At 64.3% G+C, this 55,632-nt stretch carries 57 protein-coding genes and 1 tRNA gene (2 of these 58 only partly in view); 36 read left to right on the forward strand and 22 right to left on the reverse strand.

The features are described 5' to 3' along the window. From bioD to JAB4_RS00970, 5 genes are all read left to right on the forward strand, one after another. Positions 1-299 carry the 3' portion of a dethiobiotin synthase gene (bioD, locus tag JAB4_RS00950; RefSeq protein ID WP_070223173.1) on the forward strand. The gene continues 493 nt to the left of window position 1, outside the view, so the window shows 299 of its 792 coding nt (coding positions 494-792); the start codon falls outside the window, past its left edge; the stop codon is at positions 297-299. Positions 300-330: 31 nt separating this feature from the next. Continuing rightward, complete coding sequence (gene bioB, locus JAB4_RS00955) at positions 331-1,377, forward strand: biotin synthase BioB (protein ID WP_070223174.1); 1,047 nt, start codon at positions 331-333, stop codon at positions 1,375-1,377. 165 nt (positions 1,378-1,542) lie between these two features. Further along, entirely contained in the window at positions 1,543-3,570 is a 2,028-nt protein-coding gene (locus JAB4_RS00960; RefSeq protein WP_070223176.1) for an acetyl/propionyl/methylcrotonyl-CoA carboxylase subunit alpha, read from the forward strand. Between the two features lie 11 nt (positions 3,571-3,581). Next, positions 3,582-4,514 (forward strand): glyoxylate/hydroxypyruvate reductase A, encoded by a 933-nt coding sequence (locus JAB4_RS00965; RefSeq protein ID WP_070223178.1) that lies wholly within the window; start codon positions 3,582-3,584, stop codon positions 4,512-4,514. A gap of 1 nt (position 4,515) precedes the next feature. Then, entirely contained in the window at positions 4,516-5,439 is a 924-nt protein-coding gene (locus JAB4_RS00970; protein WP_070223180.1) for a hydroxymethylglutaryl-CoA lyase, read from the forward strand. 164 nt (positions 5,440-5,603) lie between these two features. Here JAB4_RS00970 and JAB4_RS00975 read toward each other — a convergent pair. Further along, positions 5,604-5,680 (reverse strand) — tRNA-Pro (locus JAB4_RS00975). 208 nt (positions 5,681-5,888) lie between these two features. On the opposite strand from JAB4_RS00975, the gene JAB4_RS00980 reads away from it, so the two are divergent. From JAB4_RS00980 to JAB4_RS00990, 3 genes are read left to right on the forward strand one after another with little or no spacing between them, the layout of a single operon-like run. Continuing rightward, positions 5,889-6,491: a hypothetical protein gene (locus JAB4_RS00980; RefSeq protein ID WP_070223182.1), complete on the forward strand. Its 603-nt coding sequence runs from the start codon at positions 5,889-5,891 to the stop codon at positions 6,489-6,491. 44 nt (positions 6,492-6,535) lie between these two features. Continuing rightward, positions 6,536-7,168, forward strand: coding sequence for a nucleotidyltransferase domain-containing protein (locus JAB4_RS00985; RefSeq protein ID WP_070223184.1), 633 nt, complete (start codon positions 6,536-6,538; stop codon positions 7,166-7,168). Next, positions 7,107-7,544, forward strand: coding sequence for a hypothetical protein (locus JAB4_RS00990; protein WP_070223186.1), 438 nt, complete (start codon positions 7,107-7,109; stop codon positions 7,542-7,544). Before JAB4_RS00985 ends, JAB4_RS00990 begins: the two co-directional genes overlap by 62 nt. A gap of 5 nt (positions 7,545-7,549) precedes the next feature. Here the strand turns inward: JAB4_RS00990 and rsmI are convergent, their stop codons facing one another. Further along, a complete protein-coding gene (gene rsmI, locus JAB4_RS00995; protein ID WP_070223188.1) occupies positions 7,550-8,458 on the reverse strand; it encodes a 16S rRNA (cytidine(1402)-2'-O)-methyltransferase in 909 nt (302 codons plus the stop codon). 165 nt (positions 8,459-8,623) lie between these two features. On the opposite strand from rsmI, the gene JAB4_RS01000 reads away from it, so the two are divergent. The 7 genes from JAB4_RS01000 (at position 8,624) to JAB4_RS01030 (ending at position 13,499) form a co-directional block, all read left to right on the forward strand. Next, a complete protein-coding gene (locus tag JAB4_RS01000) occupies positions 8,624-9,826 on the forward strand; it encodes a penicillin-binding protein activator (RefSeq protein WP_083287350.1) in 1,203 nt (400 codons plus the stop codon). Between the two features lie 10 nt (positions 9,827-9,836). Continuing rightward, positions 9,837-10,190, forward strand: a complete 354-nt coding sequence (locus JAB4_RS01005) for a YraN family protein (protein ID WP_070223192.1) — start codon at positions 9,837-9,839, stop codon at positions 10,188-10,190. A gap of 57 nt (positions 10,191-10,247) precedes the next feature. After that, complete coding sequence (locus JAB4_RS01010; protein ID WP_034752465.1) at positions 10,248-10,844, forward strand: phosphoheptose isomerase; 597 nt, start codon at positions 10,248-10,250, stop codon at positions 10,842-10,844. Beyond that, positions 10,837-11,523, forward strand: coding sequence for a BON domain-containing protein (locus JAB4_RS01015; RefSeq protein ID WP_070223194.1), 687 nt, complete (start codon positions 10,837-10,839; stop codon positions 11,521-11,523). The genes JAB4_RS01010 and JAB4_RS01015 overlap by 8 nt, the downstream gene beginning before the upstream one ends. Before the next feature lie 86 nt (positions 11,524-11,609). Continuing rightward, positions 11,610-12,131: a TlpA disulfide reductase family protein gene (locus tag JAB4_RS01020; protein ID WP_070223196.1), complete on the forward strand. Its 522-nt coding sequence runs from the start codon at positions 11,610-11,612 to the stop codon at positions 12,129-12,131. 85 nt (positions 12,132-12,216) lie between these two features. Next, positions 12,217-12,807, forward strand: coding sequence for a sigma-70 family RNA polymerase sigma factor (locus JAB4_RS01025; protein WP_070223198.1), 591 nt, complete (start codon positions 12,217-12,219; stop codon positions 12,805-12,807). Continuing rightward, entirely contained in the window at positions 12,804-13,499 is a 696-nt protein-coding gene (locus JAB4_RS01030) for an anti-sigma factor (protein WP_070223200.1), read from the forward strand. Before JAB4_RS01025 ends, JAB4_RS01030 begins: the two co-directional genes overlap by 4 nt. Before the next feature lie 46 nt (positions 13,500-13,545). Here JAB4_RS01030 and JAB4_RS01035 read toward each other — a convergent pair whose 3' ends face one another. Further along, positions 13,546-13,968 (reverse strand): PaaI family thioesterase, encoded by a 423-nt coding sequence (locus JAB4_RS01035; protein ID WP_070223202.1) that lies wholly within the window; start codon positions 13,966-13,968, stop codon positions 13,546-13,548. Positions 13,969-14,057: 89 nt separating this feature from the next. Further along, complete coding sequence (locus JAB4_RS01040) at positions 14,058-15,215, reverse strand: PepSY-associated TM helix domain-containing protein (protein WP_070223205.1); 1,158 nt, start codon at positions 15,213-15,215, stop codon at positions 14,058-14,060. A 215-nt stretch (positions 15,216-15,430) separates the two neighbouring features. On the opposite strand from JAB4_RS01040, the gene JAB4_RS01045 reads away from it, so the two are divergent. From JAB4_RS01045 to JAB4_RS01060, 4 genes are all read left to right on the forward strand, one after another. Then, a complete protein-coding gene (locus JAB4_RS01045; protein ID WP_070223207.1) occupies positions 15,431-15,976 on the forward strand; it encodes a YbhB/YbcL family Raf kinase inhibitor-like protein in 546 nt (181 codons plus the stop codon). Continuing rightward, positions 15,966-16,787: a helix-turn-helix transcriptional regulator gene (locus JAB4_RS01050; protein ID WP_205602309.1), complete on the forward strand. Its 822-nt coding sequence runs from the start codon at positions 15,966-15,968 to the stop codon at positions 16,785-16,787. Before JAB4_RS01045 ends, JAB4_RS01050 begins: the two co-directional genes overlap by 11 nt. Positions 16,788-16,854: 67 nt before the next feature. Then, entirely contained in the window at positions 16,855-17,193 is a 339-nt protein-coding gene (locus tag JAB4_RS01055; RefSeq protein ID WP_070223211.1) for a hypothetical protein, read from the forward strand. Between the two features lie 92 nt (positions 17,194-17,285). Next, a complete protein-coding gene (locus JAB4_RS01060) occupies positions 17,286-19,442 on the forward strand; it encodes a TonB-dependent receptor (protein ID WP_070223213.1) in 2,157 nt (718 codons plus the stop codon). Between the two features lie 101 nt (positions 19,443-19,543). Here the strand turns inward: JAB4_RS01060 and JAB4_RS01065 are convergent, their stop codons facing one another. The 8 genes from JAB4_RS01065 to JAB4_RS01100 all read right to left on the reverse strand — a co-directional run bounded on the left by JAB4_RS01065 (position 19,544) and on the right by JAB4_RS01100 (position 25,165). Then, positions 19,544-20,026, reverse strand: a complete 483-nt coding sequence (locus JAB4_RS01065) for a GNAT family N-acetyltransferase (protein ID WP_175444800.1) — start codon at positions 20,024-20,026, stop codon at positions 19,544-19,546. Continuing rightward, on the reverse strand, positions 20,001-20,312 hold the full coding sequence (locus tag JAB4_RS01070) for a DUF1778 domain-containing protein (protein WP_071650246.1): 312 nt from the start codon (positions 20,310-20,312) through the stop codon (positions 20,001-20,003). Before JAB4_RS01070 ends, JAB4_RS01065 begins: the two co-directional genes overlap by 26 nt. 105 nt (positions 20,313-20,417) lie before the next feature. Beyond that, the gene (gene ung, locus JAB4_RS01075) at positions 20,418-21,086 is read right to left on the reverse strand and encodes a uracil-DNA glycosylase (RefSeq protein ID WP_070223219.1); all 669 of its coding nucleotides are present in this window, start codon (positions 21,084-21,086) and stop codon (positions 20,418-20,420) included. Positions 21,087-21,176: 90 nt separating this feature from the next. Further along, on the reverse strand, positions 21,177-21,482 hold the full coding sequence (locus JAB4_RS01080) for a Txe/YoeB family addiction module toxin (protein ID WP_070223221.1): 306 nt from the start codon (positions 21,480-21,482) through the stop codon (positions 21,177-21,179). Next, the gene (locus tag JAB4_RS01085; RefSeq protein ID WP_070223351.1) at positions 21,463-21,732 is read right to left on the reverse strand and encodes a type II toxin-antitoxin system prevent-host-death family antitoxin; all 270 of its coding nucleotides are present in this window, start codon (positions 21,730-21,732) and stop codon (positions 21,463-21,465) included. The genes JAB4_RS01080 and JAB4_RS01085 overlap by 20 nt, the downstream gene beginning before the upstream one ends. Positions 21,733-21,855: 123 nt before the next feature. After that, positions 21,856-22,863, reverse strand: a complete 1,008-nt coding sequence (gene lipA / locus JAB4_RS01090) for a lipoyl synthase (RefSeq protein ID WP_070223223.1) — start codon at positions 22,861-22,863, stop codon at positions 21,856-21,858. Positions 22,864-22,900: 37 nt separating this feature from the next. Continuing rightward, positions 22,901-23,605 (reverse strand): lipoyl(octanoyl) transferase LipB, encoded by a 705-nt coding sequence (lipB, locus tag JAB4_RS01095; RefSeq protein WP_070223225.1) that lies wholly within the window; start codon positions 23,603-23,605, stop codon positions 22,901-22,903. Between the two features lie 75 nt (positions 23,606-23,680). Next, a complete protein-coding gene (locus JAB4_RS01100) occupies positions 23,681-25,165 on the reverse strand; it encodes a PLP-dependent aminotransferase family protein (RefSeq protein WP_070223227.1) in 1,485 nt (494 codons plus the stop codon). Positions 25,166-25,290: 125 nt separating this feature from the next. On the opposite strand from JAB4_RS01100, the gene JAB4_RS01105 reads away from it, so the two are divergent. Then, positions 25,291-26,562, forward strand: coding sequence for a multidrug effflux MFS transporter (locus tag JAB4_RS01105; RefSeq protein ID WP_070223229.1), 1,272 nt, complete (start codon positions 25,291-25,293; stop codon positions 26,560-26,562). Here JAB4_RS01105 and yfcF read toward each other — a convergent pair. Further along, positions 26,450-27,088, reverse strand: coding sequence for a glutathione transferase (gene yfcF, locus JAB4_RS01110; protein ID WP_083287351.1), 639 nt, complete (start codon positions 27,086-27,088; stop codon positions 26,450-26,452). The two genes, JAB4_RS01105 and yfcF, sit on opposite strands and share 113 nt — an antisense overlap. 110 nt (positions 27,089-27,198) lie before the next feature. Between yfcF and gcvA the strand changes: the two genes are divergently transcribed. Next, positions 27,199-28,104 (forward strand): transcriptional regulator GcvA, encoded by a 906-nt coding sequence (gene gcvA, locus JAB4_RS01115; protein WP_070223233.1) that lies wholly within the window; start codon positions 27,199-27,201, stop codon positions 28,102-28,104. Here gcvA and JAB4_RS01120 read toward each other — a convergent pair. The 3 genes from JAB4_RS01120 to JAB4_RS01130 form a co-directional block, all read right to left on the reverse strand. Further along, on the reverse strand, positions 28,097-28,393 hold the full coding sequence (locus tag JAB4_RS01120; protein WP_070223235.1) for a DUF493 family protein: 297 nt from the start codon (positions 28,391-28,393) through the stop codon (positions 28,097-28,099). The two genes, gcvA and JAB4_RS01120, sit on opposite strands and share 8 nt — an antisense overlap. A 315-nt stretch (positions 28,394-28,708) precedes the next feature. Next, entirely contained in the window at positions 28,709-30,472 is a 1,764-nt protein-coding gene (locus tag JAB4_RS01125) for a DUF6600 domain-containing protein (RefSeq protein WP_070223236.1), read from the reverse strand. Between the two features lie 103 nt (positions 30,473-30,575). Further along, positions 30,576-31,217 carry a LysE family transporter gene (locus JAB4_RS01130; protein WP_070223237.1) on the reverse strand — a complete coding sequence of 214 codons (642 nt, stop codon included), beginning with the start codon at positions 31,215-31,217 and terminating at the stop codon, positions 30,576-30,578. Between the two features lie 181 nt (positions 31,218-31,398). Between JAB4_RS01130 and JAB4_RS01135 the strand changes: the two genes are divergently transcribed. The 3 genes from JAB4_RS01135 (at position 31,399) to JAB4_RS01145 (ending at position 35,016) form a co-directional block, all read left to right on the forward strand. After that, positions 31,399-32,346, forward strand: a complete 948-nt coding sequence (locus JAB4_RS01135) for a DUF808 domain-containing protein (protein WP_070223238.1) — start codon at positions 31,399-31,401, stop codon at positions 32,344-32,346. Between the two features lie 84 nt (positions 32,347-32,430). Beyond that, positions 32,431-32,862, forward strand: a complete 432-nt coding sequence (gene yiaA, locus JAB4_RS01140; protein ID WP_070223239.1) for an inner membrane protein YiaA — start codon at positions 32,431-32,433, stop codon at positions 32,860-32,862. Positions 32,863-32,934: 72 nt separating this feature from the next. Continuing rightward, on the forward strand, positions 32,935-35,016 hold the full coding sequence (locus JAB4_RS01145) for an EAL domain-containing protein (RefSeq protein WP_227742158.1): 2,082 nt from the start codon (positions 32,935-32,937) through the stop codon (positions 35,014-35,016). 9 nt (positions 35,017-35,025) lie between these two features. Here the strand turns inward: JAB4_RS01145 and JAB4_RS01150 are convergent, their stop codons facing one another. Continuing rightward, positions 35,026-36,243: a hypothetical protein gene (locus JAB4_RS01150; RefSeq protein WP_070223240.1), complete on the reverse strand. Its 1,218-nt coding sequence runs from the start codon at positions 36,241-36,243 to the stop codon at positions 35,026-35,028. Positions 36,244-36,504: 261 nt separating this feature from the next. On the opposite strand from JAB4_RS01150, the gene JAB4_RS01155 reads away from it, so the two are divergent. The 11 genes from JAB4_RS01155 (at position 36,505) to JAB4_RS01205 (ending at position 48,422) form a co-directional block, all read left to right on the forward strand. Next, a complete protein-coding gene (locus JAB4_RS01155; RefSeq protein ID WP_070223242.1) occupies positions 36,505-38,163 on the forward strand; it encodes a PAS domain-containing methyl-accepting chemotaxis protein in 1,659 nt (552 codons plus the stop codon). 25 nt (positions 38,164-38,188) lie between these two features. Next, on the forward strand, positions 38,189-39,637 hold the full coding sequence (gene hemN / locus JAB4_RS01160; RefSeq protein WP_070223244.1) for an oxygen-independent coproporphyrinogen III oxidase: 1,449 nt from the start codon (positions 38,189-38,191) through the stop codon (positions 39,635-39,637). A 9-nt stretch (positions 39,638-39,646) separates the two neighbouring features. After that, entirely contained in the window at positions 39,647-40,417 is a 771-nt protein-coding gene (locus JAB4_RS01165) for a sulfite exporter TauE/SafE family protein (RefSeq protein ID WP_070223246.1), read from the forward strand. A 22-nt stretch (positions 40,418-40,439) separates the two neighbouring features. Beyond that, on the forward strand, positions 40,440-42,869 hold the full coding sequence (locus JAB4_RS01170; protein ID WP_070223248.1) for a heavy metal translocating P-type ATPase: 2,430 nt from the start codon (positions 40,440-40,442) through the stop codon (positions 42,867-42,869). 2 nt (positions 42,870-42,871) lie between these two features. Further along, entirely contained in the window at positions 42,872-43,048 is a 177-nt protein-coding gene (ccoS, locus tag JAB4_RS01175) for a cbb3-type cytochrome oxidase assembly protein CcoS (RefSeq protein WP_070223250.1), read from the forward strand. 228 nt (positions 43,049-43,276) lie between these two features. Continuing rightward, positions 43,277-44,704 (forward strand): cytochrome-c oxidase, cbb3-type subunit I, encoded by a 1,428-nt coding sequence (gene ccoN / locus JAB4_RS01180; protein WP_046681775.1) that lies wholly within the window; start codon positions 43,277-43,279, stop codon positions 44,702-44,704. Between the two features lie 15 nt (positions 44,705-44,719). Beyond that, positions 44,720-45,334, forward strand: a complete 615-nt coding sequence (gene ccoO / locus JAB4_RS01185) for a cytochrome-c oxidase, cbb3-type subunit II (RefSeq protein ID WP_070223252.1) — start codon at positions 44,720-44,722, stop codon at positions 45,332-45,334. 1 nt (position 45,335) lies between these two features. Then, positions 45,336-45,536 (forward strand): cbb3-type cytochrome c oxidase subunit 3, encoded by a 201-nt coding sequence (locus JAB4_RS01190; RefSeq protein ID WP_070223255.1) that lies wholly within the window; start codon positions 45,336-45,338, stop codon positions 45,534-45,536. Continuing rightward, complete coding sequence (gene ccoP / locus JAB4_RS01195) at positions 45,529-46,449, forward strand: cytochrome-c oxidase, cbb3-type subunit III (RefSeq protein ID WP_046681778.1); 921 nt, start codon at positions 45,529-45,531, stop codon at positions 46,447-46,449. Before JAB4_RS01190 ends, ccoP begins: the two co-directional genes overlap by 8 nt. 4 nt (positions 46,450-46,453) lie before the next feature. Beyond that, entirely contained in the window at positions 46,454-47,836 is a 1,383-nt protein-coding gene (gene ccoG / locus JAB4_RS01200) for a cytochrome c oxidase accessory protein CcoG (RefSeq protein ID WP_121670761.1), read from the forward strand. 61 nt (positions 47,837-47,897) lie between these two features. Then, on the forward strand, positions 47,898-48,422 hold the full coding sequence (locus tag JAB4_RS01205; RefSeq protein ID WP_070223257.1) for a FixH family protein: 525 nt from the start codon (positions 47,898-47,900) through the stop codon (positions 48,420-48,422). A 126-nt stretch (positions 48,423-48,548) separates the two neighbouring features. Here the strand turns inward: JAB4_RS01205 and fnr are convergent, their stop codons facing one another. Beyond that, complete coding sequence (fnr, locus tag JAB4_RS01210; RefSeq protein ID WP_070223259.1) at positions 48,549-49,307, reverse strand: fumarate/nitrate reduction transcriptional regulator Fnr; 759 nt, start codon at positions 49,305-49,307, stop codon at positions 48,549-48,551. A gap of 239 nt (positions 49,308-49,546) precedes the next feature. Here fnr and JAB4_RS01215 point away from each other — a divergent pair, with 239 nt between their 5' ends. Next, positions 49,547-52,621 (forward strand): response regulator, encoded by a 3,075-nt coding sequence (locus JAB4_RS01215; RefSeq protein ID WP_070223261.1) that lies wholly within the window; start codon positions 49,547-49,549, stop codon positions 52,619-52,621. Between the two features lie 78 nt (positions 52,622-52,699). Here JAB4_RS01215 and JAB4_RS01220 read toward each other — a convergent pair whose 3' ends face one another. The 4 genes in view from JAB4_RS01220 to modA are tightly spaced (at most 40 nt apart) and all read right to left on the reverse strand, a layout consistent with a single transcriptional unit that may run on beyond the window. After that, entirely contained in the window at positions 52,700-53,467 is a 768-nt protein-coding gene (locus tag JAB4_RS01220; protein WP_070223263.1) for a TOBE domain-containing protein, read from the reverse strand. Positions 53,468-53,507: 40 nt separating this feature from the next. Next, the gene (locus JAB4_RS01225; RefSeq protein WP_217494580.1) at positions 53,508-54,218 is read right to left on the reverse strand and encodes an ATP-binding cassette domain-containing protein; all 711 of its coding nucleotides are present in this window, start codon (positions 54,216-54,218) and stop codon (positions 53,508-53,510) included. Positions 54,219-54,226: 8 nt separating this feature from the next. Then, positions 54,227-54,898 carry a molybdate ABC transporter permease subunit gene (modB, locus tag JAB4_RS01230; protein ID WP_070223265.1) on the reverse strand — a complete coding sequence of 224 codons (672 nt, stop codon included), beginning with the start codon at positions 54,896-54,898 and terminating at the stop codon, positions 54,227-54,229. A gap of 16 nt (positions 54,899-54,914) precedes the next feature. Further along, positions 54,915-55,632, reverse strand: the 3' portion of a protein-coding gene (modA, locus tag JAB4_RS01235) for a molybdate ABC transporter substrate-binding protein (RefSeq protein WP_070223268.1). Its footprint extends 53 nt past the window's final position; 718 of the gene's 771 nt are visible here — the last part of the coding sequence; its start codon lies beyond the right edge, outside the window; the stop codon is at positions 54,915-54,917.

Raw genomic sequence — 55,632 nt, forward strand, 5'->3', positions numbered from 1 at the left:
AGCAGCTCGATTTGCCCGTGATCCTCGTGGTCGGCATGCGTCTGGGCTGCATCAGCCAGGCCTTGCTGACGGTGGAAGCCATCGAGGCGCGTGGCCTGACGGTGATCGGCTGGGTCGCCAACACCTTGGAAGTGGAAATGCGCTTCCTCGACGAAAATATCGATGCGCTGATCGAGCGCATCCCGGCGCCGCTGCTGGGCAGGGTGCCGCGCCTGGCGCAACCCACTGCGGAAGCGGCGGCCGCGTATCTCGATTTCACCGGCTTGCCCAACTGGCCGGCGCAGCATCCCAACACTTAAACGCATTCAAAAATAGAAACGAAGGAATCACATGTCTCACGTCCAAGAAGCAGCAAAAACCGTCGAACTGCACCGCCCAGCGGCGCGCATCACCGTGCCGGAAGCGGCCACCTGGCCCGTCGCCGACGTGCTGGCCCTGTTCGACCTGCCATTCAATGACTTGATGTTCAAGGCCCAGCAAACCCACCGCGTCAACTTCCCCGACGGCGACGTGGAACTGGCGACCCTGTTGTCGATCAAGACCGGCGGCTGCGAGGAAGACTGCGGCTACTGCCCGCAGGCGGCCCGCTACGACACGGGCGTGGAAGCGAAGAAAATCCTCGACATCGACACGGTGCTCGACGCGGCCCGCCAGGCGAAAGCCAATGGCGCCACGCGCTTCTGCATGGGCGCCGCCTGGCGCGGCCCGAAGGATCGCGACATGGACAAAGTCGAAGAGATGGTCAGCAAAGTGAAAGCGCTGGGCCTGGAAACCTGCGCCACCCTGGGCATGCTGGAAGAAGGACAAGCGGACCGCCTGAAAAACGCGGGCCTGGACTTCTACAACCATAACCTCGATACGGCGCCCGAGTTCTACGACAACGTCATCTCGACGCGCGAATACCAGGACCGCCTCGATACCTTGGGCCGCGTGCGCGAAGCGGGCTTGAAAGTATGCTGCGGCGGGATCGTCGGCATGGGCGAGACGCGCTTGCAGCGCGCGGGCCTGATCGCTCAGCTGGCCAATCTGAATCCGTACCCGGAATCGGTGCCCGTCAACCACCTGGTGCAGGTGGAAGGCACGCCTTTGTTCGGCCTGGAAGCGCTGGACCCGTTCGAATTCGTGCGCACGATCGCCGTGGCCCGCATCACCATGCCGAAAGCGCGCGTGCGTCTGTCGGCCGGCCGCCGCCAGATGGGCGAAGCCGTACAGGCGATGTGCTTCCTGGCTGGCGCCAATTCCATCTTCTACGGCGACAAGCTGCTCACCACCGACAACCCGGAAGCGGAAGACGACCGCGTCTTGTTGAACAAACTGGGCTTGCAGACACGCGGCGCCATGCTCGAATCGGTACAGAAAGAGAAGTGCGGCTGCTGATCCAGCCCTGTCGGGTTACGCCGTGCCGACTAACCCGACCTACGAATACCGCCTCACCAATGCGTAGGTCGGCTTAGCGCAAAGCGCGTAAGCCGACACGCCAGCACACAACGTCCATGACAAGAGACAGCTGCCCCTTTTTGAGAGAATAGAGAGAGAGAGACCATGTTCACTAAAATCCTGATCGCCAACCGCGGCGAAATCGCTTGCCGTGTCGCCGCTACCGCGCGCCGCATGGGCATCCAGACCGTCGCCGTGTATTCGGAAGCGGACGCCAACGCCAAGCACGTCGCCGTCTGCGACGAAGCGGTGCTGATCGGCCCCGCGCCGGCCAAGGAAAGCTATCTGTGCGGCGACAAGATCATCGCCGTGGCGCTGGCCACTGGCGCCCAAGCGATCCACCCCGGCTACGGCTTTTTGTCCGAAAACGCCGACTTCGCCGACGCCTGCCACGCGGCGGGCCTGGTCTTCATCGGCCCGCCGGCATCCGCCATGCGCGCCATGGGCTCGAAATCAGCCGCCAAGTCGCTGATGGAAAAAGCGAACGTGCCGCTGGTGCCCGGCTACCACGGCGAGAATCAGGATGCGGAATTTTTGCACGGCCAGGCCGACAAGATCGGCTATCCCGTGCTGCTGAAGGCTTCGGCCGGCGGCGGCGGCAAGGGCATGCGCGTCATTGAAAACAGCGCCGACTTCAAGGCGGCGCTGGCCTCGTGCAAGCGCGAAGCGATCAGCTCTTTCGGCGACGACAAGGTGCTGGCCGAGAAATACCTGTCGCGTCCGCGGCATATCGAAATCCAGGTGTTTGCCGACACGCTCGGCAACTGCATCTACCTGTTCGAGCGCGATTGCTCGGTGCAGCGCCGTCACCAGAAGGTGCTGGAAGAAGCGCCGGCGCCGGGCATGCCGGCGGACCGCCGCGCCGCCATGGGCGAAGCGGCCGTCGCCGCCGCCAAGGCCGTCGGCTACGTGGGCGCGGGCACGGTGGAATTCATCGCCAACCAGGATGGCTCGTTCTACTTCATGGAGATGAACACGCGCCTGCAGGTGGAACATCCGGTAACGGAAATGATCACCGGCACCGACCTGGTGGAATGGCAATTGCGCGTCGCCTTTGGCGAGCCGCTGCCGAAAAAACAGAATGAATTGACGATCCACGGCCACGCCATCGAGGCGCGCATCTATGCGGAAAACCCGGAAAAGGGTTTCTTGCCATCGATCGGCACCCTGCGCCACATGCAGTCGCCGCAAGCCGTGACGTTCGAACTGGGTGGCACGTTGGTGCCGGCCGCCGTGCGCATCGATTCGGGCGTGCGCGAAGGCGACGCCATCTCGCCGTTCTACGACCCGATGATCGCCAAGCTGATCGTCTGGGGCGCGGACCGCCGCGAAGCGCTGGCGCGCATGGCGCAGGCGCTGGCCGACTACCAGATCGTGGGCCTGGCCAGCAATATCGCCTTCCTGAAACGCCTGGTCGAAGGCCAGGCATTCAGCTCGGCCGATCTCGATACGGGCCTCATCGAGCGCAATCAAGCGTCGCTGTTCCCCGCCCTGCAGGCGGCGCCCGACACGGCCCTGGCGCTGGCGTCCGTCGCCCTGCTGCTGGAAGAAAAAACGGCCGCCGAAGCGCAGTCGGCCAACCGCGCCGACCCGTGGGGCAATGCCCTGGGCTGGCGCTTGAACAGCACCCTGGGGCGCAGCCTGTCGTTCGCCGATGAATTCGCGCTGGCCGGCGACAGCAAGGCCTATGCCGCGCGCATCGCCTACAAGACCGATGGCTGGCTGTTCAACGGCCAGCCTCTCACCTTGACGGCGCGCACAGGCAACGAGCTGCACATCAAGCTGGGCGAGCGTGCCGTGCATGGCACGGTGCTGCGCGACGGCGAGCAGTTCCACGTATTCACCAGCGGCTTGCACTATACGCTGCACTACAGCGACCCGATGGCCCATGCGGGTGAAACGGAAGCGGAGGGCGGCCGCCTGACGGCGCCGATGCCGGGCAAGGTCGTCGCTGTGCTGGTCAACAAAGGCCAGGATGTTAAAAAGGGCGAACCGCTGGTCATCATGGAAGCGATGAAGATGGAGCACACGATCGCCGCGCCGCACGACGGCCTGGTGGAAGACGTGCTGTATGCGGTCGGCGACCAGGTGGCCGATGGCGCGCCGCTGCTGGCCTTCAAGGCTGCCGCATAGAGGCTGGCACGATGCGCATCCTTTTACAACGTTCGGATGGCAAGGAAGCGGCGTGGATCGCCGATTTTAAAGACTTGCTGCCCGAAGCTGAAATCCACTTCTGGCGCGAAGGCGAGGCGGTCGCGCCCTGCGACTACGCCGTCGTGTGGCAGCCGCCGGCCGCCATGCTGCCCGAGCTGGCCAACGTCAAAGCCATCTTCAATACGGGCGCCGGCGTCGACGCGCTGTTGAAATTCGGCGAGGCGCTGCCCGCGCACGTGCCGCTGGTGCGCCTCGACGACGCGGGCATGGGCGTGCAGATGGCCGAGTATGTGAGCCACGCCGTGCTGCGCCACTTCCGCCGTTTCGACGACTACGAGGCGCAGGGCCGCGCCGGCATCTGGCAGCCGCTGCCCGCCTTCGACAAGATGGATTTCCCCGTCGGCGTGCTGGGCATGGGCGTGCTGGGCATGCGCGTGCTGCAAGCGCTGGCGCAATTCGAATTTCCCTTGCGTGGCTGGAGCCGCAGCCAGAAGCACGTCGATGGCGTCGCATGCTTTACGGGCGAGGAAGGGCTCGATGCCTTCTTGCGCGGCACGCGCGTGCTCGTGTGCATGCTGCCGCTCACGCCGGACACGCACAACCTGCTCGACCGCGCGCGCCTGTCGATGCTGCTGCCAGGCGCCTACATCATCAACGTGGCGCGCGGCGCGCATCTGGCCGAACCGGATCTGCTGACCCTGATCCGCTCCGGGCATATCGCCGGGGCGACCCTCGACGTGTTCCGCAACGAGCCGCTGCCGCAGCAGCACCCGTTCTGGCAAGAACCGCGCATCACCATCACGCCGCATATTTCGGCCGCTACCCTGCGCCGCGAAAGCGTGGCGCAGATCGCCGCCAAGATGCGCCGCCTGCACGCCGGAGACGTGGTCGCCGGCATCGTCAACCGTTTGCAAGGATATTGAGATGAACCCTACTACCAGTTTGCCCAAGCAGGTCAAGATCGTCGAAGTGGGGCCGCGCGACGGCCTGCAAAACGAGAAGGAAACCATCAGTGCCGCCGTCAAAATCGAGCTGGTCGACCGCCTGACCCTGGCCGGCTTTGCCAATATCGAGGCGGCGTCCTTCGTCTCGCCGAAATGGGTGCCGCAGATGGCCACCAGCGCGGAAGTGATGGAGAGAATCGCGCGCCGCTCCGGCACGATTTATTCGGCGCTGACGCCGAACATGCAGGGTTTCGAGGCCGCGCTGGCGGCAAAGGCCGATGAAGTGGTGATCTTCGGCTCGGCCTCCGAGGCGTTCTCGCAAAAGAACATCAATTGCTCGATCGCCGAATCGATCGCCCGCTTCGAAGGCGTGGCGAAGGCAGCCAAGGAACACGGCCTGCGCCTGCGCGGCAGCATCAGCTGCGCCTTCGGCTGCCCCTACCAGGGAGACGTGCCGCTCGACGCCGTGGCCGACGTGGTGGGCCGCATGCGCGACCTTGGTTGCGACGAGATCGACATCGCCGACACCATCGGCGTGGCCACGCCGAGAAAGACGCAGGCGGTGATGCAGCGCGCCATCGCGGCTTTCCACGTGGGCGGCCTGTCCGGCCACTTCCACGACACCTACGGCCAGGCGCTGGCGAACATCTACGCCAGCCTGGAAACGGGCATTACGATCTATCACTCGTCCGTCTCGGGCCTGGGCGGCTGCCCGTACGCCAAGGGCGCCACCGGCAACGTGGCAACAGAAGACGTGCTGTACATGATGCAGGGACTGGGCATCGCCACCGGCATCGACCTGGACCTGGTGGTCGATGCGGGCCAGTTCATTGCGCAGCAGCTGGGGCGCAAGGGCTCCAGCCGCGCCGGCAATGCACTGGCGGCGAAACGCCTCGCGGCGTAGGTCGGGTTAGCGCGTAGCGCTTAACCCGACAACAATGTTGGCCATGATCCTGGTGTTGTCGGATTACGCGCTTGCGCGCTAATCCGACCTACGTCGACCTACCCGAACCGTACAGACGAAAAAAAACCCAAGAGCCGAAACTCTTGGGTTTTTTTCTACAAATTTGGTCGGAGTACAAGGATTCGAACCTTGGACCCCCTGGTCCCAAACCAGGTGCGCTACCGGGCTGCGCCACACTCCGAAGACCAAGATAATACAGGCCGTATCGACTTCGGTCAAGGGTCAGGTGAAACTCTGTGTAAATTATTTACGCGCGGCACTGGGACTCATGTATTTTTCAAAACGATTGAAGTATGCGACACTGGGTTTGCAAGTTTTCCCGATCAGACATGAAGGCGACGACGGCAATGGAGTTCAGGATAGAAAGAAGCAGCGGCGGCGGCCAGCCCATGCCAAATCGCCGCGGCATCGCGCTGGGCGTCGGCGTGTCCTTGCTGCTGCATGGCGCCTTGATCTATCTGTGGCGCCACGTCCAGCCGCCTGTGCCGCCGGACACGGCCCCGCGCGTGGAATCGATCGCCGTGTGGATACGTCCACTGGCCGCCAAGCCGCCCCCGCCGCCTGTCGAGGTCGTCAAGCCGAAGCGCGAACCCAAGCCCATCAGCAAGCAGAAACGCGCCGCTGTCCGGGAAACGCCGGCGGCAGCCACCGCGCCGGCATCCAGCCCGCAAGCCATCACGGTGGTGCCGGCCTCACCAGCCACGCCGACGGCCAGTCCCGACACCTTCAGGCAAGAAACTGCGGAAACGCCGAAATTCGACATGGAAGCGGCCAGGAAGACGGCGCGCAAGATGGCGGGCGAGCGCGATCCGTCCAAGGTGGGCACGGCCGTGGGGCAAATCCCCGACAAGCCCCTGCAAACGGAAAGCCAGCTGGCGCGCGACATCGCGCAAGGCAAGCGCGGCGATTGCCGCACCGCCTATTCCGGCGCAGGCTTGCTGGCGCCCGTGCTGATGTTGCTGGACAAGAAGGATAGCGGCTGCAAGTGGTGATGGCCTGCTTGACTATACCCATATTGGGTACTAACATACCCAATATGGGTACTTTCGCAGACACATTGTTTTCCAAGACACAGCAGCGCGTGCTGGCTTTGCTCTTTGGCCAGGCACAACGGTCTTTCTATGCGAATGAAATCATCGCCTTCGCGGCCATCGGCTCGGGCGCCGTGCAACGCGAACTGGCCAAGCTGGTGAAATCGGCCCTGGTGACCGTCAAGAAAGTGGGCAACCAGAAGCATTACCAGGCGAATCACGATGCGCCGATCTTCGACGAGCTGCGCAGCATTGTGCTGAAAACCTTTGGCGTCGCCGATGTGCTTCGCGTGGCCCTGCAACCGTATTGGCAAGAAATCGACCTGGCCTTTGTGTACGGTTCGATGGCCAAGGGCACGGAACAGGCGCACAGCGACATCGACCTGATGGTCATCGGCAGCATGGCATCGAATGCCCAGTTGCTGGCAGCGCTGCAGCCTGCGCAACAGCAGCTGGGCCGCAGCATCAACCCGACCTTGTATACGCGGGAAGAATGGCGGCAAAGAATAGACGACGGCAAGTCGTTCGCCGTGCGCATCCTCGAACAGCCCAAGATTTTTGTCAAAGGGGCCAACGATGACCTCACCGAACTCACAGGCGCTGGCGAACCTGGCGCGCATCGGCCAGCTCAAGGCTGAGCCAGCGGACGCACGCGAACGCGCAGGCTTGCTGCGCTCGGCCACCGTGCGCCTGCGCGATGCCAGGCAGCAGATACTGTCGCTGGAAAGCCGCTTCGACCTCGCGTATAACGCGGCACACGCGGCGGCCCTGTCTGCGCTGCGTCAACATGGTTATCGCAGCGACAACCGCTATCTCGTCTTTCAAAGCCTGGAACACACGCTGGGTTTCACGCCGCAGCAATGGCTGCTATTCAATCAGGCGCACCGGAAGCGCAACCTGGCGGAATACGAGGGCGATCTCGATGTCACACAGGGTTTTGTCGACGAGTTGATCGAGCACGTGGAACAATTGCTTGCGGCGGCAAGTGCACTCAATGTCCAGCCGCCAAGCTAATCGCCTTATTCCTGCCCCTTCAACTGCAACGCCCGCTCATACAGGGCGTTTTTCTTGCGCCCCGTGATTTGCGCCGTCAGATTCGCCGCCTGCTTGACGCTGCATTCGGCCAGCAGGATGTTGAGGATGCGTTCCGCTTCCACGTCTTCCGCATCCTGCGCTTGCGTGGCGCCTTCCAGCAGGACGACGAACTCTCCCTTTTCGCGGTGCGCGTCGGCACGGATCCAGCTTTCCGCTTCCGACAGGGGGCAGCGGTGGATTTCCTCGAACAGTTTCGTCAGCTCGCGCGCGAATACCACCTGGCGCGTCGGTTCGAACGCTTCCACCAGGGCCGTGGCGCAATCGAGGATGCGGTGCGGCGCTTCATAGAACACCATGGTCGCCGTCACGCCGCGCAGGCTGTGCAAGATGTTTTCGCGCTGCTTGGCCTTGGCAGGCAGGAAGCCGACAAAGTAAAACTGGTCATTCAACAGGCCGCTGGCGGAAATGGCCGTGATCGCCGCCGACGGGCCGGGCAGGGGCAGCACGCGCAAACCGGCCGCGCGCACGGCGTCGACGATGCGCGCGCCGGGGTCGGACACGGCGGGCGTGCCCGCGTCGGAAACGAGGGCGATGCGCTCGCCCGCGTGCAGGCGCGCGATCAGGGTCTGCGCCACTTCGCGCTCGTTATGTTGATGCGCCGCAATCAATGGCTTGTTCAAGCCGAAGCGCGTCAGCAGGTGCGCCGTGTTGCGCGTATCTTCACAGGCGACGGCGTCGGCAAGGCTCAGCAAGTGCAGCGCGCGCAGGCTGATATCGGTCACATTACCGATGGGCGTGGCCACTATATACAATGTTGCGATAGGATAGACCTGGTGCGCCGCCTCTGTCATGATGGGCAGGCTGGCGATGGAACTGATTTCTTGTACGGTCATTTTGGAGGTTGAATGCTTGCTAATAGTGTGAAGTTACTGCTTGTTTGTGCCGCGACCGGCATGCTGAGCGCTTGCAGCACGCCTTGCGACGCGCCCGGGCAATTGTGCGCGCCTATTGAATCTAACACAAGGGCGCTGCCGCCACCGAAGCCGCTGCCGCCTCCCGTGCCGCCCAAGCCGCCCGCGCCCGAACCGGTGACGTTTGCCGTGGCCGTGCCCGATATTACCGCGTACGACGGCAGCGGCGCGCCGCTGGCGCCCACCGCCACCAAGCCGGCAACGGGCACGCCGCAGGACATGCCGGCCGCCACGGCACCGGCGCCATCCGACGGCAATCTGCACCATATCGGCCTGCTGCTGCCGCTGCGCTCGGCGTCCCTGGGTCCGGCTGCCGAACTGCTGCGCGCCGGCTTCATGGCCGCGTATGAGCGCGACCGCAGCGGCTTCGAAGTAACGGTGATCGACACGGGCGACGGCAGCAGCGACGTGCTGAACAAGTTTGCGCAAGCGCAAGAGGAACAGGACGTCGTCGTCGGACCGTTGTCGCGCTCGGCCGTGACGGCCGTGGCGAACAGCGATCTGGTACGCAAGCCGACGATCGCCCTGAACCACCCGGACAACCGCGGCGAAGCGCGTCTGCCGGCCAAGCTGCTGGTGATGGGCTTGTCGATCGAGGCGGAAGCGCGCCAGGTCGCCGCCTGGGCCGCCAGCGAACAGCCGGGCGCCAGCGCGCTGATCCTGTCGGCCGGTTCGCCTTCGCAGCGCCGCATCAGCGCCGCCTTCAAGCAGGAATGGCTGCGCCAGGGCGGCAAGGTCGATGTGATGGACTTGACGGCCACGAATGGCTACCTGAGCGATGCGGAACTGGTGCAGCTGCGCGCGCGCCTGGCCGCGACGCCGCCGGGCCTGCTGTTTGCCGCGCTCGACGCCGACCAGGCGCGCCAGCTGCGCGTGGCCATCGGCAACGACCTGCCCCTGTATGGCACCTCGTCACTGAACCCCGGCGCCGGGCGCGGCGCCAGCGGCCCCGAGCTCGATGGCGCGCGCCTGCTGGACCTGCCTTGGCAAGTGCAGCGCGACCATCCGCAAGTGATGGTGTATCCGCAACCGCCGCAACCGGCCGACGCCCGCCTGACGGCCGACATGGAACGCCTGTACGCGCTGGGCATCGACGCCTTCCGCGTGGCGCGCGAAGTGGCGCTGCGGCCAAACGCGCCATTCACGCTCGACGGCGTGACGGGCCGCCTGGCCGTGCGCTTTGAGAATGATCAAAGCGTGTTCGAACGCACGGAACAGGCCGCCACCTACCAGCAGGGCGTGCTGGGCACCTGGCCACCGGCTCCGCCTGCCGCGCCGCCGGTACAATAAGGACACCGCCATGCCGCCCTTCTGGAACAAACGGGAACGGGGACGGCAGGGGGAAGACGATGCGCTCGCGTATCTGTTGCTGCAAGGCTTGGTGCTGCTGGAACGCAATTATCTTTGCAAGGGCGGCGAACTGGACCTGATCATGCGCGATGGGCCGTCCGTCGTCTTCGTCGAAGTGCGGCTGCGCAGCAGTGCCAGCTTCGGCGGCGCCCTGGCCAGCATCACGCCCGCCAAGCAGCGGCGCATGGTGGTGGCCGCGCAAACCTGGCTGCTGGGACAAAAAACCGTGCCGCCATGCCGCTTCGACGCACTGGCCATCGATGGCGGGCGCATCAGCTGGCTGAAGAACATCCTCGATATGTAAGCATTTTTAACAGTGCTTGTCCGCCATGCCGCGCGCCTGCACTATAATCGGCAGACTATGAATAATCAACGCATCCTCTCGCACTTCCACGAAAGTGCCGAACTCAAGATCCAGGCAGCCACCGTACTGGCGCAACCCATTGCGCAGGCGATCGACCTGATGTTTTATGCATTGTCCAACGGCAACAAGATCCTCGCCTGCGGCAACGGCGGTTCCGCCGCCGATTGCCAGCATTTCGCGGCCGAGCTGGTCGGGCGCTTCGAACGCGAGCGCTTTCCGCTGCCGGCCCTGGCGCTGACGACGGATACGTCGATCCTGACGGCCGTGGCCAACGACTACAGCTACCGCGAGATCTTCTCGAAGCAGGTGCAGGCCTTCGGCCAGGCCGGCGACATCCTGCTGGCCATCTCCACGTCGGGCAATTCGGCCAACGTGATGGCCGCCGTGGAAGCGGCGCTCGAGCGCGAAATGCGCGTCGTGGCGCTGACGGGCAAGGACGGCGGCGCCATCGGCAAGATGCTGACGGACGCCGACGTGCATATCTGCGTGCCGGCCGAGCGCACGGCGCGCATCCAGGAAGTCCACCTGACCACCATACATTGCATCTGCGACGGCATCGACGTCGCGCTATTCGGAGGAGACGTGAATGACTAAATTCGGTACTGGCCCAGGCTGGAAACGCGTACAACGCCCGCTGGCCACCGCACTGCTGTGCGGCGCCATGCTCACTTCGCTCACCGGCTGCATCGAATTGATGGTCGGCGGCGCGGTGATGGGCGGCGTTGCCGCGGCGGACCGCCGCACCCTGGGCGCCCAGACCGAAGACAAGTCGATCGCCGTCAAGGGCGAGGCGCGCATCCCGTCCATCGTCGGCGATGCGGGCCACGTGAATGTCACCAGCTTCAACCGCCGCGTCCTGCTGACGGGCGAAGTGCGCGACGAGGCGATGAAAAATGCCGTCGAGCGCGAAGTGCGCAATATCGAAGGCGTGGAATCGGTGGCCAATGAGTTGATCATCGCCGGACCGGCCAGCTATACCTCGCGCTCGAACGACGCGCTGATCACCACCAAGGTCAAGGCCAGCCTGGTCGACATGAAAACCATCTCGGCCGCCTCGTTCAAGGTCGTCACGGAAAACGGCACCGTCTTCCTGATGGGCCGCGTGACCCAGCGCGAAGGCACGGTCGCGGCCGACGTGGCGCGCGGCGTGGGCGGCGTGCAGAAAGTGGTCAAGCTGTTCGACTACATTTCGGAAGCGGAACTGAAGCAATTGCAGCCCGATCCGCCGCAGCAGCGCACGACCAGCACGGTCAGCGATACGGTCCAGCAATAAACGCCTCCGCCGTTTGACCTACGGCGCCAGACTGGCGATGCGTCTATAATGGCCGCATCGTTGCTCTACATTAGTGAAACTTTGCCATGTCCACTTCGCCCTCCGCAAGCAAGTCCTGGATCAAGCCAGCCCTCATCGCCGTGTTCGTGGCGGGCGTGGCGGCGGCCGGCTATCTGTCGCTGAACGACAAGCAACGCGCGCCGGACGTGACTTTCCACGGCATCCATGGCGAGAAGATCACCTCGGCCAGCCTGCGCGGCAAGGTGGTGATGGTCAATTTCTGGGCCACTTCGTGCACCACCTGCGTGGCGGAAATGCCGGACATGGTCGACACCTACAACAAGTACAAGGGGCAGGGCCTGGAATTCGTGGCCGTGGCCATGAAATACGATCCGGCCAACTACGTGCTGAATTTCGCCGAAACGCGCCAGCTGCCGTTCAAGGTGGCGCTCGACGTGACGGGCGAAGCGGCCAAGGCCTACGGCGACGTGGCCCTCACGCCCACCACCTTCGTGCTCGACAAACAGGGCAAGATCCTCAAGCGCTACGTGGGCAAGCCGGAATTTGCCGAACTGCACAAATTGCTCGAAACGGCCATCGCGGGATAACACGGCACAAAACCCTGTTGCCAAGCGTTGTCAATCTGTTATAACCTTCCCAGGCGTGATCCCATTCACCTTGTGAAGGCCAGCCGTGTCCCCAGCCGCTCAATCGCTCGACCCGCAGCAACTGAAAGCCTGGCTGCTTGCCACCGGGAACAAGGACGCCACGGCGTTCCGCCAGCTATATAACTCCACATCATCGAAACTGTTTGGCTTCGCGCTGCGTATATTGCATAAGCAAGAGCTCGCTGAAGAAGCCTTGCAAGAGGGTTTTGTCGCCATCTGGAACAACGCCGCCGCTTACCAGAGCCATCTGGCCGCGCCGATGACCTGGATGGCCACCATCGTGCGCAACAAGGCGTTCGATGTGCTGCGGCGCAGCGACGATACCGTGGAAATCGATGCCGAACAGTTTGATAGCGAAGTCATGAATGCACTCCGGGACCCCCAGGCCACGCCGATCGAATCACTGCAGATGAGCGGTGACGCCAAGGCGCTGGCGTTTTGCATGTCGGCCCTGGAAGGGCTGCACCGGCAGGTGGTCGCCCTGGCGTTTTATCACGACCTGTCGCACAGCGAAGTGGCGCAGCAGATGTCGCTGCCGATCGGCACCGTGAAGACGTGGATACGCCGCAGCCTGGAACGGCTGCGCACGTGCCTGGCGAAACGGGAGGCATCATGAATATCCGCGGCAATGACACCCTGCGCCAGAAACTGGCGTCCGAATACGTGCTGGGCACCCTGAAAGGGGGCGCGCGGCGGCGTTTCGAAGGCTGGCTGCACAACGACGCCGATTTGCGCAATATCACGGCCGAATGGCGCCAGCGCCTGGAACCGATGGCCGAATTCGCCACGCCCGTGGCGCCGCCCAAGCGCGTGTGGCAGCAGATCGAGCAGCGCCTGCACCTGAAGCCGCAGGGCGGCTGGGCGTTGTGGCGCGATGCGCTGTCGTTCTGGCGTGGCCTGGGCATGGCGTCGAGCGCCATCGCCGCCTTGCTAGTGATCGTCTTGGCCACGCGCGTGATGGACGCGCCGCAGATCAGCTATGTCGCCAGCCTGACGGACGAGAAGGCGCAAACGGCATTGCTGCTGACGGCCGACAGCCGCCACGGCGCGCTCGAGGTGCGCATGGTGGGCAATGCGCCCGTGCCTGCCGACCGCGACCTGGAACTGTGGGCCGTACCGAAAAGCGGCAACCCGCGCTCCCTGGGCTTGCTGGCGGACAAGGGCAATGTGAAACTGGCCCTGTCGCAGGGCGCCATCGGCAACGACGTGGCCTTGCTGGCCGTCACCCTGGAGCCGAAGGGCGGTTCGCCGAATCCGGACGGACCGACGGGACCGATCTTGTATAAAGGTAACTGGGTCAGGCTATAAGGAAATGTCGGGTTACGCAGCGCTGCTGCTAACCCGACCTACCGGCTTATTTCGGATATAAAATCATCTGCGTGCAGCGGAACAGGGCGATGGTCTTGCCCGTTTCCTTGCTCTTCACCACGGCATCCCACACCTGCGTGTTGCGACCCTTGTGCTCGACCTTGGCCGTGCAGGTGAGCGTGCCTTCGCGGGCCGTGCCCAGGTGGTTCGATTTCAATTCGATGGTGGTGAAGTTGATCGCGCCCTCGGGCAGGTTGACGATGCAGCCATAGCCGGACGCCGTGTCGGCCAGGGTCACCACGCTGCCCGCGTGCAGGTAGCCGTTCGGCGCCAGCAGGTGGGGCAGCACGGGCAATTCCGCCGTCAGCTGGCCGTCGCCCACGGCCGTGATGACGATACCCAGGTGGCCGGGCAGGCGGCCCGTGCCGCGTTCATTCAACATTGCTACGGTGATGTCGGGATTGCTCATGCTGGTCCTTGTGCGGGTGGGTCCGGACAGCGGATCTGCCGGAAAATACTATGATGATAGCAACTTTCCCGGCAACGGTTTGAGCGCAGCTATTTTTTGCCGCGCCGCCGTTTCCACCACACCAGGGTCCCCGTCAGCAGGAACAGCAATGGCATCAGGCCGAACACGGTAATGAAGGCGCGCCCGGCCGCGCCGAAGGCCTGCCCCGAATGCAGGGGGAATTGCCAGCCCAGGAAAACGTCCCCGGCCGGCGCCCGCAAGGGATCGCGTATGCGCAGGGGCAAGCCGCTGCGCGCGTCCAGGGTGATGCGCGTGGCGCCGTCGCCCTCGGCGATTTCGCCGGGCTGGCGCACGCGCACGTCATACGGCTGGTCTTTTTTCGCTGGCAGCACGATGCGCGACACGCGTGCCTGCGGATACAGCTGCTGCGCGGCGGCCATCGCCTGGCCTGCATCGAGCACGGCGCCGTCCTGCTGCACATTCTTGAGTTTTGCCGTGTCCGGCACCGTCGACACGAGCTCCACCAGGGGCACGATCAATTGCGGCAAATTGAAATAGATGCCGGAAAAGGCGAGCACGGCCAGCACGGGCGCGGCAAAGAAGCCGGCCGCCTTGTGCATCGTATAGTGAAAGCGCGGCCAGGAGCCGCCATGCGACACGGTCAGGGCGCGCCGGATCGCCGTCCACTGCAGGCGCGGCCACCACAGGTAGATGCCGCTCAGGGCCATCAGCAGCAGGGCCACGCCGGAAATGCCCGTGATGGTCTTGCCCACGTCGCCGGACAGTAAATAGCGGTGCAAATGAAACATGCCCGACATGAACAAGGGGCGCGAGAGGCCGAAGCGCCCCCAGTCGCGCTCGCCTTTGACTTGCAGGGTGTACGGGTCGACCATCACCTGGCGCACGATGGCCTGGCTGAACGGGGACGGTTTGCTAGTCTGGCGGTACGAGGCCACGTACACGTCGCGCGCGTCGGCGGGCGGATTGAGCTGGCTCGGCTTGCCGTAGGCGGGGTCGGCCGTAAGCTGGTCCACCACCGCCTGCAGCGTACGCGGCGTCACCTGGAACACCTGGCCAGGTGCGGGCGTGCTCGCCTGTAACAAGTTGGGATTCAGATACGCGTCGAGCTCTGGCATCCAGGCGATGGCGGAGCCCGTCAAGCCCAGCAGGACGAACAGGGCGCCGAACCACAGCCCCGCATACAGGTGCAGTTTGCTGAGCAACCACTTGATCGAGCGTTGTGACATGGAAACTTTGGGAAATTTGGGCTGCGAAACGATAGCATGAAAGCCCTGCGGGGAAAATCACGCGCAGCAAGAAAGGAAGGAATAGAACAACACGCTCATGACAACGGCAGATTCGGATAAAAACGAGCGTTTCGGCACCATCAGCGAGCGCATCGGCATCGCGCGGTTATGTTGCGCGGCATACACTTTCCCCTATACTTATCGAAAGGAAAACTATGACCGCCTCCCGCTTCCTCGCCGCCACCTTGGGCCTCGCCCTTCACCTGGGCGCCCACGCTGCCGATTTCACGGTGACCAGCACCGACATCGCCCCCGGCCAGCGCCTGGCGAGCGCGCAAGTATTCCAGGGCTTCGGCTGCACGGGCGGCAACCTGTCGCCGCAATTGTCATGGAGCAACGCACCGGCCGGCACCAAAAGCTACGCCGTCACCCTGTACGACCCGGACGCGCCCACGGGCAGCGGCTGGTGGCACTGGAGCGTATTCAATGTGCCGACCAGCACCACGTCCTTGCCTGCGGGAACGACAACCGCCACCTTGCCGGCCGGCGCCGTACAAGGGCGCAACGATTACGGCGACAGCGCCTACGGCGGCGCCTGCCCGCCACCGGGCGACCAGGCCCACCGCTACCAGATCACGGTGTGGGCGCTGAAAACGGACAAGCTGCCGCTGGACCAGCACGCCAGCGGCGCCATGCTGGGCTACATGCTCAATGCCAACGCGCTGGGCAAGGCACAACTGACGGGACTGTATGGCAGATGACATGGAAGCGGTGGCCCTGAGCGAGCTGCGCATCGCCCACGGCACCATCGAGGCGCGCCGCGCGCAAACCCTGCGCCGCGTGCCCGTCTTCCAGAGCGCCCTGTGCCGCGTGCGGCAGGGAACCAAGCTGCTGGAATGGGGGGCGCGCCAGGCGCGCGCCGGCACGCACGACGTGGTGCTGATGCCGGCGGGACAGGAACTGGGCGTAGCCAACCTGCCTGGCGCGCAAGGCTACCGCGCGGAAGTGCTGAGTTTTTCGCCGGCCCTGATCGCCCGTTTCCGCGCGCGCCATGGCGGCCTCGTCGATACCCAGCTGCGCCAGGCGGCCACGGCCAGCCTGTGCGTGCCGCTCGATGCCCACGCGGCGGTGGCCTGGGACCAGCTGACGGCCAGCCTGGCGGGCAGCACACCGCCCGCGCTGCTGGCGCACCAGGCGGAAGGCTTGCTGCTGGCCCTGGCACTGGGCGGCCATTGCGGCCCGCTGTTGCTGGACCGCCGCGATCCGCTGGCCGCGCGCGTGCAGCAAGTGCTGCTGCTGGACCCGGGCGCCGACTGGAGCGTGACCAAGGTTGCCAGCCATCTGCACCTGGGCGCCTCGACCCTGCGCCGCCAGCTGGCCCTGGAACAGCGTCACTTCCGCGCCATCCTGGAAGACGTGCGCCTGGGACTGGCCTTGCAGGAATTGCAATCTGGCATCTTACCCATCGGCGACATCGCCGCCGCCTGCGGCTACGCCTCGCCCTCGCGCTTCGCGGCCCGTTTCCGCCAGCATTACGGCCTGTCGCCGCGCGACCTGCGCGCCACCTTGTAAGCCCGCTCTGGCGCAAATCAAGCAACAAGCGCTGACAGCGGGACGATTTTCTTGCTACTATGCGCCCATGTCTTCCCGCCAGCCATCCCGCAAGCCTTACCCGGCGTCCGCCCTCGCGCGCACGCCGTGGCAGCTGTGCGTGGCGCTGTTCAGTGCGCTGGCCCTCGTGTTCCTGCTGTCGACGGCCGCCTCGCACCTGCACAAGACGACGCTCGACGCGGAAGAGTGCGCGCTGTGCGCCACGGTCATCGACAAGGTGGCCGACATCGCCGTGCCGCCGGCCATCGCCGAGCCGCCCGCCCAGTTACTGCCGTACCGCCTGCTGGCCCTCGCGCCCGCTACCCTGGCGCCCGTCGCCGTCCTCGTCCTGCCGCCCGTGCGCGGCCCGCCTGCCGCCTCACTGTAGTTCCCACGCTGTTTTTATCCTTTTCAGGCTGCCCCTTGCCGCACTTTGATGCGCGCCGGGCCGCCTGGCGTTGACTATTTTCGAGGTTTACCATGCAACACACTCCACGTCTGAGCGCGCTGTCGCTCGCCCTTGCCAGCCTGTTTACCGTTTCCGCCCATGCCGCCGAGCCTGCCGAAGCCAGTACCGATGCCGCCCCACCGGAAATGCAAAAGGTCGAAGTCACCTCCGCCCATCTGAAAAGCGCGCGCATCGAACTGTCGCCGAAAGTCGGCACCACCATCTACAGCATCGACAGCCACATGGTCGACATGCTGGGCCAGGGCGACAACACGCCGTTCAATGAAGTGCTGCTGCGCCTGCCGGGCGTGTCGCAGGATTCAAAGGGCTCCGGCGCCCTGCACGTGCGCGACGACCATGCCAACGTACAATACCGCATCAACGGCGTGCAGTTGCCCGAAAGCATCAGCGGCTTCGGCCAGTCGATCGACACGCGCTTGATCGACAAGACGGATTTCATGACGGGCGCCTTGCCGGCCCAGTTCGGCCTGCGCACGGCCGGCATCGTCGATATTGAAACGAAGGAAGGCGGCTTGAGCCCTGGCGGGCGCATCGGCATCATGGTGGGCAGCCACGACCACGTGGAGCCGAGTGCCGAATTTTTCGGCAGCGTGGGCAAGTTCAATTACTACCTGTCCGGCAGCTATCTGGGCAATGCCCTGGGCGTGGAAAACCCGCAAGCCACGCGCAGCGCCCTGCACGACAAGACGCGCCAGAATAAAACCTTCGGCAGCCTGTCGTATTTCCTCGATGACAACACGCGCCTGGGCGCCATGTTCGGCACCTACAACGGCCGCTTCCAGATCCCGAACAACCCGGACCAGGCGCCGGGCTTCTCGCTGGCCGGCCACAGCGATGCGCAGGTGGGCACGTCCAGCATCCCTTCATCGCAGCTCAATGAAAACCAGCGCGAAGTGAACCGCTTCCTCGTGCTGTCGCTGCAAAAAAGCCTGGGCGACGTCAATTACCAGGTGTCGGCCTTCCACCAGTATTCGGAACTGCACTTCACGCCCGACGCCATCGGCGACTTGATCTACAACGGCGTGGCCTCGGACTCGCGCCGCGCGAACAGCGCTTCCGGTGCCCAGTTCGACATCAGCTACAAGTTGCACCAGGACCACACCGTGCGCGCGGGCCTGGCCTACACGCGCCAGAAAACGACGAGCGACAACACGGTGGCCGTCTTCCCCGCCATGGACGGCGCGCAAACTTCCACCACGCCGATCAGCATTCTGGACAACAGCGGCAAGACGGGCACCCTGGCCAGTGTCTACCTGCAGGATGAGTGGCATATCAGCAAACCGCTGACCCTGAACTACGGCGCCCGCTTCGACAAGGTCTCGGCCTACACGAGCGAACAGCAATGGAGCCCGCGCGTCAACCTGGCCTACCAGGTCGCGCCGGGCACGGCCCTGCACGCCGGCTATTCGCGCTACTTCACGCCGCCGCCGCAGGAACTGGCGGCGCAAGCCAGTATCGACCTGTACGCGAACACGACGAATGCGCCGGCAATCGGCCAGTCCGACAACGTCAAGGCCGAGCGCACGCATTACTACGATATCGGCATCAGCCACCAGGTGAATGCAAAACTGACCGTGACGGCCGATGTGTACTATAAAAAGATCAACAACCTGCTGGACGAAGGCCAGTTCGGCCAGGCATTGATCCTGACGCCGTTCAACTATGCGGACGGCTACGCCAAGGGCCTGGAGCTGTCCGCCATCTACAGCGAGAAAAACTGGGGCCTGTTCCTCAACGCCAGCACGCAAAAGGCGCAGGGCCGCAACATCAATTCGGGGCAAGCCCTGTTTGGCGCCGATGAGTTGAACTACATCAGCCAGCACTATGTCTACCTCGATCATGACCAGAAATACACGCTGTCGGGTGGCGGCCACTATCACTTCGGCGATTCGCAAGTGAGCGCTGACTTCCTCTACGGCAGCGGCCTGCGCATGACGCCGGACGGCGGCGCACCGAATTCCGGCCATTTGCCGAGTTACTTCACCGTCAACACGGCGCTCACGCACACGTGGAAGAACACGCCGGTGGGCAAGGTGGAAGGACGGCTGGCCCTGATCAACCTGTTCGACAAGTCGTACCTGCTGCGCGACGGTTCCGGCGTGGGCGTGGGAGCGCCGCAGTATGGCGCCCGCCGCAGCATCTACGCCGGCCTGTCCACCAGTTTTTAACCGTTACCACCGTTACGCGCGAAGACAGCGGCAGGGAGCAACGCCTGCCGCTGTCGGTTGCCGTTAAGAAACGATCTCGTGGCGTCTATCGGGATGCTGTTTTAATGGGGAATATCGGCGATTGGTAGCAGCATGGTCAGCGGATCATCGGGGAGGGGCGTAAAACCATACTGTTGATAAAATTGCGTACCTTGCGGCTCTTTGGCATCGACAAACAGGGCAAAACCGCCCACCTCCGCTGCGACCGATTGCACACGCTTCATGGCCGCTACCAGCAGCAATCGGCCAAAGCCGCGACGCTGATGCCGCTGCGCGACAGCAAGCCGCGCCAAGGTAAAGCCGGGTACGTTGCTGGGCAACTTCTTCATCATGGCGATGGGAATAGCCTCCTTGGGGGTCATGGTACGAATCGCCAGTGAAAAATAGCCAATAATTTCCGTAGGATCAGTTTCATCGACCAGCACGAACGTTCGCGAAGCGCCATGCCGCTGATGCTGCCTTGCTATTGTCTGCAACCACGTATCCAATACCGGTGTGCCGCAATGAAACCTTGTTACATCATGTATTGCTTTCAGTGCTGTCACGAAGTACGCCATTCTCTACTTTCTGTGCATAATTTTCAAAAGCCTTCGTCAAAGCCGCATTCGGCCCCTGCGGGTTTTCCAGCAAATCGATCATCATGGCGGCGTCACGACGGGAATAGCGGATCAGGTATTCGCGATCGATGATCATTTCCGCCTTTTCCAATGCAGCTTGCACGAGGAATTGATTCAAGGTAGCGCCGGTCAGCTCAGCCGCTTCTTGAAGTTTCTCGGCAATTGAGCCGGAAACCCTGGCCGTAATACGGCCGCGTTCTTCAGTCACACTCATTATTTAGCTCGTGTCGTCGGGTTTGTTCGGGTGTCGTCGGGTATCCCAATGAGCATAGCACATGATGGGGACAAAGCAACCCTTATTGGAGACAAAATGTCACCATTACTCATTGCCCCATTTGATTTCGGCATGATGATGCGCCTGCAGATACGCATTTGCCTGGCTGAACGGCTTGCTGCCAAAGAAACCTTTGCTGGCCGACAAGGGAGATGGATGGGGCGCTGCCAGCACCAGGTGCTTGCCGGGGTCGATCAAAGTGCGCTTGGCTTGCGCATAGCCGCCCCACAGGATGAACACAAGGTGTTCGCGCTCGGCGGACAGGTGGCCGATGGCGCTGTCCGTCAGCTTTTCCCACCCCTTGGCTGCATGCGAACCGGCCGCCCCGGCGCGCACCGTCAGCACGCTGTTGAGCAGGAACACGCCTTGCTCGGCCCAGTCGGACAAATCCGTGCGCGTGCGCGCCACGCCCATGTCGCTGTGTAATTCCTTGAAGATATTCTGCAGGCTCGGCTGCGGCGGCGTGCCTTCGGGAATCGAAAAGCACAGCCCCATGGCGGCACCGGGCGTGTGATACGGGTCTTGCCCCAGGATCACCACCTTGACTTGCCCGAACGGCGTCAGGTCGAAGGCGCGAAAAATGAGTTTACCGGGAGGACAACACGGCCCCGCCGCATATTCGGCCTTGACGAAGGCGGCCAGGCGCTCCCAGTAGGGCTGGGCAAACTCCCCCTCCAGCCGCGCCTTCCACGATGCGTCGATGCGTACGTCCATGGCTCCCCCGTCAATCATGTTTTTAAAACATCATTGATCAGTATAGCCGCGTCACGTCCGGTACCGCGTTACGGTACGGCTGGGCAATGCCTATTTGTCGTCATAGTGATAACGGCAGGCCGCCACGTAGATGCAGCCCGCGTCGGGCAGATACACGAGCCGGTGCTGGCGGTCGATGCGGCGCGACCAGAAACCCGTCAGGTCGCCTTTCAGCGGTTCCGGCTTGCCCGTGCCCTTGAACGGATCGGCCAGGCATGCATCGAGCAAGTCGTTGATTTTTTGCAGGATTTTCAAGTCGTTCTCTTGCCAGAACAGATAATCCTCCCAGGCATGATCGGTCCAGGCCAGCACGGCGGCGCGCGCCTGCTGCTTGTTTTCAGTCTTCCGGTTTTTCATGCCGCGCCAATGCCCGTGGCTGCGCCTTGCCCGCCTTGATCTGCGCCACGGACGCCATCAGCCGGCTGGCATTCTTTGCCGTGCCCAGCAAATACAGGGTTTCCTCGATGCTGTTGTAGTCCGACAAGGACAGCATCACCACATGTTCGCCATTCACGCGCGTGATCACCGTAGGCGTATGGTCGTTGCAGACGTCGTCCATCACGCTTTTCAGGCCCGCGCGCGCCTCGCTAAAAGTCAGGATATTCATGCGGTGCCACCACTCCATGGAAAGTACATGCCAATAATTGTACAGGATATTGTACATCACCTCAATCAGGCAAAAAAAAAGCCGCCACGCTATCGCGGGCGGCTTTGATGTGGCGCAAGCTGCTTAGAAATTCAGCGCCGATTCCACGCCGGCGCTGTGCGCCTGTTCATCCGCGTGGTACGAGCTGCGCACCATGGCGCCCACGGCGGCGTGGGTGAAGCCCATTTTATAGGCTTCCTCTTCGAACATTTTAAACACGTCCGGGTGCACGTAACGGCGCACGGGCAGGTGGCTGTTCGATGGCGCCAGGTACTGGCCGATGGTCAGCATGTCGATGTCGTGCTCGCGCATGTCGCGCATGACTTGCAGGATTTCCTCGTCCGTCTCGCCCAGGCCCACCATGATGCCGGACTTGGTTTTGACGTCCGGGTACATGGCCTTGAAATCCTTCAGCAGTTTCAGCGAGTGCATGTAGTCGGAGCCGGGACGTGCTTCCTTGTACAGGCGCGGTGCCGTTTCCAGGTTGTGGTTCATGACGTCAGGCAAACCATCCTTGAACAGATCCAGGGCTTTTTCCAGGCGGCCACGGAAGTCGGGCACCAGCACTTCGATGCGGGTGTTCGGCGACAGGGCGCGCGTTTGCTGGATGCACTCGACGAAATGGCCGGCGCCGCCGTCGCGCAAGTCATCGCGGTCGACGGAGGTGATGACGACGTAGTTCAGGCGCAGCTTGGCGATGGTTTTCGACAGGTTGGCCGGCTCTTCCTTGTCCAGCGGGTCCGGACGGCCATGGCCGACGTCGCAGAACGGGCAGCGGCGCGTGCACTTGTCGCCCATGATCATGAAGGTGGCCGTGCCCTTGCCGAAGCACTCGCCGATGTTCGGGCAGCTGGCTTCCTCGCACACGGTCACGAGCTTGTTTTCGCGCAACACATCCTTGATTTCATAGAAACGGGTCGAAGCCGAAGCGGCCTTGACGCGGATCCAGTCCGGCTTTTTCAGGCGCTCGATCTGCTCGATCGGGACGATCTTGATCGGGATGCGCGAAGTCTTGCTGGCGCCTTTTTGCTTTTCGCTCGGGTTGTAGGCGGGAGCGGCGGGGGCGGTGCTGGAAATGGTCTCAGAAGTCATGGCTGCAAGCCCTTGACGGGCATGTTGGTTTGTTTGCTCAGGCATCCGCTGCCTGAGGCGCGCCTGCGGCGCTGTTTACTTCGCTTACATCGAGTAATACGGTCAATTCCTGGGCCAGGGCCCGCTGCACCTCGGCCAGCGGCGCCACGACGCCCATGCTGCGCATGTCCACCGTCTTCAGGCCGGAATAGCCGCAAGGGTTAATCCAGGAAAACGGCGCCAGGTCCATCGCCACGTTGAGCGATACGCCATGGTAGGTGCAACCGTTGCCGCGCACTTTCAAGCCCAGCGCGGCGATCTTCGCACCCTTGTCTGGTCCGCCAGCAATATAGATGCCAGGCGCGCCATCGATGCGCTCGCCAGCGAGATTATACGCCGCCAGCACGTTGATGATGGCTTGCTCGATTTTATGCACGAACTGGCGCGCATACAGCTTGCCGCCCGGCTTGTTGCGGCGCAAGTCCATCAGCAGGTAAATCACCACCTGGCCGGGGCCGTGGAACGTCACTTCGCCGCCCCGGTCCGTCTGCACCACGGGCACACTCTCGGCGCCGGCCAGCAGATGGCCGCGGTCGGCCGCCAGGCCCAAAGTAAATACGGGCGGATGTTCGACGATCCACAGTTCGTCGCGCGTGTCCGTCGTGCGCGCATCGGTAAAGGCGCGCATGGCGGCAAAGGTCGGCTCGTAATCGACGCGGCCCAGCTCGCGGATCAGCGCCGTTTCGGTGCGGGTGGTGGTCATGACAGATTCTGTAATCAGCTGCCGGCGCCCTGCGGACGCTGCGGCGAAGCCGTGATTATAAGCCAGGCCGCCGTTTCATTCAGCCAAGGGCGCCTCGTCGTTGCCAGAAGGCAGCAGCAAGCTGCCCAATTTTTGTGCAGCGTAGCGCACCTGGGCCAGGCTCAAGGCCGTGTAACCGAGCAGCACGGCCGGCGCCAGCCTGGCGCTGTGGCAAAAATCGCCGAGCGGCTGCAGCGCCAGACCCTCCTGCGCCGCGCGCGCGCAAAAGGCCCGTTCATCGCCATCGGGCGGCAGCCACAGCACGCAATGAAAGCCCGCCTGCTGGCCGGAAATCGTGTAACGCCCGGGGGCCGTCTGCTCGAGGCAGGCCAGCAGCAGGTCGCGCCGCTCCTTGTAGGCCAGCCTGGCCTGGCGCAGATGGCGCACGAAGGCGCCTTCTTCCATCCAGGCGGCCAGCGCCAGCTGTTCCGTCACGCCCACGGACCTGCCCGTCAATTGCACGATGCGCAGCAGCTGCGGGCGCAAGGCGGGCGGCAGCACCATGAAGCCCACGCGCAGGCCGGCAAACAGGGTCTTGTTGAAACTGCCGCAATAAATCACGCGCTGGTACTGGTCCAGTGCCTTCAGGGCCGCCAGCGGCGCGCTGTGGTAATTGAATTCGCTGTCGTAATCGTCTTCCACCACCCAGGCGCCGCTGTCGTTCGCCCATTCCAGCAAGGCCAGGCGGCGCGTGACGGACATGGTCACGCCCAGCGGCGACTGGTGCGCCGGCGTCACGTACGCGAGGCAGGCGTCCGTGTGCGCGGCCAGGGCGGCGCAATCGATGCCCTCGGCGTCGACGGCAATATCCACGGGCACGGCGCCGGCCAGGGCAAACAGGGCGCGCGCGGCCGGGTACCCCGGTTCTTCCAGGCACACCTTGTCGCCATCGCGCACGATGCCGCGCGCCAGCAAGTCGATCGCGTGGCGGATGCCGGTCGTGACAACGATATCTTGCGGGTCGCAGCGGATGCCGCGGTACTTGGCGAGGAAGTCGGCGATCTGCTGGCGCAGCTGGGGCAAGCCGGCCGGATCGGCGCTGCACAGCTGCTCCGGCGTGGCGGCCGCCAGCGCCCGCGTGGCGCACTTGGACCAGGCAGCCATGGGAAACAGGCTGGCGTCGGCACGCCGCGCCACGAAGGGCAAGCCGTCGCGCACACCCGTGTCCGGGGCGGGCGCGGGCACGCTGGCCGGCGCGGCCGGGGCGGTATCTGCAAATCCTGCCATCAAAAAGCGCTCCGGCACCACGGCGCACACGCGCGTGCCGGAACCGGGCACGCGCGTCACATACGCTTCCGCGTGCAGGCGGTCGAACACGGTTTCGATGGTGCCGCGCGACAACTCCCACCGTTCGGCCAGGGTGCGGCTCGATGGCAGCCGGCTGCCCGCCGGCAGCATCTTCGTCAGGATGGCCGAGCGCAGCGCTTCATACGCGCCATCCTGCTTGTTGACGCCTGCCTTGTCGAGCCAGCTGGTGGGACGAGGCAAGTCCAGGGCGTGCGGTGATTTTCCTCGCGGCATGATGATCGTCCAAGTGGTCCAATAAGTTTTCTGATGAGTGGCACTTCGCATTACACCACAACCATCCTACTCTCACCGTTCCGGTGCGCCAGCGGGGCGCACGTTTGCAAGGATCGTATAAAACAATGCAGAAACACATCGCTTTATGGGCCTGGGGCGGCATCGTGCTGCTGCTGGTCTGCCTGTCGCGCATCAGCATCGACATCTATCTCCCTTCGCTGCCGGCCATGGCCGATGCCCTGCATGCCAGCGATGCCCAGTTACAACTGACCCTGAGCCTGTTCATGGCCGGCTCGGCCGCCTCGATGCTCGCCTGCGGGCCGCTGGCCGACCGCTACGGACGCCGGCCCGTGCTGCTGGCCGGCACGGGCATTTTTGTGCTCGCCAGCATCGTCTGCACCGTGACCTCCGATGTGCACGTGCTGATCGCCGCGCGCGTGCTGCAGGCGTTCGGCGGCTGCAGCGGCACCATCATCGGCCGGGTCATGGTGCGCGACCGCTTCGATCCCGCCACGCAGGCGCGCATGCTGGGCAGAATATCGATGGCGATGGGCTTGTCACCGATCCTGGCGCCGCTGGCCGGCAGCGTGCTCGACGCGGCGTTCGGCTGGCGCGCCGTGTTTGGCGTGCTGTGCCTGCTGGGTGCGCTGTCGCTGTGGCTGATCGCCGCCTGGGTGCCGGAAACCAAGCCGGCCAGCGTCGTACCACAGGGCAATACCCTGGCGCTGTACTACCGCCTGCTGGGCGACAGATATTTCCTGCGCTATGCGCTGGCCATCGGCTGCGTGTATTGCACGTATTTCCCCTTCATTGCGGAATCGTCCGTGCTGTTGCAAAGGGGCATGCACCTGTCGCCCGGCGCGTATGCGCTGGTGTTCGGGCTGACGGTGAGCGGCTATATCGCGGGGTCGAGCCTGTTCCGGGCGCTGGGACCGCGCCTGGGCGCCGATCACATGCTGGGCGTGGCGGTGCTGCTGAATGTGGCGGGGGCGGCCAGCCTGTTGCTGGCGGGCACGTTGGCGCCGCAGCACGTGGCGTCGCTGGTGGCGCCCATGCTGCTGGTGATGGTGTCGGTGGGCATGGCGATTCCCGCCTGCCAGCTGGCCGTGCTGCAGCCGTATGGCGCCCAGGCGGGCAGCGCCTCGGGCCTGTTCTTCTTCGTGCAGATGGCGATCACGGCCGCCTGCGGCGCCGTCATCGCCGCCATCACGGACGGCAGCGAAAAACCGCTGCTGTGGGTGACGGCGGCGGCCAGCGGCGCCTTTGCCCTCGTGTGGCTGCTGACTAAGCCAGTTGCGGCAACGGCACGTTCGCCAGCCACTGCCGCACGGCAGGACGCTGCCACTGGGCCAGCGCATACGCGCGCAGCGCAGGCGGCACGGGCTGGCCGCTCTTGATCAAACGCAACAACATCAGGGCCAGGTCCGTGTCGGCGATGCTCCAGGCGCCGAACAGATGCTCGCCCTGCACCAGTTCGCCCGCGATCTGCAGCAGCTTGGCGCCAGCGGCCTGTGCCGCCGGCGACAGCGGCGCATGGTCCGCGCGGGGCGGGTGGAACACGACGGTGGAATCGCGCTCGTTGCGCAGCGCCAGCAGATCGCTGCGCAGCCAGGCCTGCACCTGCCGCGCCCGTGCCCGCTGGCGCAGATCACGCGGCAGCACGGAAGGATAGTCGGGCGCGGCAAAGACGTCGTCGAGATAATCGGCGATGGCGTTCGATTCCGTCAGGATAAAGCCGTCGTGGTCGATGGCGGGCACGCGCTGCGTCAGGCTCAGGGCGCTGAACGGCGGCTGACGCGCCGCGCCGGCGTCCAGGTCGACGTCCTGGACGGTGAAGGGAAGCCGCTTTTCGCTCAGGGCGACATAGGTGGACAGGGCGTACGGACTGATGCGGTTGCGGTCGACATACAAAATGAGGGACATGGCGGGCCTTCCTGTGGATAAGTGAACAGGATTCATCATAAAGCGCCGTGTTAAGCTAACAAAACGAGTTATATTCGACGTTCTAGTTACTTTTATTCACATTAAACGCCATGTCCAGATTGCCGAATTTTTCAGCACTGCGCGCCTTCGAGGCGGCTGCCCGCCACGGCAATTTTTCGCGCGCGGCCGAGGAGTTGCACCTGACGCACGGCGCCATCAGCCACCAGGTGCGCAAGCTGGAAGAAGAGCTGGGCTTGCCGCTATTCCTGCGCAATGGCCGCCATGTGACGGTCACGCCACAGGGGCGGCAATTCGCGCTGGTGCTGGGCAAGGCTTTTACAGAGATCGCCACGGCGGCGCAAGCCCTGCGGCCTGCGCCTGCCAATACGCGGCTGACGATCACCGCGATTCCCTCGTTTGCGGCGCGCTGGCTGGCGCCGCGCCTCGGACATTTCATCGAACGCCATCCCGGCATCGAAGTGGTGCTGCAAACGAGCGGCGCCTTGCAGGACCTGGAAGGCGAAGGCATCGACGTGGGCATCCGCTTCGGCCGCGGCCATTATCCCGGCCTGCTGGTGCAGCCGCTGATGGGCGACGTGTATTACCCGGTCTGCAGCCCCCGTTACCGGGGCGGCAACTTGCCGGCCACGCCGGAGGCGCTGGCGCAGGTGACCTTGCTGCGCTCGCTCGAGCCTTGGCGGCCGTGGCTTGCGGCGGCTGGCTTGCCGCTGGCTGAACCCGTGGGCGGCGTACTGTACGAGGATTTGTCGATGCTGATCCGTTCGGCCATCGATGGCGATGGCGTGGCGCTGGTGCGCCATGTGGTGGCGTTGCAGGAAGTGGCCGCGGGACGGCTGGTGCGCCTGTTCGATATGGCGGTGCCCTGCGCCGACGCGTATTACTTGGTCAGCCCGCCCGCTGCGGCGCAGCGCGGGCCCGTGCACGCCTTCCGTGCCTGGCTGGACGAAGAAATCGCCGCCTTCCAGGCACGCGAAGCGCCCACCTTGCTTACATGACGATCTTGACCATCGGGTGGCCCGACAGCGCCATGTACAGGGCGTCGAGCTGCTCGCGGCTGATGGCGCGCACGGTCACGGTCAGGCCCGTGTAATTGCCCTTGCCCGATGGACGCTCTTCCATGCGGCCCACATGGAAGGTCGGATCGTGGCTGATGACCAGCTCGAGCATGGTCGGCGCGAAATCGACATGCGTCGGACCCATGATCTTGATGGGAAAATCGCTCGGGTATTCGATCAGCGATTCGCTGGGAGGAATCGTCACTTCGGTCGGTGGGGTGGTTTGCATGGGAAATCCAATCAGTGCCGGTCAGAACAGGCAGCGCTTATCGCGCGGCGGCTGCATAAAGGCGTATTGTAGCCAACTTTGGCAGCGCCTGCGCCGGCCGCCATGGCCCCAGGGGCGCGGAAAAAAAAAGCCAGCTGGGTAAGCTGGCGAAAACTATTTCGTTTGGACAAAATAGCCGGAAAAGTCGATGCTGTCACTTGGAGGATAAGCAGTGGCCGTACTGTAGCCAAACCACGGCGGCTTTACCTCCGGTATGTGACGAACTGCGCATTTCGCGGCTTGAACGTCGATACGGCGCGACAGACGGCACGGCCGTCAGCGCTCCGCTTCCTGCATCCGGCCATTGCGGCCGGGACCGCCGCGCTCGTTGTTGCGCTCAATGTTGCGCTCATTGTTGCGTTCACGGGGCGGATTGGGACGCTCGGCGCTGCGCGCTTCCTGGGGCGGACGGGCGGCAGGGGCCGGCATCGGCGGCGCAGGGCGCGGCTGTGCCACCGGCGGCGGCGCGGGCAAAGATGGCGGCGGCGCCGTCTGCAGCACCTCGCGGCGGGGGCCACGCTCGGCGCGGGGCCAGTCGGCGCGGGGCCGCTCCTCGCCACGCCAGCCGGGACGGGCCACATGGTCATGCACCGGTGGCAAGACCGGCATCGCCGGCATCACGGGCTGCGCCGGCATGGGGGGCTGCTGCGGCTGGGCCGGCACGGGCGGGCGGTTCGGCTGCATGGGATGCGGCGCCAGGTGCGTCTGGCCGTCGTCCGTCTGCAGGCGGCCAGGGCGGCTACCCCAGTCGCGCCGGGGCTCCCGGTCGCCGCGCGGCGCCTCAACGGGACGCTGCCAGTTGTCGGCCGGTGCAGGCGCGGTGCTCAACGGCAAGCTTTGCATGACGGGCGGCGGCATGGTGGTGCGGTTGCGGCGCGGCACGTCGACCGTGCGCGAGGCGCCAAAACGCTCGCCGGGCAGCATGGTCATGCCTTCGCGCCGTTCGCGTTCGCCCGCCACGAAACGGCGCCCCTCGGCCACGCGGTTGATGCGGCGTTCATAGTCCGCGCTGGCGCGGTAGCCGGGCACGTAGCGGTCGTGCGGCGACAGGGGGAACCAGCCGATACCGGGTCCCGGCCGCTGGCCGTGCTGCTGCCCATGGTTGCCGCCGACCCAGCCCACCAGGGCCGGCGCCCACGGCACGCGGCCGCGCTCGCGGCCGGGCGCCCAGCCCCAGCGGTGGCCCAGCAGCACCCAGCGGCCGTAGTGCGAGGGCGCATAGCCCCACGGCGCATTGTCGACCCAGGTCCAGCCCCACGGCGCGATCCACGTCCAGCGCCCGTCGCTGTACGGTGCCCAGCCGGCCGGCACGCTGCTCGGCAGCCACAGGGGCCCGTATTGTGCGTCTTCCTGCCAGGCGCCGTAGCGGTCCAGCTCTTCATAGCCGGTGGTATCGTCCGTGACATAGCGCAAGGCCGGCGCGGCGGCGGGCAAGGCTTCGGGCCAGTGGTCGAACGCCACGCGCTGCACCGCGCCCGTGCGCAATTCTTCGTCCGTCAACTCGGCGCGCTTGCCGGCACGCAAGGTCACGCTGCCCGTCGCGCCATCCACGTCGGCCGCGCCGTCGAGCACGCTGACGACGCTGGTGCCGGGCTGGCGTCCCGCCTCGATGCGCACCCAGCCCGGCTGGGTCAGGATCACACGGGCCTGGGCCGTGGTCAGCTCGAAGCCGCGCAGCGCGTCCGGGTTGCGCACGCGCACGCTGACCGTGCCATAGCTGAGGTGCAATTTGAAACTGTCGTCATCGAGTTCGCTCACTTCCAGCTCGGAATCGCCATCGAGGCGCACGGCGGCCGCGCCCACACGAAATTCCGCCAGCGCACCGCGCAGGGTGCTCAAGCGGTTATCCGTCGTGACAGGCCAGTTCAAGAGGGCGTTTTGCGCGTCGCCATCGCCGGCGCGCACCAGCACTTGCCCTTCGACGGTGGAAATGCGGCCCACGCGGGCGGGCGGGTCCTGCGCCAGGACGAAGGCGCACGCCGACGACAGCAGCACGGCGCACACGGTGCGCAGGAAGGGGAAAGACAGGGTCGGACGCATGGCAGCGCTCCAGGCAGGACTTACAGGGATGATTGCCACCGATTACATCCGCATTCGACGGACCTCGCAAGCGGGCTTACAAATGTTTGCATATTGACTTCGTTCAGGATGCAGCCTGGCTGCCCCGCTTGACGAAGAACAGGGCCGCGCCGACGGCCATCAGCAAGCCGCCAAAGAAGCGGTTCTGCTTTTTCACGGCGCGCGCATCGCGGAAAAAGCGCTGCATCGACGAGGCAAGGAAGGCGTAGCTGTGCATGACGATCTGATCGATCGTACACATGGTGACGGCCAGGATCAGCAGCTGCGGCAGCAGCGGCGCTGCCGGGCTGATAAATTGCGGCAACACCGCCACCATGAAAATGATGCCCTTCGGATTCGTCACGTTGGTCAGAAAGCCCGTCAGCACGCGCCGGCCCATGGAAGGCACCACGGCGTCGGCATGCAGGTCGCCCGTGACGGCCACCTTGGCGCGCCATTGCGACAGGCCCAAATAGATCAGGTACAGGGCGCCCACCGTCTTGACGATATTGAACGCCACCTCCGAGGCCAGCAGCAGGGAACCGACGCCGGCGCCGGCGATGCCCAGCACCACCAGCAGCCCCAGCTGCAAGCCCAGAATCGTGGCGCTGGCCTTTTTCACCCCGTACGACAGGCCGTGCGACATCGACAGCACGGCGCCCGAGCCGGGCGAGACGGCGATGATGGAAGCGGCGATGACAAAGGTGATCCAGGTGGCGAAATGCATGCGGTGTCCAAAAAATGGTGACGATGAGCAATTTTAACCCGGTCGGTGCGGCCTTGCCGGCCCGCCCTGAGGTAAGATCGCAGTCACACACTTCCTTGCCGTACAACCAAGAATAACATCATGAAAAACAACACTTTCCTCGCTCCACGACTCCCTGCCACCACCATGGGAGCGCGCTGAGATGGCCGGCTCCAGTCTGCTGGCCCTGCTCGACGACATCGCCAGCATCCTCGATGACGTTTCCCTGATGACCAAGGTGGCCGCCAAGAAGACGGCCGGCGTGCTCGGCGACGACCTGGCCCTGAACGCGCAGCAAGTGGCCGGCGTGCGCGCCGAGCGCGAACTGCCCGTCGTCTGGGCCGTCGCCGTCGGTTCGCTGAAGAACAAGGCCATCCTCGTGCCCGCCGCGCTGGCCATCAGCGCGTTTGCGCCGTGGGCCATCACGCCATTGCTGATGGTGGGCGGCGCCTACCTGTGCTTCGAAGGTTTCGAAAAGATTGCCCACAAGTATTTGCATCCGGACGACAGCCACAAGGCCGAGCTGGCGCAGGCGCTGCGCGACCCGCAGGTCGACCTCGTCGCCCTGGAAAAGGACAAGATCAAGGGCGCCATCCGCACCGATTTTATTTTATCGGCGGAAATCATCGTCATCGCGCTGGGCACCGTGGCCGCGGCCACCTTTGCCGAGCAGGTGGCCGTCGTCGTCGGCATTGCCATCATCATGACGGTGGGCGTGTACGGCCTGGTGGCCGGCATCGTCAAGCTCGATGACGCGGGCTTTTATTTGTCCGCGCGCAAGGGTGCGGGCGCGCTGATGGATGGCGTGCGCGGCTTTGGCCGCATGCTGGTATCGGCGGCGCCGAAACTGATGAAATTCCTGTCCGTCGTGGGCACGCTGGCCATGTTCATGGTCGGCGGCGGCATCCTGACGCACGGCTGGCCGTGGGCCAGCGCGATGCTGCACCATGCGGAAGAAGCGGTGGGCAGCGTGGCCGGCATCGGCCCCGTGCTGGCCGCCGTCACGCCCAGCCTGATCAACGCGGTGGCCGGCCTGATCGCCGGCGGCCTGGTGCTGGCAGGCGTCACCGCCGTGTCCGCTTTGTTGCGCATGATCAAGCCAAGCAAATAAACTTTCTGGTCTGATGAGGCGGCAGGCGCATCCGTGCCTGCCGCCCCGGCCATGCCGGCGGCGCCCGCTGCCCATGGAGACCTTATGCAGACTTCCCCCGCCCCACGCCCCAGCAGCGCCTTTATCGGCGCGTCCTGGGCGGCATTGCTGATCGGCATCGTCACTTACCTGTCCGGCCTGTGGAACGCCAGCATGCCCCTCAACGAGAAGGGCTATTACTTCACGATTCTCGTGTACGGCCTGTTCGCCGCCATCTCGCTGCAGAAATCCGTGCGCGACCGCGCCGAAGGCATCGCCGTGACGGGGATTTACTTTGGCCTGTGCTGGATTTCCGTGCTGCTGGCCTTGCTGCTGCTGACGGTGGGCCTGTGGAACGCCACCCTGCAAAACAGCGAAAAAGGGTTCTATGCCATGGCGTTTTTACTCAGCCTGTTCGCCGCCGTGGCCGTGCAAAAGAACGTGCGCGACGTGGCGCGCGCCGCGCCGCTCGCACCGCAGGACGTGCCGGGAACTTAAACGCCACCGCCCCGTCTATCTCCGTATCCATGTCGGGAGGGGATGATGGGCGACCAGCAGAAACGTTTGCAGATGGCACTGGAGGCGGCGCACATGGCCATCTGGGATTCGCGCATCGTCGATGGCCAGGTCATCGACGGCACGGTCAGCTGGTCGGCCAAGGGCGCTGCCTTGCTGGGCCTGGAAGAACGCGCGCTGACGCAGCCATTTCGCGCCTTTCTCGACTGCGTGCACGCCAGCGACCGCGACAAGGTCATGACCGTGCTGCAGGACGGCGTGCGCCGGCGCGAAGGCTACGCCCTGCAATACCGCGTCGTCTGGCCCGACGGCAGCGAACATTGGCTGGCGGCCAAGGCGCAAATTTTCATGGATGCCGACGGGCATCCCGAACGCACCCTGGGCATCATCTGGGATATCACCGAGCACATGGAGCGCGAACTTCTGATCGCAGAAAGCAAGGAACTGGCCGAAGTGACGCTCAGCTCCATCGGCGATGGCGTCATCACCACCGATCCTCAGGGCAAGACGCGCTACCTGAACCGGGTGGCCGAGCAATTGACGGGCTGGAGCAACGAGCTGGCGCAGGGCCTGGACATCTGGGAAACCCTCAAGCTCGTCGATGAACACACGGGGGCGCCGCTCGAACACGTGGCCATCAAGTGCTTGCGCCAGCGCCAGGCCATCGGCATTTCCACGCATGCGCAGCTGGTCACGCGCGAAGGGCGGCATATCGCCGTGGAAGACTCGGCCGCGCCCATCTGGTCGCGCGACGGCGAGATCCTCGGTGCCGTCGTCGTGTTTCGCGACGTCAGCCACGAACGCAAGCTGAGCCAGCAGCTGTCGTGGCAAGCCACGCACGACGCCCTGACGGGCCTGATCAACCGGCGCGAATTCGAACATCTGGTGGCCGGCGCCCTGCACACGGCCAAGCAGGACGGCCACACACATGCGCTGCTGTACCTGGATCTGGACCAGTTCAAGGTCATCAACGACACCTGCGGCCACGGCGCCGGCGACGTGCTGCTGCAGCTGCTGGCCAAGATGCTGCAGGGGCGCATGCGCGACAGCGACATCCTGGCGCGCCTCGGCGGCGACGAACTGGGCGTGCTGCTGCCCCACTGCCCGCTCGATCACGCGCGGCAGATCGGCGAACAGCTGCGCCAGTCCATCCGCGATTTCCGCTTCGCCTGGGATAACCGCAGCTTCGAGCTGGGCGTGAGCATCGGCATCGTGGAAATCAACCAGGACAGCAAGTCCATGAGCGAGCTGCTGAGCGCTGCCGACCAGGCGTGCTACCTGGCCAAGGAGCAGGGCCGCAACCGCATCCATGTCTACCAGGAATCGGACGTCATGCTGGCGCAGCGGCACGGCGAAATGCTGTGGATTTCGCGTCTGAACGAAGCGTTCGCACACGATTATTTCCGCCTGTACGCCATGCCCATCGTGCACCTGCACGACCGCGAGGAACACCACGACGAAGTGCTGATCCGTATCCGCAACAGCAAGGGCGACCTGATACTGCCCGGCGCCTTCATTCCCGCCGCCGAACGCTACGACATGATGCTGCCCATCGACCGCTGGGTCATCCGCGCCGTCTGCGCGCATATCGAAAGCGTGCGCGACAGCCTGCCGCCGCTCGAGGCGCTGGCCGAAAGCCGGCGCCGCGCACCGGCCCTGTATTCCGTCAACCTGTCGGGCATGTCGCTGGCCGACACGGGCTTGCACGACTACATTACCGAGCAGTTCGTGCAATTCGCGATTGCGCCCGAACAGATCTGCTTTGAGATCACGGAAACGGCCGTCATCGCCAACCTGCCCAAGGCGCAAGTGTTCATGCGCCAGCTCAAGGCCATGGGCTGCCGCTTCTCGCTCGACGACTTCGGCAGCGGCTTTTCCTCGTTCGGCTACCTGAAGGCCCTGCCCGTCGACTATCTGAAGATCGACGGCGTCTTCGTGCGCGACATCGCCACCAACGCCATCAACCGCGCCATGGTCAAGGCCATCAATGAAGTGGGCCACGTGATGGGCCTGCAAACGGTGGCCGAATACGTGGAAGACGAAGCCACCCTGGCCGTCATCCGCGAGCTGGGCATCGACTATGCGCAAGGCTACGCCGTGGGCGGCCTGCGGCCGCTGACGGCGGGAGTGGATTAGCGGCCAGCTTCAGAGCTCGCAGGCCGGCGCCGCCGCCACGCACTGCGCATCGGGAAACGAGCGCACGCGGTAGCGCACCGGGTAGCAATCGATTTGCTCCATCAGGCCGCCGCCGATGGCTTGCGCCTCGTCCCACGCCAGCAGCTTGCTGCCGCTGCGCTCGCCATGCTCGTCGCGCACCTCGAGCGCCACGACATCGGTGCGCGGCAGCAAGGTATGCACGTCACGGGCCCAGCTGCTCACGGAAAAGACGCGCTCGCCCGGCTGCCGTTCGATCAGCAGGCAGCTGGCGACGAAAACATCTTCGCCCGTGCTCGTGTTGAGTTGCTCCCACTCTTCCTTCTGCTGGTTGTAGAGATCGGCGCGCACGATCGTCTGGAAACGCCGCAGCGCCGTGGCGACGGCCGCATCGGCCGGTTCGCAGGCGACGATTTTCCCGTCCCGCACGCCATACAGGGCGGTCGAGACCTGCCGCCCCTCGTCGCGCGCCAGTTGGTCGGCCAGGGCCACCATGGCCAGCTGTCCCGCCGCATGGTGCGACGACGCCAGCAGGAAGCGGCCGCGCGTGGGCACCATCACCAGCGGTTCGCCGCCTTCGCAGGCGCGGTACAGCAAGTCCGGCAGCAGCAGACGCGAAGAATCATAGGCGTCGTTCCAGTCGCCCAGCAGCAAGCCGTTGCCCAACGCGACGAAACTGTGCGCCGTGCGGTCACGCAAATTGTCCATGGCCGCCGCCAGCGCCTGTTCGAACGTCACGCCCCACTGCGCCAGCGTAGCCTGGCCGATGGTGGCCATATTCACTTCCGTATCGTAGGCCAGCATGACGACCGCATCCTCGCTGAAGTCCTGGCAGGCAGTGGCAAATGCCGGACGCTGCGGCTCGGTCTGCGCCAGCAGGCGCAGATGGTCGCCCTGCCGGCGGCTGCGCAGTACGGGCATCAGGCTGGCGCGGGCGTCGGCAAAGCTGGATGGCACGCCGGGAGCCGAGTAGATGCTCAGGTAGTGCTGCACGACGTGTGCACGCTGCTTGCGCGGCGCGGCGCAATAGTCGCGGTAGGCATTGTCCAGATTGAAAACATGCCCGTCGTCGCTGCCCGACACGATGCGAAACTGTTCCCGTTCATAGCGGCTGTCGGATGCCAGGCCATCCTGGCCGATCTGCCGCAGGACGATCTGCGCAAAGGCATCGCGCGAGGGAGGGCTGCGGAAAAAATCGAATAAACCCATGCGTCTCCTGAAAAGGACCGCTGCTCTGGAAAATAGTGCAGCTTAGCAAAAGAAATAGCCAATTTGGCACTATAAACGAAAAGCTGCCGGGACGAAATGGGACTGGCTTGAGAGCTGCGGCAAATTACCCGAGCCAATCTGGAGGATTTTGATCTACATCAATAAATTTGCGCAGGCGACTCCTTACACTGATCTCCATTCTTGCAATCGTGCAAGTCTTACTTACCAATTGCTCATTTAACCGACCAGGAAGCCGCGACCATGCGACAAAATTTGCCAGTGACTAACCGTGAAGTCCTCGTCCAGGACGACCAGGCCATCGTGTCGAAAACGGATATGAACGGCAATATCGTCTACGTGAATCCGTACTTCAGCCAGGTCAGCGGCTTCAGCGAGGCAGAGCTGCTCGGTTCGCCCCAGAACATCGTGCGCCACCCGGACATGCCGGCCGAAGCGTTCGCCGACCTGTGGGCGTCGATCCAGGCCGGCACACCTTGGACGGGCCTGGTCAAGAACCGCTGCAAGAACGGCGATTTTTACTGGGTGCGCGCCAACGTCACGCCCATCCGCGAAGCGGGCAAGACCATCGGCTACATGTCGGTGCGCGTGAAGGCCGACAAGGACCAGGTCAAGGCGGCCGAGGAAGCCTACGCGGCCATCCGCAACAAGGAAGGCGGCAACATCGTCATCAAGCATGGCCAGATCGTGCGCCCGGGCCTGGCGCACCTGCTGCACAACCTGACGCACATGTCGCTCAACCTGCGCATCTGGGCCGCCACCTCCATCGTCAACTGCCTGCAGCTGCTGGTGTGCATCATCAGCCTGTTCGCCAGCGGCGGCAAGATCACCAATTACGCCATCTTCGGCGCTACCCTGTTCGGTTTCCTGATCAACGTCTTCCTCTGGTACACCTTGCGCATGTCCGTGCTCAAGCCGCTGGGCAAGGCCCTGAACGGCGCGCGGGCCATTGCCGCCGGCGACCTGTCGGGCAGTTTTGAAACGGACAGCACGGATGAAATGGGCCAGCTGCTGCGCGCCCTGCAACAGATGAACAGCAACCTGATCGCCACCATCCGCGACGTGCGCATCAACGTGGAAACCATGGCCGTGGCCACCAAGCAAATCGCCGTCGGCAATATGGACCTGTCGGGCCGTACGGAATCGCAGGCGGCCAGCCTGGAAGAGACGGCGTCGAGCATCGAGGAATTCTCGTCGACGGTGAAACAGAACGCGGACAACTCGGTGCAGGCGAATGAACTGGCCGTGGCCGCCTCGAAAGTGGCGGTGCAGGGCGGCGAGATCGTTTCCGAGGTCATCACCACCATGGACGACATCAACACCTCGTCGAAAAAGATCGTCGACATCATCGGCCTGATCGAAGGCATCGCCTTCCAGACCAACATCCTGGCCCTGAACGCGGCCGTGGAAGCGGCGCGCGCCGGCGAGCAGGGCAGGGGCTTTGCCGTGGTGGCGGGCGAAGTGCGCAACCTGGCGCAGCGCTCGTCCGTGGCGGCCAAGGACATCAAGCAGCTGATCGAAATTTCCGTCGGCAAGGTGGGCGCCGGCATGCTGCAGGTGAACCGCGCGGGCGCCACCATGGAGCAGGTGGTCAGCTCCGTCAAGCAGGTGACGGCCATCATGCAGGAAATTTCCATCGCCTCGCGCGAGCAGAGCATCGGCGTCGACCAGGTCAACCAGGCCATCGCCCACATGGATCAGGTGACGCAGCAGAACGCGGCCCTGGTGGAAGAAGCCGCCGCGGCCGCCACGCGCCTGGCGGAAGAAGCAGCCAGCCTGTCGCAAGCCGTGAGCCTGTTCAATTTCGGCAAGATGCCGCCACCGCGCCGCGTCGCCATGCCCGGCGGCAAGGGCGGCGCCGCGAACGCCGGCAAACCCGCCATGAAACGCCTGGCCGCCTAAACCTTTCAAGACATCAAAACACATCATGCCTACACTCCTCAGCAGTGCTTCCGCCGACCTGGACGCCGTCGTCGAATTCGACCCGGTCATCATCGGCAAGATGAGCCAGTCCGGCCCCCGCTACACGTCGTATCCGACCGCCGACCGTTTCAGTGCCGACTTTGGCTACGGCAATTTCCTCGAAGCGCTGGCCGCCCTGCGCATGCGCGGCGGCCGCCGTCCGCTGTCGCTGTACGTGCACGTGCCGTTCTGCGACACCCTGTGCTACTACTGCGCCTGCAACAAGATCATCACGAAAGACCGCAGCAAGGCCGCCACCTACCTCAGCTACCTGAAACAGGAAATCGCCATGCAGGGCAAGCTGTTTGCCGGCATGAACCAGATCGAGCAATTGCACTTCGGCGGCGGCACGCCCACCTACCTGAGCGAAAAGCAGATGGACGAACTGATGGCGCACCTGCGCCAGCATTTCGAGTTCGCGTCCGATGAAGACGGCGAATATTCGATCGAAATCGACCCGCGCACCGTGTCGCGCGAGCGCGTGTTTTCCCTGCGCGCGCAAGGCTTTAATCGCATCAGCCTGGGCGTACAGGATTTCGACGCGGACGTGCAAAAAGCCGTCAACCGCATCCAGCCGGAAGCGGAAACGGTGGCCATCATGCAGGCGGCGCGCGACGCCGGTTTCCGCTCGATCAGCATCGACCTGATCTACGGCCTGCCCAAGCAAAACCTGGACACGATGACGGAAACCTTGCGCAAGGTGATCAACGCCAGCCCCGACCGCATCGCCCTGTACCACTACGCGCACATGCCGCACCTGTTCAAGCCGCAGCGCCGCATCCTCGACGCCGACATGCCCGACAGCGCCACCAAGCTGGCCATGCTGGGCCTGTGCATCGCGCGCCTGACCGCCGCCGGCTATGTCTACATCGGCATGGACCATTTCGCCAAGCCGACGGACGACCTGGCCGTGGCGCAGCGCCAGGGCCGCTTGCACCGCAATTTCCAGGGCTATTCCACGCGCGCGGAAGCGGACCTGATCGCCTGCGGCGTGTCGGCCATCAGTTCCGTCGGCGCCGTCTACAGCCAGAATGAAAAGACGCTCGACGCGTACTATGAAAAGCTCGACGAAGGCGTGCTGCCGATCGCGCGCGGCATCAAGCTCGATACGGACGATTTATTACGCCGTATCATCATCCAGATGCTGATGTGCAATTTCGAATTGTCGATCGCCACCATCGAGCAGGCGCACCCCGTCAAGTTCCGCAGCTACTTCGCCACGGAACTGGAAAAGCTGCGCGAACTGGCGCGTGACGGCTTGCTCGTCATCGAGGAAGACTGGCTGACGGTGACGCCGAAAGGGCGCTTGCTGATCCGTAATATCTGCATGGTTTTCGACCGCTACCTGACCATGGCGCGCGCCAACGCGGCGCCGGACGCGGTGCAGCCGCTGCGCTACTCGAAAACGGTGTAACACCGCCCGATGAACGCCCTCAGCCTCGTGCCCATGTTCCTGGTCGGCCTGGCCGGCAGCGTGCACTGCATCGGCATGTGCGGCGGCATCGTGGGCGCCCTGTCGATCAGCGGCGGTGCCGCTCCCGCGCCAGCGCGCCCCGTGATCGCCATCGCCGTGGCGCGCCCGGCATTGCAGACAACCGTGCAGGCCAATGTGCTGCGCGTGCTGGCCTACAACGGCGGGCGCATAGGCAGCTACATGCTGGCCGGCGCCCTGGCAGGCAGCCTGGCCGGCGCCGGCATGCTGCACATGGCGTCACTGCAAGTGGCCGGCTACTGGCTGGCCAACCTGATGCTGGTGGCGTTGGGCCTGTACCTGATGGATGCCTGGCGCGGCCTGGCCCGCCTGGAAGCGGCGGGCAACGTCGTCTGGCGCCGCGTGCGCCCCCTGCTGAAACCGCTGATGCCCATGGATACCCCTCTAAAAGCGCTGGCCGTGGGCGGCCTGTGGGGCTGGGTGCCGTGCGGCATGGTCTACAGCGCGCTGCTGACGGCCATGATGCAAGGCTCGGCCCTGAGCGGTGCGGCCACGATGGCCGCCTTCGGCCTGGGCACCCTGCCCACGTTGCTGGGCATGGGCTTGCTGGGCACGCGCCTGCGCGCACAGATGCAGCGCCGCCCCGTGCGCATCGCCAGCGGCTTGCTGGTGCTGGGCTTTGGCTTGCTGGGCCTGCTGCGCGCCGCGAATGGCGTCTCGCTGGGCTGGCTCGACGCCCTGTGCGTCACGGGCCATCCATGAAAAGACGCATGAAAACAAACTTATGAATGCAGTTTTACAACCCTCCGCCTGCTTCCATTGCGGCTTGCCCGTGCCCAGCGGCTCGAGCTGGCACGTCACCATCGACGACGTGCCGCGCGCCATGTGCTGCCCCGGCTGCGAAGCGGTGGCGCAAACCATCGTCGACATCGGCCAGAGCGCGTATTATCGCGACCGCGACGAATACGCCGTCAACGCGGCTGACGCCACCATGGTGCCGCCCGAACTGCGTTTGTACAGCAATGACGACGCGCAATTCGCGCGCGACGCCAGCAGCTGCGAAGCGACCCTGTCCGTCGAAGGCATCCGCTGCGCCGCCTGCGTCTGGCTGATCGAACGCCAGCTGACGCGCTTGCCCGGCGTGCAGGCGGCCAGCCTGAACGTCGCCACGGAGCGCCTGTACGTGCGCTGGAGCCGCGCGCAGTGCGAGCCGGGCGATATCCTGCAAGCCGTGCGGCAAGTCGGCTACACGGCCTATCCGTATGACGCCGTGCGCCATGGCGAACGCCTGCAAAAAGCCAGCAAGACGCTGGGCCGCCAGCTGTTCGTGGCCGGCCTGTCGATGATGCAGGTGATGATGTACGTGGCACCCGCCTACCTCGCGGCCGAAGACGGCACACTGGACGACAATATGGCCAGCCTGATGCGCTGGGCCAGCCTGCTCTTGACCTTGCCGGCCATCTGCTATTCGGCCATGCCGTTTTTCCAGGGCGCCTGGGCCAGCCTGCGCGCGCGCACCCTGGGCATGGACGTGCCCGTGGCGCTGGGCATCCTGGCAGCGTTCTTCGGCAGCGTGGTGGCGACGTTTACGGGCCGCGGCGAGGTGTATTACGACTCGGCCACGATGTTCATTTTTCTGCTGCTGTGCAGCCGCTATTTCGAGCTGCAGGCGCGCCGCAAGGCTGCCTCGGCCCTCGAGCGCTTGCAGCATGCCTTGCCCGCGTCCGCCTCGCTGATGGCGGGCTTTCCCGACAACCGCGCCACCACCCTGGTGCCGGCCGGCAGCCTGGCCGTCGGTGACGTCATCCTGGTCAAGCCGGGCGAGGCGATCGCCGCCGACAGCGTCATCATCGAAGGCACGAGCGCGCTCGATTTATCGCTGCTGACGGGCGAGAGCGCGGCGCAGCGCCGCAAACTGGGCGAGCGGGTGCCGGGCGGCGCAATCAATGCCAGCGCGGCACTGATCTTGCGCGTACTGAAACCGGCGCGCGAAAGCACCTTGTCCGACCTGTTGAAGCTGATCGAGCGGGCCGGCAGCGGCAAGCCGCAGATCGCGCAGTGGGCCGACAAGGTCGCCGCCTGGTTCGTGCTGGGCCTGCTGCTGTTTGCCATCGCCGTGTTCGCCTTCTGGAGCTGGCACGACCCGTCGCAGGCGTGGCCCGTGGCCATCGCCGTGCTGGTCGTGTCGTGCCCGTGCGCGCTGTCTCTCGCCACGCCGACGGCGCTGGCGGCCGCCACCGACAGCCTGCTGCGGCGCGGCGTGCTGATCGTCCAGCCGCACGTGCTGGAAACCCTGCACCGCGCCACCCACATCGTCTTCGACAAGACGGGGACATTGACCCTGGGCCGGCCCGTGCTGAAACAGATCGAGGGCCTGGACGGCATGACGGAAGACGACTGTCTGCAGGTGGCCGCCGCGCTGGAGGCGGGCAGCGCCCATCCGCTGGCACAGGCGATCCTGGCAGCAGCGGGAGAAACACCGCGCACGCATGCGGAAAACCTGCAGGAAGTGCAGGGCCAGGGCCTCGAAGGCATCGTCGACGGCGTGCGCTACCGCCTGGGCAATGCGGCCTTTGTCGCCGCCATCGCGGGTCCGCCGCTGGGTGACACGGCCGTCGGCATGCAGGGCATGACGCCGCTGTACCTGGGCACGCAGGGCCGGTGGCTGACGCGTTTCCTGCTCAGCGACGCGCTGCGCCCGGAAGCGCGCGACGTGGTCGCGTATTTCCACCGGCACGGCAAGCAAGTCGTGCTGCTGAGCGGTGACCAGGAAGCGCTGACGCAAAGCGTGGCGGCGGAGCTGGGCATCGCCACGGCGTGCGGCGAATGCCTGCCCGATGAAAAGCTCGATTTCGTGCAGCAATTGCAGGCGACGGGCGCCGTGGTGGCGATGGTGGGCGACGGCATCAACGACGCCGCCGTGCTGAGCGGTGCCGACGTGTCCTTCGCCATGGGCTCCGGCGCCGCGCTGGCGCAAGCGCATGCGGACACGGTGCTGCTGTCGAGCCAATTGGTGTCCGTGCTCGACACGGCCAAGACGGCCGCGCGCAGCATGCGCATCATCCGCGAGAACCTGGGCTGGGCCACGCTGTACAATCTGACGGCCATCCCGGCCGCCGCGCTGGGCTTTTTAAACCCCTGGCTGTCCGGCGTCGGCATGGCTGCCAGCTCGGCGGTCGTCATCGCCAACGCCCTGCGCCTGCGGAAAGCCTGAACATGGAAGCACTGTATCTCCTCATCCCCCTGAGCGTCGTGGTCGTCTTCATCGCCCTGTGGGTGTATTTCACGGCCTCGGACAGCGGCCAGTTCGACGACCTCGTCGGACCGGGCCTGCGCGTGCTGCAGGACGACGATACGACGGTCAAGCCGGCGCCCGCCGAACCGCATCCCTGACCTCACCGCCCGGCCGGCGTCCCGCACGCCATGGCCGGCGCGTCTGCTCCACATGCCCTTTTTGCAGGGATCTTGTACGGCTTTTTTGATCGAAATATCACTTTATTTCGATGCCAGTTCGCTACGCTTATTTCATCCGGGGAATTTTGATCCACATCAAAGTTTTTTCGCGGTCAAACACTTACTCTCTGGCCACCATCATAAATAGTAATTCCAGGGAGAGTCTTTGTGGATCAATCGCTGAACTATAACTACAAGATCGTGAAGCAATTCGCGGTCGCTACTGTGGTATGGGGCATCATCGGCATGCTGGTTGGCGTTATCATCGCCGCTCAGCTGGCCTGGCCTGCCCTGAACCTCGACATACCATGGCTGACATACGGACGCTTGCGTCCGCTGCACACGAATGCGGTGATTTTCGCCTTCGGCATCTGCGGCCTGTTCGCCACCTCGTACTACGTCGTGCAACGCACCTGCCAGGTGCGCCTGTTTTCCGACAAACTGGCCGCCTTTACCTTCTGGGGCTGGCAAGCGGTAATCCTGTGCGCGGTCGTCAGCCTGCCCATGGGCCTGACCCGCGGCAAGGAATACGCCGAGCTGGAATGGCCTATCGCCATCCTCATCGCCGTCGTCTGGATCGCCTACGCCATCGTCTTCTTCGGCACCCTGATCAAGCGCAAGGTCAAGCACATCTACGTGGCCAACTGGTTCTTCGGCGCCTACATCCTGGCCGTGACGATTTTGCACGTGGTCAATGGCGCCGTCATGCCAGCCTCGTTCACCAAGTCGTATTCCGCGTATGCGGGCGTGCAGGACGCCATGATCCAGTGGTGGTACGGCCATAACGCGGTGGGCTTCATCCTGACCGCCGGCTACCTGGGCATGGTCTACTACTTCATCCCGAAACAGGCCGAGCGCCCCGTGTACTCGTACCGTTTGTCGATCGTCCACTTCTGGGCGCTGATCTTCACCTACATGTGGGCGGGCCCGCATCACCTGCACTACACGGCATTGCCTGACTGGACGCAATCGATCGGCATGGTCTTCTCGCTGGTCCTGCTGGCGCCAAGCTGGGGCGGCATGATCAACGGCATCATGACCCTGTCGGGCGCCTGGCACAAGCTGCGCACCGATCCGATCCTGAAATTCATGATCGTCTCGCTGTCGTTCTACGGCATCGCCACCTTCGAAGGTCCGATGATGTCGATCAAGACCATCAACTCGCTGTCGCACTACACCGACTGGACCGTTGCCCACGTGCATGCGGGCGCCCTGGGCTGGGTGGGCTTCATCACCATGGGTTCGATCTACTACCTGCTGCCGCGCCTGGCGGGCCGCACGCAGATGCACAGCACGCGCCTGGTCGACGTGCACTTCTGGGTGGCCACCATCGGCATCGTGCTGTACATCGCCGCAATGTGGATCGCCGGCGTGATGCAGGGCCTGATGTGGCGCGCGGTCAATCCGGACGGCACCCTGACCTACACCTTTGTCGAGAGCGTGAAAGCAACGTATCCGTACTACGTGGTGCGCGTGGCCGGCGGCCTGCTGTACCTGTCGGGTATGTGCATCATGGGCTACAACACCTGGATGACTCTGCGCGGCAGCAAACTCCCCGTCGCCCGCATTCCGGAACTGAACGCGGCGCACGCCTGATAGGAGCGAAAGCAAATGAAATTTTCACATGCATGGATTGAGAAAAACCCCTGGCTGCTGATCGCCCTGGTCACGGTGGTGATCAGCATCGGCGGCGCCGTCGAGATCGTCCCCCTGTTCTTCCAGAAGAGCACGACGGAGCCCGTCGCCGGCCTGAAGCCGTATTCGCCGCTGCGCCTGGCGGGCCGCGACATCTACGTGCGCGAAGGCTGCTACAACTGCCATTCGCAGATGGTGCGTCCGCTGCGCGCGGAAACGGAACGCTATGGCCACTATTCGGTCGCCGGCGAGTTCGTCTACGACCGTCCGTTCCAGTGGGGTTCCAAGCGCACGGGGCCGGACCTGGCCCGCGTGGGCGCCCGCTACAGCGACGAATGGCACCGCACGCACTTGAACAACCCGCGCGACGTGGTGCCCGAGTCGAACATGCCGGCCTACCCATGGCTGGCGAAGACCAAGCTGGTGCCTGACGACATCATGCCGAAGATGCGCGCCCTGAAACGCCTGGGCCAGCCGTACAGCGACGAAGAGATCGCCGCCGGCCCCGCGCAGCTGCAGGACAAGACGGAAGAAGACGCCCTGGTCGCCTATCTGCAAGGCCTCGGTACATTAATCAAAACAAGGAATTAGCATGGCAATCGAAAACCTGTTTGACAGCGCCAGCAGCGTCATGACGGTGGTTTCCTTTATGACATTCGTGGGCATCCTGTGGTGGACGTTCAGCCGCAGCAATGGCGACTTCGACGCGGCGGCACGCCTGCCGTTCGCCGACGAGGCGCTCGACTATCCGGCCGATGCCGCGCCGGCACAAGGGGAGCGCAACCATGGCTGACTTTACCAATGGCTTCTGGAATATCTACATTGTCGTGCTGTCCCTGCTGGGCATCATCGGCTGCGGCGTGCTGCTGTACTCGCAGTCGAAAGTGAAAGTGGCCGCCGGCGCCCCCGCCGACGGCACCACGGGCCACGTGTGGGACGAGGACTTGAAGGAACTCAATACGCCGATGCCGCGCTGGTGGATGTGGCTGTTCTACATCACCATCGTCTTCGCGCTGGCCTACCTGTTCCTGTACCCGGGCCTGGGCACCTACGCCGGCAGCCTGGGCTGGAAATCGACGGGCCAGTACGAGGAAGAGCTGAAGAAGGCGGAAGCCGATTACGGCCCCCTGTTCAACAAGTACCTGAGCCAGGACTTGAAGACGGTGGCCGCCGATCCGCAGGCGCAAGCCATCGGCCAGCGTCTGTTCCTGACCTACTGCGCGCAGTGCCACGGTTCGGATGCCCGCGGCAACAAGGGCTTCCCCAACCTGACGGACAAGGACTGGCTGTATGGCGGTGATCCCGACATCATCAAGACCACCATCATGCATGGCCGCAATGGGCAGATGCCGCCGATGGGCGCCGCGCTCGGCTCCGAAAAAGATGTCGAGAACGTGGCCCATTACGTGCTGAGTCTGTCCGGTTCCACGTCGGACCCCGTCAAGTCCGTGCTGGGCAAGGCCAAGTTCGGCGCCTGCATGGCCTGTCACGGTGCCGATGCGAAGGGCAACCAGATGCTCGGCGCGCCTAACCTGACGGACAAGATCTGGCTGTACGGCGGCAGCGCCGATACCATCATGGAAACCGTGCGCAAGGGTCGCAACAACACCATGCCGGCCTTCAGCGACTTCCTCGGCGAATCCAAGGTACACGTGCTGTCGGCGTATGTCTGGAGCCTGTCGAATCCCCAGACGCCCGTGAAATGATGTAATGGAACCTCAAGTCATCAAGATGTATGCGGCCCGCGAGCAAATCTACCCTCGCGAGGCCAAAGGACGCTACGCTACCTGGCGATGGGTATGCGTATGGCTTACCCAGCTCGCGTTCTACGGCTTGCCGTGGTTGACCTGGAATGGCAGGCAAGCCCTGCTGTTCGATTTGACCACGCGCAAGTTCTACATTTTCGGCGTCGTGCTGTGGCCCCAGGATTTCATCTATCTGGCGGCCCTGCTGATCATCTGTGCGTATTTGTTATTCCTCGTCACGGCCATTGCCGGGCGGGTGTGGTGCGGGTTTTCTTGCCCGCAAACGGTATACACGGAAATCTTCCTGTGGGTCGAACGCCGCATCGAGGGCACGCGCAGCGCGCGCATGGCCCTCGACAAGCAGGGCCCCTCCGTGCGCAAGGCGTTCAAGAAGACGGCCAAGCACCTGGTATGGGGCGCCATCGCCCTGTGGACGGGCTTTACCTTTGTCGGCTACTTCACGCCGATCAAGGAACTGGCGCGCGAAGTGACCACCCTCAATTTCGGTCCCTGGGAATGGTTCTGGGTCTTGTTCTACAGCCTGGCAACCTACGGCAACGCGGGCTGGCTGCGCGAGCAGGTGTGCAAATACATGTGCCCCTACGCGCGCTTCCAGAGCGCCATGTTCGACCAGGACACGCTGATCATCACCTACGATGCCAAGCGCGGCGAACCACGCGGCGCCATGAGCAAGAAGGCCGGCAACAACGACAAGCTGGGCGACTGCATCGATTGCACCCTGTGCGTGCAGGTGTGTCCGACCGGTATCGATATCCGCAACGGCCTGCAATATGAATGCATCGGCTGCGCCGCCTGCGTCGATGCCTGCAATACGGTGATGGACAAGGTCGAGCGGCCGCGTGGCCTGATACGCTACAGCACCGACCATGCGATGGAAAACAACTTCAATTCGAAGCAGATCCGCCAGCGCGCCATGCGCCCGCGCGTGCTGATCTACACGTCCATCCTGGCCCTGATTATCATCGCCGTGTGTACGTCGCTGGCCCTGCGCACGCCCCTGAAAATGGACGTGATCCGCGACCGCGGTTCGATGGGACGCGAGGTGGAAGACGGCATGATCGAAAACGTCTATCGTCTGCAGATCATGAACACCTCGGAGCAAAGCCAGCATTTCAAAATCAGCGCTTCCGGCTTGCCGGGCCTGACCTTGCTGACGCGCGACGAAGTGACCTTGCAGCCGACGGAAACGCTGGGCTGGCCGATCCGCCTGCGCGTGCCGCACGGCGTCGGCGAGAAGGGCTCGAACAAGATTGCGATCGAATTGCACTCGCTGGACGACCCGTCGCTGCATGTGCGCGAAAGCGCGGTATTCATCGTGCCGCGCTAATGCAGGAAGGCCGGTCCCCGCATGGGGGCTGGCCGTATACCAGAAACACAGGAGAAATACCATGTCCGACAGTCTGAAACTGCAACCTCCCGTTGCCCCGTGGTACAAACACCGCTGGCCATGGCTGCTGATGATCGGTCCCGGCCTGTCCGTGGTCGTCGGCAGCTTCATGGGCTATATCGCGTTTACGCAGCCCGACGCGCTGGTGGTGGGCGACTATTACAAGCAGGGCAAGGCGATCAACCAGGATTTGAAGCGCGACACGATCGCCAGCGACCTGGCCATGGATACGACCCTGTCGTATGACGTCGCTGCAGCGCGCCTCAGCGGCTCCGTGCACAGCTTCGGCAAGGCGTACCAGGGGCCTTTGCAGCTGCACCTGGCGCATGCGACCCTGCCGGAAAAGGATATCAAGCTGCTGGTGCAGCCCGATGCGGCCGGCAATTTTTCCGTGGCGCTGCCGATGCTCGAGCGCAGCCGCTGGCAAGTGCTGGTGGAAAACGACAAACGCGAGTGGCGCCTGTCCGGCATCTGGACCTGGCCCGTGCAACGCAGCATCGCGCTGCATGCGGATGAAGAGTTATAACGTACAGCGCCGGGAAAAAACCGTAGCGAGCGGCAGTGATTTGTGGCTGAGAAGCACAGCTGTGCTATAGCACAGCGAGCATCGCAGGCCGCAAAGCACGACGCGCAGTAGGTTTTGACGGTGCTGTTACTTGCAGACGTCGGTGCCGGCTGTAATGGCTTTCAGCTTGGCCGGCTGCAAGATCTCGATCTCGCGGTTGGAGACGCGCAGCCAGCCTTCCTTCTTGAATTTCGACAATAAACGGCTGACGCTTTCGATGGTCAGGCCCAGGTAGTTGCCGATTTCCTCGCGCGACATGCGCAACTGAAATTTGCTGGCCGAATAGCCGCGCGCTTCATAGCGCGACGCCAGGTTGACGATAAAGGCGGCAAAACGCTGCGTCGCCTGCATGTTGCCCAGCAACAGCATGACACTTTGCTCGCGCGTGATTTCCTGGCTCATCATGCGGTGGAAATGGCGCAGCAGGGTCGGCATATTGCCCAGCAATTGTTCCAGGCTGGAAAACGGGATTTCACACACTTCGCTGTCTTCCAGCGCCACCGCATTACAGTGGTGGCGGTCGGCGCTGATGGCGTCCATGCCCAGCAGTTCGCCCGCCATCTGGAAACCCGTCACCTGCTCTTCGCCGCCCGGATTGATCTGGTAGGTCTTGAAGTGGCCCAGACGGATCGCATACAGGTTCTGGAACGAGTCGCCGATGCGGAACAGCGAAGCGCCGCGCACGATCTTGCGGCGGCGGCCAATGATCTGGTCCAGTCTGTCCATGTCGCCCACGTCGAGGCCCATCGGCAGACACAATTGATGCATGCTGCAGGTCGAGCATCGCGCACGCAACGCTTCCACGGTCACTGTGGGCGAGGTTGGAGTGAGTAGCGCTTCAGTCATGTCGGTACCTTTTAGAAAATGCAACAACAAGTTTACTGCATACAGGGTTGCCGTGTGCCAATTTCACCGCAATTTCGCTGAATAAACGACGTTCCGACTTTAATTATATGGCAACATCGTCAAAAGCCCATGCGGAGAGGGCAATTTGCGTGGCGGCGCTTGCCAAGCTGGGGTATTGATAGGAAAATTCCTGACAGCATTATCTGCCGCCTGTGCCGCCCGGTACTGAAAAGGAAATCATGAAGCCTCTCGGCATCAAAGCAAAAGTCGCGCTGGCCACCAGCCTGACCTCGATCGCCATGATCGCGCTGGTCACCATGATCCAGGTGCAGCACATGCGCGACGATTTCACCAAGGTACTGTTGAGCCAGCAGTCGTCCCTGATCAGCCGCACCGCCGCCGAGCTCGACGACAAGCTGGGCATGCTGCTGCAGATCGTCACCCTGACGGCCCGGCAGCAGCCGCCAGAACTGATCACCCAGCCCGCCCAATTGCGCGAATACTATTCGCGCCGCTCGATGCTGGTGCTGTTCGACGACGTGCTGGTGCTCGACGCGCACGGCGCCGTCGTGGCCGACATGCCGGAAGTGGCGGGGCGCGCCGGCATCAACGTCGCCGAGCGCGAGTATTTCCAGACCGTGCTGCGCACGCGCCAGCCCATGATCACCGAGCCGATGCTGGGCAAATCGAGCGGCATGCCCATCGTGCAGATGGTCGCGCCCGTGCTGGGCGCCGATGGCCAGGTGGCCGGCGTGGTGATCGGCGTGCTGCGCCTGTACAAGGATAACCTGCTGGGGAGGTTGCGCTCGGAAAAGATCGGCAAGAGCGGCTATTACTTCGTCCTCACGCGCGGCGCCGTGCCGCGCTATGTGCTGCATCCCGACACCAGCCGTTTGCTGCAGCCGCGCCTGCCGAACGCCAACCTGACGACCACCCGGCTGCTGAAGGACGATGGCGAAGGCACCATGGTCAGCACCAACAGCCGCGGCATCACGGCCGTCAACAGCTTCAAGCGCCTGAAATCCGTAAATTGGCTGCTGGCCGCCTCGCTGCCCCTCGACGACGCCTTCGAACCGTTCGACGGCGTGCTGTACCGGCTGGTGCTGTGGAGCATCCTCGCCTCGCTGCTGGCCGCAGCCGTGCTGGGCTGGGTCACCGTGCGCCTGCTCTCGCCGCTGGTGCGCCTGCGCGACACCCTGCAGGCGCTGCGCACCAGCGGCAGCCGTTTCACTCCCGTGCCCGTGCAGCAGCGCGACGAGATCGGCGAGCTGACGGAAGCGTTCAACGGCCTGATGAGCGAGCGCGACCGCTTGCAGCAGGAGCTCGAATCGCGCGCGGCGGAGCTGGAACAGGAACGCGACCGGGCCGAGGCGGCCAACCGCGCGAAGAGCGATTTCGTGGCCAACATGAGCCATGAAATCCGCACGCCCCTCAATGCCGTGCTGGGCATGGTGTATTTGCTGGGCAATACCAAGCTCGATACGGAACAGCGCAAGTATCTGACCATGGTGCGCGTGGCCGGCCAGTCGCTGCTGGGCATCCTCAACGACGTGCTCGATTATTCGAAGATCGAGGCACGCCGCATGGAATTGTCGCCCGTCGAATTCGACCTCGACGAGGTCATGAACACGCTGGCCACGACGATGACGATGAATGCGGGCGAAAAGGAGCTGGAACTGGCGATTGCCGTCGAGCCCGACGTGCCGCGCCGCCTCATGGGCGACGCCCAGCGCCTGCAGCAGATTCTCGTCAACCTGGCCGGCAACGCCATCAAGTTTACCGAGAGCGGCGAAGTGGTGGTGGCCGTCAGCCTGGCCGAGAAAGACAAGGGCCGCGCCTGGCTGCGCTTCGAAGTGCGCGACACGGGCATCGGCATGACGGAGTTGCAGCAACAGCAGCTGTTTGCCGCGTTTTCGCAAGGCGACCAGAGCATCACGCGGCGCTTCGGCGGCACGGGCCTGGGCCTGGCCATCAGCAAACAGCTGATCCACATGATGGGCGGCGACATCGCCGTTGCCAGCAGCGAAGGCAAAGGCAGCCGCTTCTGGTTCAGCGTGCCGTTCGAGATGCTGGCGCAGCCGGCCGAAACGCGGCGCACGCCCACCCTGGGCCAGCTGCGCCTGCTGGTGGCCGACGACAACCGCACCACGCGCGAACTGATCGTCAAGCTGATCGAGGCGTGGGGCTGGCTGGCCGACGAAGTGGACTCCGGCTTTGCCGCTATCGAACTGTACCGCGAGCGCCTGGCGCAGCAGCAGCCGTACGACGTGGTGCTGGCCGACTGGCACATGCCCGTGATGGACGGCCTGGCCACGGCCAAGGCCATCCGCCAGGCAGCCAGCGGCCAGCGCCAGCCCATCGTGGTCATGGTCAACGCCTTCGCCCGCAACCACCTCGAGGAAATCTCCAGCGCGGCCGAGGCCGACGTCGTGCTGATGAAGCCGATCACGGGCTCGAGCCTGTTCGACGCCCTGCACCAGGCGCTGATTACCAAGCACGACGGCGGCGAGCAGCGCATGCTGCAACAGCCGCTGGGCACGGAACTGGCCGGCGTGCATTTCCTGCTGGTGGAAGACAACCATTTGAACCAGGCCGTGGCGCGCGGCATCCTCGAACACATGGGCGCCACCCTGGACGTGGTGGGCGACGGGTTGCAAGCGGTGGAACGGCTGCGCACGGAAGCGTTGCGCTACGACATCGTGCTGATGGACATGCAGATGCCCGTCATGGACGGCTTCAGCGCCACCCACATCATCCGCACGGAACTGCGCTTGAGCCTGCCCGTGATCGCCATGACGGCCGGCGTGCTGGCGTCCGAGCGCGAGCGCTGCATGACGGCCGGCATCAGCGATTTCATCGCCAAGCCCGTGGTGGTGGAAGAGATGATGGAAGTGATCCTGCGCCACCTGCCCAAGCGCCCGCCAGTGCAGACGGCGGGGCCGGCGCCCGTCGCCGATGAGGAAGTGTTTTCCATGGCGCCGCTGATGCGCGTGATGGGGCGCGACGCGAAGGGGCGCGGCGTGCTGCGGCGCATGGTGGAAGACGCGCTGAACAAGGGCATGACGCCCGTGCGCGATGCCGAAACAGCCTTGCAGGCGGGCCGCCACAGCGACGTGGCGCGCATCCTGCACAGCGTGCGCGGCTCCGTCGGCACCCTGGGCACGAAACGCCTGATCCGCACCGCGTTCGCCACCGAGGAAGCCATCGATGCGGGCCGCCTCGACGAGGTGCCGGCGCTGCTGGCGCAGACGGCGCAGGAACTGGAGCAGGCGCTGGCGGCGGCGGCCGATTGGTTGTCCAGGCTGAAGGATTAAGCCTGCAACGTAAAACTGGGGTCAGGCCCCGGAACCTTGTCGGATTACGCGCTTGCGCGCTAATCCGACCTACCCCATTTACGCCGGCACGCCCAGGATCACGCTGGACGCCTTGAAAATCGCCGTCACACTGCTGCCGATCTCGATGCCCAGCTCGGTGCTGCTCTGGTTGGTGATGATGGCGGCGATCGTGCCGCCGCGTGGCAAGTCCAGCACCACTTCCGTGTTGACGGCGCCCGTCTGCACGCGCGTCACCAGCCCGGCCAGCTGGTTGCGTGCGGAAAAGCGCGCGCCTGCGCTGTCGGCCACGAGGATGATCGACGATGCCTTGATCAGCGCAAACGCTTCCGCGCCCGGCACCAGGCCCAGGCTTGCGCTGCTGCCTTGCGTGACGATGGCCACGATGTGCTGGCCACCCGGCAATTCCAGCGTGACTTCGTCGTTGACGGCGCCCTGTTTCAGTTCGGCCACCTTGCCCAGGAATTGGTTGCGTGCCGTGGTTTTCATGGCCATTCTCCGTATGAGTAAAAGATCGTCGGCGATGCCTTCGGCCTGGCTGCCCAGCTGGCGCAGGTAGCGCGCATGCTCGCGCTCGATGATGCGGAAATTGTCGACCAGCTGGCGTCCCCGTTGCGTCAGCCGCGTGCCGCCGCCGCCCTTGCCGCCCGTCAGGCGTTCGACCAGCGGCTCGCCCGCCAGGTTGTTCATCGCGTCGATCGCGTCCCAGGCCGCCTTGTAGCTCATCTTCACCAGCTTGGCCGCCTGCGTGATGGAGCCGCACTCGGCGATGGCGCCCAGCAATTCCACCCGCCCGGCGCCACCCAGGTGCTCGCCTCCCACCGTCATCCATACCGAGCCTTGCAGGCCGATTTCCGCTGCCGCTGATTTATCCAATGCGTTCACCCAATGCCATGTGTTCTTCCCTGTTATCGATCTGTCCGTCGCGCAAGTACAGCACATGCTCGCCCAGGATGCGCGCATCTTCCGGATCATGGGTGATCAGGATCATGGGCACGTCCAGGCGCTGCTGCCACTGGCTCAGTTCCAGGCGCATTTTGACACGCAGGGCCGGATCGAGGGCGGCGAACGGCTCGTCGAGCAGCAACGCGGCCGGTTCCGCCACGAGCGCCCTCGCCAGCGCCACCCGTTGGCGCTGGCCTCCGGACAACTCGTCGGGAAACTGGTGCGCCAGTTCCTGCAAGTGGAATGCATCCAGCCAATGCTCGACCGTCTGCAATTTTTCGCGCGCACGCGGATTGAACCAGCCCCGCGCCAGGCCGAAGCCCACGTTCTGGCGCACCGTCAGGTGCGGGAACAGCGCGTAATCCTGGAACAGGTAGGCGACATTGCGCTGCTGCGGCGGCAAGTTGATGCCGGCGGCCGAGTCGAACAGGGTGCGCCCGTTCAGGCGGATATGGCCCGCGTCCGGTGTAAACAGTCCGGCAATGGCTTTGAGGGTCATGCTCTTGCCGGCGCCGGACGGGCCATACATGGCGATGCGCTGGCTGCCTGAGGTGCATTGCACGTGCAGGTCGAAACGGCGTTTGCCGGAGCGCAAGGTAGCGCGAATGTCGAGGTCGAGTTGCATGGGCGTCATCATAGGCCTCATTTGTGTGCGACGCGCCCGGGCGCCAGGCGGCCAGCCGACAGCAGCACCACGATGCAGACTAGCGAGATAATCACGACCAGCGTATTGGCCACCTCATCCTGGCCCGCCTGCACGGCTTCATACACGGCCACCGACAGGGTCTGCGTCTTGCCGGGAATGCTGCCGGCCACCATCAGCGTGGCGCCGAATTCACCGAGCGCGCGCACAAAGCCCAGCAGCACGCCGGCCAGGATGCCGCGCCAGGCCAGCGGCAAGGTGACGCGGAAGAAAATCGCCAGCTCCGAAATGCCCAGCACGCGGGCCGCCTGCTCGAGCTGCCCGTCGACCGCCTCGAAGGCGGCGCGCGCGGGCTTGAAGACGAGGGGAAAGGCGACCACCGTGGAAGCGATCACGGCGCCCTGCCACGTAAAGATCAGGTTGATGCCGAAGTTGTCCTGCAGCCAGATGCCCAGGGTGCCGCGCCGGCCCAGCAGCACCAGCAGGTAATAGCCGAGCACGGTGGGCGGCATCACCATCGGCAGGGTCAGCAGGGCGTCGAGCAGCTCGCGCCCCGGAAAACGCGTGCGCGCCAGCAGATAGCCCGTACCGATGCCGAGCAGCAAATTGAGCGCCGTGGCCCAGGCCGCAACTTTGAGCGACAGGGCCAGCGCGGTCCAGGCGATATCCATGTACAGTCTTTTTACTTTATGGCTTTTTAAACCCGTACTTGGCCAGGATGGCTTGCGCAGGTGCCGTCTGCAGGTAGCTGACGAAGCGCTTCGCTTCGGCGGCATTGCCGCTGCCCTTGATGGTGGCGATCGGGTACAGCACGGGCGCGTCGAGCGGCACGTCCAGCACCACGTTCACCTTGTCTTTCATGATGGCCGCGTCGGTGGCGTAGACAAAGCCCGCATCGACTTCGCCGCGCGCCACATAGTCGAGCGACTGGCGCACGTTTTGCGTGCCGATGGCTTTCGGCTGCACGGCTTCCCACAGCTTCGCCTTCTTCAGCGCGCCTTCCGAATAGCGGCCGACGGGCACGCTGGCCGGGTTGGCGATGGCCACGCGGGTCACGCCCTTGTGCGTCAGGTCGGCCAAAGCTTTGATGCCCAGCTTGCTATCGTGCGGCACGATCAGCACCAGGCTGTTGCCGACGAAGTCCATGCGGTCGGCCGGCAATACCAGGCCCTGCTTTTGCGCCGCATCCATGGTTTCCTGGTCGGCAGAGGCAAACACGTCGACGGGCGCGCCCTTGACGATCTGTTGCAGCAGCACGCCCGAGGCGGCAAAGTTCAGGGACACCTTGCTGCCCGGATACTGCGCCTCGTAGCTTTGCGCCGCATCCTTGAACGCGTTCGTCAGGCTGGCCGCGGCCGACACGACCACTTCGCCGGCAAGGGCGGAGGTAGCGGCAGTGGCGAGC

It is taken from the genome of Janthinobacterium sp. HH102, assembly GCF_001758625.2.
Lineage (GTDB): Bacteria > Pseudomonadota > Gammaproteobacteria > Burkholderiales > Burkholderiaceae_D > Janthinobacterium.

Excerpts from the sequence above, each read along its gene's own strand:
- JAB4_RS01035 (WP_070223202.1), bottom strand. The coding sequence starts at position 13,968 with ATGAGCAATCCCGACATCACCGTAGCAATGTTGAATGAACGCGGCACG.
- lipA (WP_070223223.1), bottom strand. The coding sequence starts at position 22,863 with ATGACTTCTGAGACCATTTCCAGCACCGCCCCCGCCGCTCCCGCCTAC.
- JAB4_RS00965 (WP_070223178.1), top strand. The coding sequence starts at position 3,582 with ATGCGCATCCTTTTACAACGTTCGGATGGCAAGGAAGCGGCGTGGATC.
- JAB4_RS01050 (WP_205602309.1), top strand. The coding sequence starts at position 15,966 with ATGGCAGATGACATGGAAGCGGTGGCCCTGAGCGAGCTGCGCATCGCC.
- JAB4_RS01130 (WP_070223237.1), bottom strand. The coding sequence starts at position 31,217 with ATGCATTTCGCCACCTGGATCACCTTTGTCATCGCCGCTTCCATCATC.
- JAB4_RS00960 (WP_070223176.1), top strand. The coding sequence starts at position 1,543 with ATGTTCACTAAAATCCTGATCGCCAACCGCGGCGAAATCGCTTGCCGT.
- JAB4_RS00980 (WP_070223182.1), top strand. The coding sequence starts at position 5,889 with ATGCCAAATCGCCGCGGCATCGCGCTGGGCGTCGGCGTGTCCTTGCTG.
- JAB4_RS01055 (WP_070223211.1), top strand. The coding sequence starts at position 16,855 with ATGTCTTCCCGCCAGCCATCCCGCAAGCCTTACCCGGCGTCCGCCCTC.
- JAB4_RS01085 (WP_070223351.1), bottom strand. The coding sequence starts at position 21,732 with ATGAATATCCTGACTTTTAGCGAGGCGCGCGCGGGCCTGAAAAGCGTG.
- JAB4_RS01020 (WP_070223196.1), top strand. The coding sequence starts at position 11,610 with ATGTCCACTTCGCCCTCCGCAAGCAAGTCCTGGATCAAGCCAGCCCTC.
- JAB4_RS01100 (WP_070223227.1), bottom strand. The coding sequence starts at position 25,165 with ATGCCGCGAGGAAAATCACCGCACGCCCTGGACTTGCCTCGTCCCACC.
- ccoP (WP_046681778.1), top strand. The coding sequence starts at position 45,529 with ATGGCTGACTTTACCAATGGCTTCTGGAATATCTACATTGTCGTGCTG.
- JAB4_RS01135 (WP_070223238.1), top strand. The coding sequence starts at position 31,399 with ATGGCCGGCTCCAGTCTGCTGGCCCTGCTCGACGACATCGCCAGCATC.
- yiaA (WP_070223239.1), top strand. The coding sequence starts at position 32,431 with ATGCAGACTTCCCCCGCCCCACGCCCCAGCAGCGCCTTTATCGGCGCG.
- JAB4_RS01190 (WP_070223255.1), top strand. The coding sequence starts at position 45,336 with ATGGCAATCGAAAACCTGTTTGACAGCGCCAGCAGCGTCATGACGGTG.
- JAB4_RS01145 (WP_227742158.1), top strand. The coding sequence starts at position 32,935 with ATGGCACTGGAGGCGGCGCACATGGCCATCTGGGATTCGCGCATCGTC.
- JAB4_RS01005 (WP_070223192.1), top strand. The coding sequence starts at position 9,837 with ATGCCGCCCTTCTGGAACAAACGGGAACGGGGACGGCAGGGGGAAGAC.
- JAB4_RS01155 (WP_070223242.1), top strand. The coding sequence starts at position 36,505 with ATGCGACAAAATTTGCCAGTGACTAACCGTGAAGTCCTCGTCCAGGAC.
- bioB (WP_070223174.1), top strand. The coding sequence starts at position 331 with ATGTCTCACGTCCAAGAAGCAGCAAAAACCGTCGAACTGCACCGCCCA.
- ccoO (WP_070223252.1), top strand. The coding sequence starts at position 44,720 with ATGAAATTTTCACATGCATGGATTGAGAAAAACCCCTGGCTGCTGATC.
- JAB4_RS00985 (WP_070223184.1), top strand. The coding sequence starts at position 6,536 with ATGGGTACTTTCGCAGACACATTGTTTTCCAAGACACAGCAGCGCGTG.
- JAB4_RS01080 (WP_070223221.1), bottom strand. The coding sequence starts at position 21,482 with ATGAAAAACCGGAAGACTGAAAACAAGCAGCAGGCGCGCGCCGCCGTG.
- JAB4_RS01040 (WP_070223205.1), bottom strand. The coding sequence starts at position 15,215 with ATGTCACAACGCTCGATCAAGTGGTTGCTCAGCAAACTGCACCTGTAT.
- JAB4_RS01070 (WP_071650246.1), bottom strand. The coding sequence starts at position 20,312 with ATGAGTGTGACTGAAGAACGCGGCCGTATTACGGCCAGGGTTTCCGGC.
- ung (WP_070223219.1), bottom strand. The coding sequence starts at position 21,086 with ATGGACGTACGCATCGACGCATCGTGGAAGGCGCGGCTGGAGGGGGAG.
- JAB4_RS01125 (WP_070223236.1), bottom strand. The coding sequence starts at position 30,472 with ATGCGTCCGACCCTGTCTTTCCCCTTCCTGCGCACCGTGTGCGCCGTG.
- JAB4_RS00990 (WP_070223186.1), top strand. The coding sequence starts at position 7,107 with ATGACCTCACCGAACTCACAGGCGCTGGCGAACCTGGCGCGCATCGGC.
- JAB4_RS01015 (WP_070223194.1), top strand. The coding sequence starts at position 10,837 with ATGACTAAATTCGGTACTGGCCCAGGCTGGAAACGCGTACAACGCCCG.
- rsmI (WP_070223188.1), bottom strand. The coding sequence starts at position 8,458 with ATGACCGTACAAGAAATCAGTTCCATCGCCAGCCTGCCCATCATGACA.
- gcvA (WP_070223233.1), top strand. The coding sequence starts at position 27,199 with ATGTCCAGATTGCCGAATTTTTCAGCACTGCGCGCCTTCGAGGCGGCT.
- JAB4_RS00970 (WP_070223180.1), top strand. The coding sequence starts at position 4,516 with ATGAACCCTACTACCAGTTTGCCCAAGCAGGTCAAGATCGTCGAAGTG.
- hemN (WP_070223244.1), top strand. The coding sequence starts at position 38,189 with ATGCCTACACTCCTCAGCAGTGCTTCCGCCGACCTGGACGCCGTCGTC.
- JAB4_RS01030 (WP_070223200.1), top strand. The coding sequence starts at position 12,804 with ATGAATATCCGCGGCAATGACACCCTGCGCCAGAAACTGGCGTCCGAA.
- lipB (WP_070223225.1), bottom strand. The coding sequence starts at position 23,605 with ATGACCACCACCCGCACCGAAACGGCGCTGATCCGCGAGCTGGGCCGC.
- JAB4_RS01045 (WP_070223207.1), top strand. The coding sequence starts at position 15,431 with ATGACCGCCTCCCGCTTCCTCGCCGCCACCTTGGGCCTCGCCCTTCAC.
- JAB4_RS01220 (WP_070223263.1), bottom strand. The coding sequence starts at position 53,467 with ATGACGGTGGGAGGCGAGCACCTGGGTGGCGCCGGGCGGGTGGAATTG.
- JAB4_RS01120 (WP_070223235.1), bottom strand. The coding sequence starts at position 28,393 with ATGCAAACCACCCCACCGACCGAAGTGACGATTCCTCCCAGCGAATCG.
- JAB4_RS01150 (WP_070223240.1), bottom strand. The coding sequence starts at position 36,243 with ATGGGTTTATTCGATTTTTTCCGCAGCCCTCCCTCGCGCGATGCCTTT.
- JAB4_RS01010 (WP_034752465.1), top strand. The coding sequence starts at position 10,248 with ATGAATAATCAACGCATCCTCTCGCACTTCCACGAAAGTGCCGAACTC.
- JAB4_RS01165 (WP_070223246.1), top strand. The coding sequence starts at position 39,647 with ATGAACGCCCTCAGCCTCGTGCCCATGTTCCTGGTCGGCCTGGCCGGC.
- fnr (WP_070223259.1), bottom strand. The coding sequence starts at position 49,307 with ATGACTGAAGCGCTACTCACTCCAACCTCGCCCACAGTGACCGTGGAA.
- JAB4_RS01225 (WP_217494580.1), bottom strand. The coding sequence starts at position 54,218 with ATGACGCCCATGCAACTCGACCTCGACATTCGCGCTACCTTGCGCTCC.
- yfcF (WP_083287351.1), bottom strand. The coding sequence starts at position 27,088 with ATGTCCCTCATTTTGTATGTCGACCGCAACCGCATCAGTCCGTACGCC.
- JAB4_RS01215 (WP_070223261.1), top strand. The coding sequence starts at position 49,547 with ATGAAGCCTCTCGGCATCAAAGCAAAAGTCGCGCTGGCCACCAGCCTG.
- JAB4_RS01060 (WP_070223213.1), top strand. The coding sequence starts at position 17,286 with ATGCAACACACTCCACGTCTGAGCGCGCTGTCGCTCGCCCTTGCCAGC.
- modB (WP_070223265.1), bottom strand. The coding sequence starts at position 54,898 with ATGGATATCGCCTGGACCGCGCTGGCCCTGTCGCTCAAAGTTGCGGCC.
- JAB4_RS01205 (WP_070223257.1), top strand. The coding sequence starts at position 47,898 with ATGTCCGACAGTCTGAAACTGCAACCTCCCGTTGCCCCGTGGTACAAA.
- ccoG (WP_121670761.1), top strand. The coding sequence starts at position 46,454 with ATGGAACCTCAAGTCATCAAGATGTATGCGGCCCGCGAGCAAATCTAC.
- JAB4_RS01170 (WP_070223248.1), top strand. The coding sequence starts at position 40,440 with ATGAATGCAGTTTTACAACCCTCCGCCTGCTTCCATTGCGGCTTGCCC.
- JAB4_RS01105 (WP_070223229.1), top strand. The coding sequence starts at position 25,291 with ATGCAGAAACACATCGCTTTATGGGCCTGGGGCGGCATCGTGCTGCTG.
- ccoS (WP_070223250.1), top strand. The coding sequence starts at position 42,872 with ATGGAAGCACTGTATCTCCTCATCCCCCTGAGCGTCGTGGTCGTCTTC.